Source organism: Collinsella sp. LCP21S3_A3, assembly GCF_052118905.1.
Taxonomy (GTDB): Bacteria; Actinomycetota; Coriobacteriia; order Coriobacteriales; family Coriobacteriaceae; genus Collinsella.
On sequence record NZ_JBQKGH010000008.1, the window covers coordinates 57,010 to 107,699 of the forward strand.

The window sequence follows — 50,690 nt, forward strand, 5'->3', positions numbered from 1 at the left end:
GCATTGTCGATCTTTCCGCAGGTGTTGCGGGCATCAAGGGCGCCAACAAGCCCTCGCAGGTGGATAGCGCGTTTAAGCTCGGCATCGTTGCCGCAATCGCCACGATTGCGCAGGCCGTGCTCACGCTTCCCGCACTCGGCGGCAGCGCCGTCAATATCGGTGCCTTTGTCATCGTGGTCTACGACCTGTTCTTTGTTCAGCAGGCGCACGCCGTTAAGGCCGAGAACAAGGACCGCCTGTAGGCACTCGCTTCTCATAACCCCTGCAGCCAAGCAACTAACATGGGCCGATCGCGCAGTAACGCGGTCGGCCCTTTACATTTGCCCAGATAAAACCTGCCAAAATAAACCTGTCCCTTTTTGGCAGGTTGGTTAGCTGTGGTGGTACTCGGCAATGATGAAGTCGATGTCGGTTTTAAGGGTGTCCAGGTTTGCCAGGCGCTCTTTGTCGGTAGGGCGTGTGCGGTAGTAGTACGGCGTCATCTGGAACACCGCCTCGATGTCGGCCTGGGTCTGGAGCGTAATATTCGCGGACACCCGCTGTGTGCCGACCAGTTTAAGCTCCATCGTCTTCGGAAGCTTTTCGTCGTTGAGGTACGGCGTGTCGTAGAGCACCTCCTTGAGCCCAAAGAGATGACGGGCACCCGGCACCACGGTGTAGAGCGAACCCTCCGGCGCCAACACGCGGGCAAACTCGCGCTCGTTAAAGGGAGCAAAGAGCTCGGTCACCATATCGAAGGCACCATCGGCCACTGGGATGTCTTTCATGTTGGCCACAAAATAGGTCGCATCGCCGCGCTTGGCGGCCAGGCGTACCATTTCTTTGCCCAGGTCAAAGCCATAAGCGTCCACGCCCGGCACCGCGCCCATGGCGCTGGTGTAGTAACCCTCACCGCAGCAAATATCGAGCAGCGTCATGGGACCGCCTGTAGACGCAGCACGCCCAGAAACCCGTTTGCGCACCAGCTCGACCATTGCATCGCGCAGCGGCGCATAGTAGCCACGGTTCAAAAAGTCACGACGGCTGCGTGCCTGCGACTTGGGATCGCCCATGGAGTCGCCGCTCTTGGACGAACGTAGCAGATATAGATAACCCTCGCGCGCACGGTCAAACCGGTGTCCGCCCGCGCATGCAGCACCGCGCTCGTCGTCCACCAACGGCTCATGGCAAACGGGGCACAACAACATGGCAACTCCTTAGCGCGAACAACACAACGTATACCATTGTCGCACGCCTTCCCCACCTAGTCATTGGGGACGTTCTTGAATGACTAGTCGTTTAAGAACGCCCCCAATGACTAGGTGATTAGGAGTATCATCGTCTGCGCAAATAAGCACGAAATAGCACGTTAGAGATTGAGAGCGTATGGCTGATACCGCATCTAAGCACATCGACATGACCACCGGCTCACTGTGGCGCAATATCCCCCTGTTCGCCTTGCCCGTGGCCGCCACGAGCATCTTGGAGCAGCTGTCAAACCTCATCGCCACGGTCATTATCGGTAACTTCTCGGGCGACCAGGGAACCCTCGCCATGGCGGCAGTCGGCTCCAATGTTCCGCTTACCAGCCTTATGCTCAACCTGTTTATTGGCATGTCGCTTGGCTCCAACGTGGTCATCGCCAACGCTATCGGCCGCAACGATCAGAATATGGTCAAACGCGCCGTCCATACCTCGATTTTAATGGCGCTCGTGGGCTTTGTCGTCATCGCTCTGGGCGAGATCTTTGCCGAGCCCATGCTCGCCGCGCTCAACGTTCCCGCCGAGACCATGCCGCTCGCTTCGCTCTATCTACGCGTCTTTTTGCTCAGCATGCCCTCAATCTTGCTCTACAACTTTGAGGCCGCGATCTTCCGCTCCGTCGGCATCACCCGCATGCCGCTGCAAGCGCTTGCCGTGTCCACCGTCCTCAACATTGGCCTGGACCTCATCTTTGTCCCCGTACTCCACTGGGGCGTCGCGGGTGTCGCCATCGCCACCGTCATCGCCTACACCGTCAGCGCCGCTACACTCTTTATCCGCCTGCTCAAGACCGACTCCGTCGTCCGCGTCACCCCGCGCGACCTTGCTATCGACCCCGTCGCCCTCAAGCGCATCGTCAAGATCGGCCTGCCCGCCGGCATCCAAAGCGCCGTCTTTGCCGTCGCCAACATCATCATCCAGTCCGCCATCAACAGCCTGGGCACCGAGGTCATGGCGGCCTCGAGCGCCGCCATGAGCCTGGAGTACGTGTGCTACAACCTGCTCAACAGCTTTAGCCAGGCTTGCACCACCTTTGTGGGGCAAAACCACGGTGCCCGCCAGATCGACCGCTGCACTAAGACCCTTAAGGTCTGCCTGGTCGAAGGCGGTATCGTCGCGCTCACCACGATTATTGTTATTGTCGGCCTGGGGCGCGAGATCTTGTCGTTGTTCAACAGCGATCCCAACATCGTCTCGATCGGCTATATCCGCGTGTGCTCGATCTTCCCTGCGTATGCCTTTAGCATGTTCTACGAGAACATGTCCGGCTACCTGCGCGGCTTTGGTATCTCGCTCATACCCGCCCTTATCACCATGATCTGCGTCTGCGGCATCCGCTTCTATTGGGTATTCTGCGTGTTCCCGCACTTCCGCACCTTTGCGAACATCATGATGGTCTACCCCATCAGCCTGGGCACCACGGCGTTCTTTATGGTCGTGGCGGTACTACTCTGCCACCCGGCACGCACCTATCGCGCCACCCAAGCCAAAGCGACAGCCTGCTAAACACCGCACTCAACGTCACGCCAGTCATTAATTGACAATATGCGAGCTCATATAGTCGATAAAGCGCCTCGTGGCGATAGGCATGGTGTCCCAGCTGCGCCAGGCCGCCACTACGTCGCGCGAGGGGGCGTGCACGATGGGACGTACGCGAATATCGGCCTGCATGCCCTCAACGGTACGGCGATACAGCATGCTCACGCCCAGACCCTCCTCCACCATCGCCATGATGGTGTAGTCGTCGGTCACCTCGCTCGTCACGTGCGGCGACAGCCCATGCGCCGCGAATGCATCGAGCACCAGGCTCTGTTCGCCCTCATCCAGCAGCACAAACGGCTCGGAAGCCAGGTCGGCGAGCGTCACTTTTTCCTTTGCCGCCAGCGGATGCGCGACAGGCAACAGTGCCACCAACTCGTCGTGATAGACCACGCGCTTCTCGAGCCCTGCGGTAAACCCACGTGCCGTAAAGCAAAAATCCACTACGCCGTCGTGCACCCATTGGGCGTTGCGCGTGTAGTCGCCCTGCTTGAGGGTAAAGCGTACGCCCGGGTGCAGCGCCCCAAAGTCGCGGATCACGCGCGGTAACACGGTTCGACTCACGTTGGTAAACGTCGCGATGCGAATATCGGACGACGAAAGCCCCAGCAGCTCCTGGCGCTTGCCCTCGAGCTCAGCCTCGGCAGTCACAATCTGGCGCAGATACGGCAGATATTGTTTACCGTCGCGCGTAAGCGAAACGCCCTGCTTACCGCGCTCGATAAGCGTGGTACCCAGCTCGCGCTCGAGTGCCTTGACGGCCTGGCTCACCGCACTTTGCGTATAGCCCAGCTCGTCCGCCGCGCCCTTAAGGCTGCCGCAATCGACCACCATACAAACAATCTGATACCGCGACGCCATCGTGCCTCCACAACAATGCAGCCGTAAAACGTTTTGCCAGTGCTTTTCCTAATGACATTAGCATTTCTTAATCATACTGAAGATACATTCGCTTTACTACATCCAAATCTGGGAGCAGAATCCTTGTTACGAAACCGTTCTGCAACAAAAGGAGTCCCATGGATCGCAAAAAAGCAATCGCGCTCTCATTTTCCGTTCCCGTCGCATGGGGCTTTTCGTATCCCCTCATGAAGATCGGCATGGACAGCATGAACGCCACGAGTATCGTCGCGCTACGCTGCATCATCGCTTTTGTGGCCTGCCTGCTGCTCTTCCACAAGCGCGCGTTGCGCATTAACCGCGACCTTATGGTCCGTGCCGCCATCATCGGCGCCATCATGGCAACCGAGCTCACCTGCATATGCCTGGGCTCCAGCCTCACCTCTGCCTCCACTGCCGGCTTTTTGCAGAGCCTGACGGTCGTGATCGTGCCGTTTGCCAACGCCGCCCTTCTGCACCGCGCCCCCGAGCGCAAAGTGCTCGTCGGCACCGCCATCGTCACCTGCGGTATGTTGCTGCTCTCGGGCGCCGACTTCACCAGCCTGAACCCGGGCGCGCTCATCATGCTGCTCTCCGCCTTTGTCTATGCCGGCCACATTATCGTGGCCAAGCGCTTTGTCGAAGAAGTCGATCCGCTTGCTCTGGGCGTTTGGCAGCTGGGCTTCGGCGGCTTATTCTCGGGCATCGCCGCATTCACCTTTGGCGGTTTCACACTCCCCGGCACGCCGGGCGAGGTCGTGGTCGTCGTCGCACTCGCACTCATCTGCTCTGCCTACGGCTTTATCACCCAGACGCTCGTGCAGCCCCACGTGCCCGCCGAGACCACCGGCTTTGCCTTCTCGCTCGAGCCAGTCTGCTCCGCCGTCTTTTCGTTCTTCCTAGTCGGCGAGGTCCTGAGCCCCATCGCCTTCCTGGGTGCAGCTCTCATCCTCACCGGCGTCATGGCGGCAACCGTCGAGCTTCCGCACCTCCGCGCACATGGACGCGCTCATATGGCAGGAGTGCCCGAGCACGTCTCGTAGACCCCGCTCTTCATACAGCCGCGGCATAAAGGCAACCGGTGCGCCTTTACAATAGATGCCAACATAGCATTTGCCATAAAGGAGCTCCATGGACACCGCAACTCGTGACCGCAACATAGCAACTTGGTTGGGCGATGCTCCGCAGCCGGTACGTGACACTACGGACCAGCTGCTCGAGCGCATCGCCCTTTTACGTGCCGAGCAGACCATCTACCCGGCACAAGACGACATCCTCAATGCCCTCGCCTACACGCCGGCCGACCAGGTCAAAGTTGTCATCTTGGGCCAAGACCCCTATCACGGACCCAACCAGGCCATGGGGTTATCGTTCTCGGTCCCCGCGACGCAAACCAAGTTGCCGCCAAGCCTGCGCAACATCTATAAGGAACTCAAAGCCGATCTGAGTTGTCCCATTCCCGCCACGGGAGATCTGACGCCATGGGCACAACAGGGCGTCCTGCTCCTCAACACTACGCTTACCGTGCGCGAGCATGCCGCGAACTCACACGCCAAGCTGGGCTGGAGTACGCTCACCGACTACGTTATCGAACGCTGCTGCCAGCTACCCCAACCGGTAGTCTTTTTGGCATGGGGCCGCTTTGCCCAGCAGATGGTGGAGGGCAAGCTCACCGCAATCGACGCGGGCAAAACAACCGGCAAGTTCTGCCTTGCCTCCACGCACCCCTCGCCGCTTTCGGCCAACCGTGCCACGGCAGAACTCCCCGCTTTTATGGGGTCGCGACCCTTCTCGGCAGCCAATCGGCTACTCGAACAGCACGGCTCGACCCCCGTCAACTGGACTTGTCTCGGCTAAAAATCGATACATCAAAAATACGCCCGACGGCTTTCCATCGGGCGCGTTTCCTATTCGGGCCAAATAAATTGTGTGCGGCCGGCCTCGCCACCATCAATGAGCAGGCTCTGCCCGGTCATAAACCGGTTGGTCACGCCCACAAAGTAGATCCACTCGGCGATCTCTTGGGCGGTTGCCCAGCGTTTAAGCGGTGTAAGCTCCATAATCTGGTTCCACAGGTGTTCGTCTTCCATCACGCAACGGTTGAGCGGCGTGATAACGCCACCCGGGTCCACACTGTTGGCGATGGCCTGCGGTGCCAGGCGGTTTGCAAGGTTCTTGGTGTAGGCGATAACGCCGCCCTTGCTGGCAGCATAGGCGGGAAACTCCGATCCCGTATGCCCGCTCGCCGACCCCACATTGACCACGGATTTGATGGCGGGCGCCGGCTTGGCGACAAGCCCCTCCCCCACAAAAGCGTAGCGCTCGGTCACGTTGATGGTGCCACGCAGGTTGGCGGCGATATCGTCGACCGAATCCTGCGTACCCGCAACGTTCACGATCACTTGGGGTTCAAGGTCGCCTGGAAACGAGTCAGGCTCGCGTACATCAACGACCAGATGGCGGTAGCGTTCGTGTTCGATCGCCGCCGGCAGCAGATCAAAGCCCACGACCTCGTGGCCCTCGTCCAAAAAGCGCCGCACGCACGCGGCTCCGATACCGCCCGAAGCGCCCGTAATCAAAACCCGCATACTTGCTCCTTAGGCGGTTGCGTGACGCTTGAGGTACTCGGCGCCCACATTCTCACGCTCCCAGCCGCGCACGACCTTGTAGCCCACGGGGCTCAGGAAGACCTCGCACAGCAGCTCGGCGACAGCGCCGGTCAGCGAGCACATAAGGACCTGCACCCAGGTCCAACCAAAGAAAGTGTGGCTCACCACAATGGCAAAGACCAGGTTGTCGATAAACTGGCCAACACCCGTGGACACATAGGAGCGGAAGGCGAAGCTCGCAAAGTTATTCTTTTTGAGCATACGGCCGAGCGACTGGTTGAGCGTGGAGTTAACCACGGCAGAAGCGAGCATTGCCAGCGAAGAGCCCAGCACCACGTACCAGGTGCCGCCGATGGTGGCGTTAAGGGCGGTGTTGACCTCGATCATGCCCGTGTCGTAGTAGGCGCCCCACATACCGGGTGTGAGCGAGCACGCCCAAAAGCACAGGCTCACGGCAAGGTTGACCGCCAGTGCGAGGATAGAGATTTTGATGGATGCCTTGGCGCCAAAGCGCTTGCAGATCATGTCCTGGCACAAAAACGAGACCCAGCTCACCACAAAGCCGCAATCGAGTGCCAGATACGGCAGGCTGATGAGCTCTTTGTTGGCCAGCAGGTTCATCATGATAACGCTCACGAAAAACAGCGAAACCGTTGCCGCGGGAATGCTCCGCAACAGGACCTTGTAGTCCTCCATGACCTTCTTGATCATTATGTACTCCTTTGGTTTTAGGTTTAACGAGCAGGATATCGGACCCGAACTGCTCGGACGCCCCGGTCTTGAGGCGACGGTGGGCATGATAGCCGCTCACGCGGCATCAGGCAAGCAGGCAGCGCGGCAGCCCCGCAGGGCCACCGCGCCGATGCGTTAAAAGACTACATTGCCAAACTCCGACAGGATAAGGTCGGGGTTGTGGTCGGTTGCCCAATCCACGTTCCACGGGCTCGTAAACAGCAACAGCTTGCCACCGCGCATGTCCTCGACGCGCAGCGTGTCGCGCGTGAGCGAAAGGCCCGGGATATCGATGGTGTCGGGGTCGTTCTGGATCCAGCGAATGTCCGTATAGGGCAGCGGCTGGCGACGAACCTCAACACGGTACTCGGCCTTGAGGCGGCGCTCGAGTACCTCAAACTGTAGCACGCCGACCACGCCCACGATGACGCTCTCCATGCCGGCACCCAGCTCGCGGAAGATCTGGATGGCGCCCTCCTGGGCAAGCTCCTCCATGCCCTTGACGAACTGCTTGCGCTTGAGCGTGTCGACCTGCGTAATGCGAGCGAACATCTCGGGAGCAAACGTCGGAATCTGTGGATACTGCACGTGGCGCTTGCCGGAGCACACGGTGTCGCCGACGCTAAAGATACCCGGGTCGAACAGGCCCACGATATCGCCCGCGTACGCCTCGTCCACGATGGCGCGGTCGTCGGCCATCATCGACGTGCCCGTGGCAAGCTTAAGCTTGCGGTTGCCCTGCACGTGGAAGGCATCCATGCCGCGCTCGAACTTACCCGAGCAAATGCGCACAAAGGCGATGCGGTCGCGGTGGTTCTTGTCCATGTTGGCCTGGATCTTAAACACAAAGCCGCTAAAGTCGTCGCGGCAGGGATCGACCGGTTCACTGGTAAGCGTATCGGTATAGGCACGCGGCGTCGGGGCCAGACGCAGGAACTCCTTAAGGAAGGGTTCCACGCCAAAGTTGGTAAGCGCCGAGCCAAAGAACGCCGGGCTCAGCTTACCGCAGGCCACGGCATCCAAGTCGAGCTCGTCGCCGGCGCCATCGAGCAGCTCGATGTCGTCCATCAGGTTCTTATGGTTCTCCTCGCCGATGAGCTCATCCATGGAAGAATCGCCCAGCTCGGCCTCGACCTCGGCGACCTTCTTGGTGGCGTTGGCGTGACCGTCGCCCTCAAAGGCAATGACGCGACGGGTCTGACGATCGAACACGCCGCGGAAATTGCGGCCGCTGCCAATCGGCCAGTTCATGGGATACGTATTGATGCCCAGGACATTCTCGATCTCTTCCATGAGCTCAAACGGATCGCGAGCCTCGTGGTCGAGCTTGTTCACAAAGGTGAAGATGGGAATGTGGCGCAGCGTACAGACCTTAAAGAGCTTCTTGGTCTGGGCCTCGACGCCCTTGGCGCCGTCGATGACCATGACTGCGGCGTCAGCGGCCATAAGGGTACGGTAGGTATCCTCCGAAAAGTCCTGGTGACCGGGGGTATCGAGGATGTTGACGCAGGCGCCGTTGTAAGTGAACTGCAGCACCGAGGAGGTGACGGAAATGCCGCGCTCCTTCTCGATGTCCATCCAGTCCGAGACGGCATGCTTGGCCGAGCTCTTGCCCTTGACCGAGCCGGCGGTCTGGATGCTGCCGGTATAGAGCAGCAGCTTCTCGGTAAGCGTGGTCTTACCGGCATCCGGGTGGCTGATGATCGCGAATGTGCGGCGCGACGAGATTTCATCCGACAGGCTTGCCATGCGGATCCTTTCTTGCATTGAGTGCATTACGTCGTTGTAGCCGTACTATTGTAGCCGCGAAATTCCGCTCTAGGGCGCCTATCAGGACAAATTCATCAGTTGGGGCCTGTGTAGCAGTCGATGACGGCACTCCGCAGCAGTTTGTCTCGATCAGTAACATCTAGACGGTTTTTGAACCTCTACCTGTTACAGATTTAGACAAACAGGTGGGCGTCCCAGAAAGATCTCGATCTGTAACATCTAGCAGCCAAAAACTTCTCCAGTTGTTACAGATTGAGACAGCCAGGTGGGGCCCACCAGCAAAATCTCAATCTGTAACAGGTAGCCGTCCAAATCGGTTCCAGATGTTACAGATTGAGATGAATGAACGAGCGGACAATCCCTATTTACCTCTTGCATAACTGTGCATAGTGTATATATACTGTGCTTACCGGTTATATACACGTGTAGCCCAACAGCTAAGGAGCCGCTGTGGACATCATCCTATCCAATTCGAGCGACAAGCCCATCTACGAGCAGATAACCTCGCAAGTCAAAGCTCAGATCTTATCGGGCACGCTCGCTGCGGGAGCCAAACTCCCCAGCATCCGTGCACTCGCGAGCGACCTGGGTGTGAGCGTCATCACCACCAAGCGCGCCTACGCCGACCTAGAGCAACTCGGGTTTATCTGCACCGTGCAGGGCAAGGGCTGTTTTGTCGCCGAGGGCAACCAGGAGCTCTTGCGCGAAAACCAACTCTGCCATATCGAAGACCTGCTTGCGAAAGCGGCAAGCCAAGCCGAAGCCTTGGGCGTCACGCGCGACAAACTGCACGAAATGCTCGACCTGGTAGCCCCCGAAACCATGCAGTAGCCATCTGCAAGAAAGGCTATACCATGCAAAACTTACTTGAACTCAAAGGCATCTCACGCGCTGTAAGCGACCGCTTTTCACTACGCGATGTCACGCTCGCCGTGGAGCCCGGCCAGATTGTTGGCTTTGTGGGCGCAAACGGCGCCGGCAAGACAACGACCATTCGCGCCGCTCTCGGGCTTATAAAGCTCGATGCCGGCGAGGTGCACCTGTTTGGGCAGCACTGCGGCGCCGACGCGCCCGGTGAAGCGCAGCGTTGTCTGCGCACTCGTGTCGGCCTCGTGCTGGACACATGCCCCTTCCCTTCCACACTCAAGGTGACCGAAGTTGAGGCACTCGTAAGCCCGGCGTACCCCACCTGGAGCCACGACACCTTCGCCAGCCTCATCGACCGATTTGGCTTGGATCCCAAGGCGAAGGTCAAGAACCTCTCCCGCGGCATGGGCATGAAGCTGCAGCTTGCCTGTGCGCTCAGTCACAAGGCCAAGCTGCTCGTTTTGGACGAAGCCACCGCGGGTCTTGATCCCATGGCACGCGAGGAGCTGCTCGATGAGCTGCTTGCCTTTGTCGCCGACGGCCAGCGCAGCGTGCTGCTCTCGAGCCACATTACGTCCGACCTCGATCGCGCTGCCGACCGCATCATTTGCATCGATAACGGCTCGATTGTGTTTGACCTGCCGCGCGAGGACATTACCGACCGCGCCGGCATCGCCCACTGTACCCAAGCGCAGGCCGCCGAGCTTATGGCTTGCGTCGAAGGCGCCCGTGCCGCCCACCACGCTTATAGCGTGGACGTGCTCGTGCCCAACCGTCGCGAAACGCTCGAGGCCTTCCCCGAGATTCCCTGCGATCGGGCAACCATTGACGATTATCTACGCCTCACGCTGAAAGGGGCTTCGAAATGAAACGCGCCTTTATGTCCGAGCTCGCCATCGTTCGCACGCTTGTCCCAAGCATAGCGGGCGTCGGCCTGTTCATATTCGTTGTGCTGACCCTCGCCAACACGTCAGGTGGCGACTCCGGCATGAGTGCCGGCGCCTGCGCGCTCAGCGCCATGTCGCCTATCATGGTCATGAGCTCGCTGGCAGGCTTCGACAATCAAAACGGATGGGAGCGCTATAGGGCAACGCTGCCCCTCACGCGCAAAGACATTATTTGCGCACGCTACCTGAGCATCGTTGTCTTCTCGGCCGTCATGACGTGCGCCGCCACGCTTTTGAGTATCGTCGCCATCCCGCTCTTCAACAGCGCGGGCATTCCTTCGACCGGACAGACGGTCTTTGAAATCGCAATCGCCTCGGCAGCATCGATGCTCATCTCCCTCATGATGGTGTTTTTGGCGCAGCCGCTGTTCTTTCGATTTGGACACATGGAGGCGCTGCGCCTATCCGTTGGCCTGTTTGCCCTGCTCGGATGCCTTGCCATGGCCACGTTGAGCTCATCCAACCCCATCAGCAACTGGCTTATGTCGATTGCCGGGGCGAATCCCGATCCCACCGTCCTTGGCTGTCTGTGTGCAGGAACTGCAGTACTGGCGCTCGCACTATGTGTAATCAGCTGCACTGTCAGCACCAAGGTTTATCGAGTACGCGATCTGTAGCCACGCGTGTCTCAATCTACGAAGGACGCGATCGCCGCCCCTCCCCGCAAATCCGTGACAAACGGCATATCCCGGCACGCCCGTGACGTTTTACAATATAAACGTCACGGGCCTCGGCTCAGTCTCGATCATCCAAGGGGATGTCTTTTTGGTCATTGTTCTTTAGGGAACGGTCAATCGCATAGAACCACGAAAACGGCCGTCCAACGGCCGTGGTTTGTTGCGCCGTTCCGCCTCCGTCATCTGCCATTTTTGCACCTGATAGGAAAGAACAATGCAAACCCAGGAATCTCAATCCTTCCCAAAAGCAACTAGCTTCGGCGCGACACTCGTACGCTCTAAGATTATGGGCCCTAATCCCCTCAAGCTCTGCGAAGAGCTGCTTCGCGATGTGCATATCCCCTGCGGCGTCCGCGTCTGCGACCTTGGATCGGGCACCGGTATCACCAGCGCCCTACTCGCCCGCGAATACGGGTTTGACACCTACGCTGTCGATCCGTGGAGCGACCCCGTCGAAAACCGTGCGTTCTTCGATTCGCTCGGTATCTCGCGCGACACGATTCACCCTGTTAAGGCAGACGCCTCGCAGGGGCTGCCGTTTGAGCACGACTATTTTGATGCGGTCGTAAGTATCGACTCGTACAACTACTACGGCCGTGACCCACACTATCTGGGTGAGCGCCTACTCCCCTACGTAAAGCAAGGCGGGATGCTCTACTTAAGCATCCCCGGCATGGTTCGCGACTGCCACGACAACCTGCCCGTTTGCCTGCTCAAATCCTGGACACCCGAGCAGCTCGACTATATGCACGACATAGCCTGGTGGCGCGCCATGATCGAGCCGACCCCCGGCGTCGAGATTGTCTCGATGCAGCCTATGCTCTGCACGGACGAAGCATGGAAAGACTGGCTCGCCTGCGACAACGAGTACGCAGCAGGCGACCGCGCTGCCGTTGAAGCCGGTGCGCTCGAATACCTCAACACCATCGCCATTGTGCTGAGGAAGCTCTAAACATTAGCCGCGCGAGGCCGTAAACAAATGGCCTCGCGCGGCTTCTTCAAAACGAGTTCTGAACAAACGCAAAGCGCAATATGCTACTTGCGCAGCGGCTTGGGCAGTGGAATGCCGGCGGCGATGGCTGCGGCGATGATCATGCAGACGATGCCCTTGAGCGGGAAGCACATGAGCAGCAGGCCCACGACCATAACGGGTTGGCGCATGACGGCACCCATCGTCGAGGCCGTGCAGACGGCGACGCAAAAGACCGGATCGGCGCCGGTGAGGATGGCAAGGCCATAGCCCAGGCTTACGCCCGAGAAGATAACCGGGAAGAAGTGACCGCCACGCCAGCCCATATTGATGAGGGCGGGGGTCAGCATAGCCTTGACAAGACCGGTCGCGATAAGCACGCCGGCGGGAATGGTCAGATAGGTTTCCATGAGCACGTCAGCCTGAGTCTCGCCGGCAAACATGGTGTAGGGCAGGAGCGTGCCACAGATGGCGAGCGCCAGACCGGCCATCATGGCCTTGACGACAGGACGCTCCCCTATTGCATGGGACAGCGCCTCGCTCGCGTGCTCGGAGACAAAGTACAGCCAGCCGCAAACGGTGCCGAGCAACGCCAGCGGAATGAGCCAGGCAAGCTCCAGGTTGCCCACCTCGGCGGACTCGAACCTGGGCATGCCCATGCCGCCGCCCACGAGCTGGCCAAGCAACAGGTAAGTGCCCAGACCGCCGGCAATCGCAATGCCGTAGACCACGGTCTTTTGCGCCTTGGGCAGCTTGATGGTGATCTCGTCGGACGCGGACTCATCGTCGGCATCTTCGCCCTGGCCGTCGGCGCTACCGGCGAGCGGCGCCACAAAGCCAAAGACAGGCGCGGTAAAGAGCGCCGTCAGGGCAGCCTGGGTACCTAGCAGCGTGAGCTCCCTAAACTCGGCGCCAAAGCGACGCATGCGGTCGCCGACCCAGCTGCACAGGCCCGCGATAACGCCGGTCAGGCCGGCCTCCGGTCCAATACTTCCGCCAAACAGCAGCGGCAGCAATGCCGCAAGCGAAAGCTTGCCCAGATTGTCGTACGGGTAGCGCCCATCTTGCTTGACCTTAGCCATCACCTGATTGAGGTTATCGGTCTTGGTGTCTGTCATCTTTTCGTACAGACCGATTAACAGGCCGCCCAGCAGGCAGACAAAAAACGGGTACGGCAGAAAGCCAAACGGGCCGCTGGCGAGCTCGGGCGAAGCGACGCCCAGTGCGTGCGGAATCTCGGTCCATAGATAGTCGATGCCGTGCTCCATCACAAAAAAGAACAGCCAGACCGCGGCACCTGCGAACGCACCGGTCACGGCAACGCTAACTAAAAACAGCGCGCGGTTTGTGGGTTTAGCGAGCTTATCCATCGGGTCCTCCCGCGGTCAAAGTCGACATAGATACGTTTTATTGTAGAGCGAGTGTGGCCCAGACAAGCCAACCGTCTGCGCTGCAAACGGAGCCACCGGGGGCCACAGCGGGACAGGCTCAAGGCTTATCCGTTGATAATTGATGCGATTTCGTACAGATCCTCGGCAAAGTAAATGCCTTGCTGGCGCCGCGGGCTTGATAAGCCCTTATCAATCATGTGTCCGAGCAGCGCCTCGAGGTCGTTGTAGTAACCGTCCAGGTTATACAGGATGCACGGAGCACTCAGGTGCCCCAACGACACCGCGGACATAACGTCGGCAATCTCCTCGAGCGTGCCCGTCCCACCGGGAAAGGCAATGAACGCATCGCCGAGCTCGATCATCTTTGCCTTACGCTCCGCCATATCGCTCGTCACGATGAGGTCGTCGATACCGTCATGTTGAAACTCGGCCTCGATAAAAAAGCTCGGCTCCACACCCGTCACGTGCCCGCCGGCATTAAGCACGCTATCGGCGAGCGCGCCCATCAGGCCCGATTTGGATCCGCCGTACACGAGCGCGTGCCCGTTGGCGCCAATCCAGTTGCCCAGCTCCTGCACCGCAGGCAGAAACGCCGGGTCATTACCGATACTGGCACCCAGATACACGGTGATATTCAAATTCAGTCCCCCTCATCGTGACGCGCGGCGCCCGTTTTAGCGCTGGCGCCGGCGATATTCGCGCACGCGGCGCGACAGATCGGCGAGCTCGTCACGATCGAGCTCTTCCAAATGCTCAAGATCATCCATAAAGCGCGCCATAGTGTCCTTTTGATGCATCTTGATAAGCATATTGCAGTAGCTCACCGCCACGCCCGTGAGCATGGCAATGTAAAAAATGCTGATAACGCTTAGGACGACCGTGATGACACGGGCGACCGGCGTTTCGGCCGGAATGTCGCCAAAGCCGATCGTCGATACGGTCTCAAAGCTAAACCAAAGGCCATCGCCAAACGTAAGAGTTGTTGGCTCAGAGAGCCAAACAGCCATTGAACACAGAAGATAAAAGACGAGAAAAAGGCCCGTGATGCGCACGAAACCGGCTTGACGCAACACATCGGCCAGCGTCCTCAGCTTTTTCATCGAGACCCCCTTTTTTCAGGACAAGCAATCGCTTTTGGTCGGTATTGTCCCACGCCTCCCCCGCAAACGGAACCAGCCATCGAGAATGCCCCTAGACGACGAGTTGCGAGGGACAATCCTTCCACAACAAAAAGTGCGTTTCAATCTGCGACAAATAGGATGTTCCCGTCGGCCTCGCAGCCTGAACTAGTATCTTGATATAGACATACCACCCACCGCCGTGCACGCAGCACGCGGAAAGAAAGGAAACCCACGATGTTTAGACCTCTTCGTAGAAAGAAGCGTGCTATCACCGATCAAGAGGCACGAGAGCTGCTTGTTAATTGCAAACGCGGCATTTTTGCCGTCAACGGAGACGACGGCTATCCTTACGCCATTCCCGTTAACTACTACTTTGACCCCGAGCACGACAAAATTTACTTTCATGGAGCCAAGGCGGGGCATAAGGTCGATGCACTCAAACGCAGCGACAAAGTCTGCTTTACCGTCTATGGCAACGATTGGTACAAAGACGACGACTGGGCACCCTATGTTCAAAGCACCGTGGTTTTCGGCCGTTGCCGCCTCGTGAACGATGACCCGGCGTTTGTCGAAGACAAAGTCCAACAGTTTGCCCTCAAGTACTATCCTTCTGCCGAAGAGGTCGAAGAGGAGATCAAGCAAAGTATCAGGGTCGTCCAGCTGTATGAAATTACGGTTGAACACCTTTGCGGCAAGCAAATTCAAGAAAAGTAGCAAACGTGGAAAACGCGCTCGCAACCCTCTGCGCCCTATGCGCCCACGCACGTTGACGACACGGGCGCAAGCCGCAGTACCCGAATCGTGCGACCCCTATACCCCAAAAACGTAACGGTCTAGGCGGTCGCACGCTTCCCTTACGCGCGAAAGCGGCAGCGCCAGATTCACGCGAATGTGGCAGGGGCCATGGAACGGACGTCCATCCTGATACCCCACGCCCACGCGTGCCCCCTCGTCGAGCAACCACTGAATATCGCGGCCATGCTCGCGGCACCACTCGGTGCAGTCCAGAAACACCATGTACGTGCCCTGCGGACGCGAATAGGACACGCCCTCAAAATGCTCGTCCACGTAATCGCAGAAGTACTCGATATTGTCGGCAAGCACCTGGTTGAGTTCGTCCACCCACTCGTAGCCCTGCGGTTGGTAGGCACCGATAAGCGCATGCATCGAAAGGACATTCATCTCGTTGTAATGGGTCTTGTTAGACACAGCGCACATGCGGTCGCGCAGCGTCTCGTTGTAGACAATGTGGTAGCTGCCGACCAGACCCGCCAGGTTAAACGTCTTGCTCGGCGCATAGAGGGCAACCGTGCGCATGCGGGCATCCTCGCTCACCGACTGCGTCGGGATGTGCTTGTGTCCCGGCAGAATGATATCGGACCAAATCTCGTCCGAGATCACCACGCAATCGTGCTTGCGATAAATGTCCATAGCGCACTCGATCTCGTCGCGCTCCCATACGCGGCCGCAGGGATTGTGCGGCGAGCAGAACACTGCGGCATGGATGTGGTTTTGGGCGAGTTTGCGCTCCATGTCCTCAAAGTCCATGCGCCACACGCTCTGGTCGTCGAGCTGAAGCGGGCTGTGGACAATGCGATAGCCCGCGGCCTCGATGGACTTGGTGAAGCCGATGTAGGTGGGGCTGTGGACCAACACCGCATCGCCCGGCTGGACATACGCGCGCAGCGTCGACACGACACCGCCCAGCACGCCGTTTTCGTAGCCGATATGCTCAGGCGCCAGGCCCTCGACGCCATTACGGCAGCTCTGCCATTCGATGATGCGGTCGAAGTACTCGGAACGCGGATTGAAGTAACCAAACATGGGGTGCTGGGCGCGCTGAATGATGTGCTCCTGGACTGTAGGCACCGTGGCGAAGTTCATGTCCGCCACCCACATGGGAATGCGGTCGAAGCCCTCGTCGGGTGCGTTCGGAGCCATACCGGGGATCTCACCCCAAGAGTCAACGGCGATGGAGTCCATGCCGTGGCGGTCGATGATTGAAGTGAAGTCGTATTTCATGCTGAGCCCCCGTGCAGAGCGGAATGATTCGGTAGGCGTTATTGTCCACCAGCGTAGGCGATTTTGGCATGGGGTTTGGCGCTTAATTTGACGGGTGCGGACGAATGGCTGGCTAGTCTCGCACGTCGTTGATGGCGGTTACCGTCAACCTGGCCCCGTCAACCGTAAACGATATGTCGAGTCCGGCGTAAGCCAAGTGGTAAACGCGGTTTGGCTCGTGCTTGCTGCCCGCGCGACGCGGATCTTGGCGAAGAACCTCGACCAGACCGGGGAGCTTTGCGGGCGGGACCATGTCTTGAAGCGCTTGCGGGAACTCAACATCGACCTCTTGCCACGGAGCACCCTCAATCCAGCCGCCGGTCGCATCCGGGTGGCAGTCCGCAAACGGGATGTAGGGCTTAATGTCGCAGATGGGCGTGCCGTCACGCAGGTCGGCCCCCAGTACATGGATGATGGGGCCGTCGTCGGTGCGCTCAACGCGGCTGAGCTTGACGCAGGTAAGACCGATGGGATTGGGGCGAAACGGACTCCGCGTCGCAAACACGCCCACGCGCTCGGCTCCGCCCAGACGCGGCGGGCGCACAGTCTTCGACCACTTGACGTTGGTGCCGGACCTGTCCTGCGTCTTGGCATCGGCAGCTATATCCTTAGCCGCGCCGCCGGGCGTTCCGTTTTCGAAGCGCCACAGCAGCCATAGGTGAGAGAAGGAGTCCAGACCCTCAACTGCTGCGTTGGAGGCAAATTCCGGCTCAAAGACGATGCGTCCCTGCAGGTGGGGCGCCAAAAAGCTGTTGCGCGGAATGCCGAACTTCTGCGGCAGGTCGGTATGTATGTGTGCGATAGGTTCCATGCCGGTCATTGTACGGCATGGAGGTGTGGGGTGCGGCGCGCAATTCTTCGCCGCGGTCTCCCTTCGTGCAACCAACGGTTGCTTGGAAGGGCGCCGGCCGCCGCGTATGCTTAAGCCATCAACCAGCAGAAAGGAGTCGCTATGGCCTTTGCAGAAAAGCTCATTGCCATTCGCCGCGCCCATCACCTTACCCAAGAGCAGCTCGCCGCCAAGCTCTTCGTCACACGCCAAGCCGTCAGCCGTTGGGAACGCGGCGAAGTCACCCCGGGCATCGACATGATGAAGCTCATTGCCGCCGTAACCGGAGAACCGCTGTCCCACCTGCTCGAAATGCCCGAGCACTATTGCCAGAGCTGCGGCATGATACTCACACCCGACGACTGCGGCACCGATGCTGTGGGCGCCACAACCGACCATTACTGCAAGTGGTGCTACGACCACGGCCAGTACGCTTACGACACCACCATGGAGGCGATGATCGAGGATTGTGCCCCGCGGCTGGCGCAAAACACCGGCATGTCGCTCGACGAAGCCGTCTCGCTCATGGGCGCCGTCCTGCCGCAACTGGAGCGCTGGCGCTCCGTGCAGGAAAACGAGGAGCGCTACGGTGCCGAGGCGCGGGCGCGCTATGGCGACGAGGCGATCGACGCAGCAAACGAAGCACTGCTGGACATGGACCCCGAGACATGGAACGACATGAAGGAACTTGAACGCGCTATTCTGGGTCAGCTTTCGATTGCCATGGGCGACGGCCATGCGGATGGAAGCGAGGCCCGCAAACTTGTCGCGATGCACCGTCGATGGATTGGCCTTAACTGGGGGCACAAGCCCCAAGACGAAGCATACCTGGGCCTCGCCCACGGCTATCTTGCTGACCAGCGCTTTATCGACTACTACGACAAGCCCTGCGGCACCGGAGCCACGGCGTTTCTGGTACAGGCCATCGAGTCGTCGTCAGCTCATGCATAAACCGCGGCGGCTTTGGGTATTTCAATCAAAACCTCAACCGATTGGAGACCTATGGCTACTAATCATGAGCTCACGCTGTACGTTATGACCGGCTGCCCGTATTGCATGAAGGTCAAGCGCTTTTTGGCGGATAACAGCGTGACCGTTCCCGAGCGCAATATCTCGACCGATACCGAAGCCGAGCAGACGCTCATCGCCGCCGGCGGAAAACGCCAGGTTCCCTGTCTGTTCATCGACGGCAAACCACTCTACGAATCGAGCGACATCATCGCATGGGTACAGGAGAACCTGCTCTAGCGTGCGAGTACTCATTGGGGACGTTCTTAAATGAGTGGGTAGGGCTTCGGTTTCTCAAATATATAGAACATATGTTTGCTCTCTGTGTTATACTCATCCCAAGGCATGAGACTGGTCGAGAGCTCCTGCGGAGGTCCCCAATGACACGCTGGAGCGAGCTCGGTAAGTAAGATCGGTGGTTACCGCACTCGCCCATCTCAGACAGGCTGCGCTCCTGTTCGCCGTCGCCATCAAAGAACGGCACTCACAATCAGACTGTTTCTTTTCCGTGAGTCACACAGGAGCGCATCGCTATGGCAAAAAAGATACCAACCCTTTCACCCGACATTATTTCAAACACCTGCTCGGATATCAGCAGGATTGTCGAGGCCAAACACCTCGGCCAGAAAGGCACTGACCATGAGGCCTCTTCGGAAGGGGCTCTGCTCATCGGGCGCCGTCTCGAGCAAGAGATTGCCGGATACCCCATTTCCAATCTAAATGGCCTACTCTCGCCCATCGCTTGCCACCTCAAGCAGCACTTTAGCCCAAGCCTGGGCCCGACCTATCTCAAGCGTTGCATAAAGCTCGCACGAACTGTTCCGGAAGACATGAGTTTTCGACCGGAGCTTGATCTAGAACACTATCAGTCGCTCGCTCGCATCGCCGACAAAGATCTGCGCTTGGATCTGATGAACGTTGCCGCTGATAACCGTTGGAGCGCATCGCGCATCGATCGTCATGCCCGCTATCGAAGTCCGCAGGACGTTTTGGATGCTTGGGAGCGCCGTGTGCTTGAATCAAATCAAGAAGTACGGCGCTTCGCCCGCGCCTACACAGATGCCTGTGGAATCATTTCACTCGATGAACTTATTGAGCTCTACAACTCCTGTGCCCCCAATCCAGTCTCGAGATTTGAGATAAATGAAACTATTTGGCAAATCAGGAACGAATCGGGGCAAATCGACAATCCCTGCGTCATATCCAGAGATGGAAAACTCTATCTCATAGCGCCTGAGCTCGATGACGCTGTCGATGAAGCCCCTTATTACTACGATGACTACGGATACTCCTATCGAAAATATGAACGACGCAGCGAATACACCGGTGAGATGCGCGCGCTGCGCGAACGGCGCGTTGGCATCAGAGTGGCAGCCATCTTCGCCGGTCACGAACGTCTCCCAATCAAAAGGCTCAGTTATGACGAAGTCATCTGCGGGCATATAAAGTGCAGTCGATCTGTCGAACGACTCAAGCAGTACGTCCTGAGAGACCCTGAGATTAAGGCATCCGATCTCCATGCAAGAGAAGATGAGTTCGATTTCATCATGACAAAGCTTTTGCGTTCCGTTGGACTCAACGGTATGCCGACAGCACAGCAAATTACCGAAGACGCAGCTTTCTTATTGATTGTCGTACGTCCCGAGTTTTACGAACGCAAGAAAACAGCCGAAGTCTCCAAGCTCCTCTCGATAATCTATGAAAACGCTCCCCTCTGGGAGTTCAACGGACGTTCACATACCGAACTAAAAAGCGAAGGAGTAGTGGAGCCTCCGATGTCGGCTTTACATCGAAAAGTCCAATCAAAACAAGTCGCTTAAGCCTATTAACTGCTTGCATTTTTGTTTACAAAACTGTATACAAAAAGAGAGGCCCTTATGGAGCTCATCGCAATCCACCCCCACGCCCTCAAACACGGGCTGACGGAGACGGATATCACCTGCGCCTGGAACTCCGCTTTTGCATGGTTCAGGCGTGATCTTGAAAACGGAGGTATCGATTACGTTCTCGTTGGACTTGATGGAAGAAGCCGTCTCATGGAGCTCATCGCTCGATATTGCTCCAATCGAGATGGCTATATCATTTACCACGCCCTTGTCCCTCCTACGCACAAGGTGCTCAGGGAAATCGGGATCGATCGATAGGAGGCGCTATGGACGCTAAGCAACTCGAAAAGATGATCGGATTTGCCCCCGGAGAGTTGGAGAAAGCCGCGGAGGCATACGAAAAAGATGAGTGGCCGAAGGGTCGCACCATCAAGCTGGGAAGGCCGTCGATCTCTGATGAGCCAAGCGTTGTTTTATCGGCACGTGTGGGTGAATCGGTTCTTGAAGCGTTTGACGAGAAGGCAAAGCGCCATGGGCAAACACGCACAGAGCGACTCAGAGAACTCATTACCCTTGACGCAATGATTGCCTAGTCCCCCACCGAATCCAAACATGTACGCCAGCATCCAAAGTCGACATTTTTCGATATCTTTGGATGCTGACGTACAGCTTTTGCAACATAGTCATTGGGGACGTTCTTAAATGACTAGCCGTTAAAGAACGTCCCCAATGACTAGCTAACCGTGGAAGCGGGCTATGGGCGCAAGTGGCTGCTCGCGAAAGACGCGCTCGACGGCGGCACGGTATTCGTCGACCTTTTTAGTCTTGCGTACGAGTTTGTGAACGGTAGCAGGATCGGCGAAGGCGCATTTAGCGTAGAACCACCACTCCTTCATGCGAAAGACCGCGTTGCCGCCAATCTCTTCTGCATATGCCGCAAACAGCGTGTCGTGGAAGCGCTGCAGTTCGGCTGCCGTGGCAGCAGGGCCGCCCTTGACCATGCGAGCCAGCGCGGGGTTCGCAAGCAAGCCACGCCCCAGCATCACATGGCGTGTACCGGGATAGGCCTCCACCAGCGCCTCCATGTCCTCAAGATCAAAAATATCGCCGTTGTATGCCACCGGAAACGGTGCCCGCTCCAACGTCTCGCCATAAAACCCTTTGCGCGGCGAGCCCGTATAGCGATCCTTCTGTACGCGCGGATGCACGATCAACTCTGCCAGCGGCATGCGACAGTACAGGTCGAGCACGCGCTCGTATTCGTCGTCGCTCTCCAGCCCCAGCCTGGTTTTTACCGACACCGGCAAGGGCGATCGCTCGCACACATCAAGCAAGAACACCTCGAGCCCATCGAGGTTGCGCAAGAAGCCCGATCCTTTACCCTTGGCAACAACCGTACCCGAGGGGCAGCCAAGGTTGAGATTAACCTCGCGGTAGCCCATGTCGGCGAGCACGCGCGCCGCCCACACAAACTCATCCGCGTTCTTGGACATCAGCTGAGGCGCCACGTTAAGCCCTTGGTTGTTAGCCGGATCGATTTCCTTAAACGCCTTGCCGCCAAAGCGGTTGCCCACCCGCGGCGGCGGCAAAAACGGCGTGTAATAGCAGTCGAGCGCACCGAAGCACTCCGCATGCACGCGACGGAACACATGCCCGGTAATCCCCTCCATGGGGGCCAACGATAGAATCATCAACATCTACTCTCAAATCAATGCGGCAAAGGAACCGCCCCTTTGTCACATGCATTATGCCTTGTCCCCGAGGCGGCCCACAAGGCGGAGGCGGCTACTTGATGTCAGCCAGCCCTCCGACCATCCCTGTGCAACGAAGGTGAATGGCGCCCGCAAACAGCAAGCAGGGCCGCCCCACAGCAGCTCCCTCACTCGCCACTTTTTCCTTGTCCAAAAGAGGACGTTCGCGATCAATCGATCACCAACAGCACGCTGCTGACCGCCATGTCTGAACAAATCAGCATCAAGACGGAGGACGAATCTATCAAGTCGTACTACACCTTTGACACCGAGCCCAAAGAAGAGTTCGACAAGTACACCCATCCGGAAATTAGCCTCATGCTCTCCGCAAAGGAGGACTAGCAACTTACGCTCTAATTGACGCTCGCAAACGCCGTCTATATCTCAAGGTTTAATACTTTTCCCGAGAAGTGAACGGCTATATTTGGACCCCCGAAGCATCGACATTTTTAGACGCCAAACCCGCAGGATTTGGCTGGCAAAACCGCAGGAAACCGCCTTCAATAAGTGTCGATGCTTCGGGGGTCCAATTTGACTCGTTCACTTCTCGGGAAAAGTATTAGACCTCGATTTACATGTCACTCAATGTGACAAAGGGACAGTCCCTTTGTCACATTATTCGGAGCGCAGGGCTTCCACGGGGTCTTTCTTGGATGCACTGCGGGCCGGCAGCAGGCCGGCAACGACCGTCAGCAGCACCGAAATTGCAATGAGCGCCAGCGCATCCTGCACGGGCAAGCTCATCAGATTGGGTACCTGTTTGGCAGCAAGCGCCCAGGCATTAACCGGAAAACTCACGGCCACCACAACGACAATGGCAAAGACACCGGCAATGAGGCCCTCGATAAAGGTCTCGGCGTTGAATACGTTGGCCACGTTGCGCTTCGACGCGCCGATCGCGCGCAGGATGCCAATCTCCTTTTTGCGCTCCAGCACGCTGATGTAGGTGATGATGCCGATCATGATGGAGCTCACGACCAGGCTGATGCTCACGAACGCGATGAGCACCAAGCTGATGGTATTCACGATATCAGTCACCGAGCCCATGATGATGCCCATGTAGTCGGTGTACGAGATTGCCTGCTCGTCGTGGCCGGCGGCTTTGACCTGCTTGTTGTACGCATCGATATGGTCGAGTACGCGCTCCTTGGCCTCAAAGTCACGCGGGAAAATCTTGACCGAGATGGGATCCGCTTCATCCGCGTAGCCCAACGTGGTCAGATTGTTGTCGTAGGTGAGCTTCGACGCCTTGGCATAGCTCATCATGAGCGAGCTCAGGTCCTCGGCGTCCATGTTGAAGTGGATGGCACGAGCAAAGGCGCTCGCATCCACGCGCATGGCGCTCGCCAGGTTGGCAAAACTCGAAGACATCTGCGTCACCATCTGGTCCATGAGCCCTGCCGCGCCGGCCTTAAGCTGGGTCGACACGGTCGTTGCCACCTGCTCGCTGATCGCCTTCATCACCTGATCCATAGCCTGCTGCAGATACGGAGCCAACTGCTTTTGGACATAGTCGGTCATCGCCTGTTGCAGGCGCTCGGCCAGGGCATCGCCGCCGAGCGCCTTGAGCTGCGCCAGGCACTGCTGCGCCACAACATCGTTCTCGAGATACGCCGAGAATGCGGCAGCAAGCTTTGACGCGTCTTTGAGATCTTCGGGTGACAGCGCCCTAAACTGATCAGACTGCAAAAAGCCCTCAAATAGTTGGTTGGCAAGCGTTCCCACCTGTTGCATTTGCTCGGGCGTGAGCTCCAGACCGTCAAAGATGCCCGAGAAATCGGGGGTCGGCGCTTTGGCCATGATGTCGCTTAAGTCGATGTCTTTGCCAACGCCCGAAAGGTCAATATCCAGGCCCGACAAATCGATGCCCGAAAGATCCATGCCACCGGCAGCACCCGAGAGTGCAGACGCATCGAACGAGAACGCGCTCTTGAGCGCCGCCTCGTCCACACTGAACATACTGCCCAGATCCACGCCTTGCTTGGCCTCGCCTTGCAGTTCGTCGAAGGTTTTGCCCGTAAAGACATCCGTCTCGGGGTGGGCAAGTTGCTCTTGCACGATCTGCGAATCGGCGGCGCGCTCCATAAGCTGGCGAGTCAACGCATGCGTATAGGCAATGCCCGGAGACAACGCGCTCGCATTGGCCGTCTCGTTAGGTCGCACCACGCCCACAATGTGCACGTCAATACCGTCGGCAACCTTGGCCGTCATAAAGTCGGCGTCGCCAGACATGTCAGTCCACATGCCGGTCTCTTCGTTTTTGCGATAAGCATCGGCCGGCGACAACACCTTAAACGTCGTGGACAGCGCATCGTCGTAAGTAAAGTCGGCGCCGCTCTCAGGCGTCTCAATCTTACCGTCGGCGGCCATGGCACTGTTCACCAGGTCGTTGAGCTCATCGATATCCAGCGCACCGATGCTGTAAAGCGTATAGTCGCCCACCGTTCCACGGCTCGAAAGCACCATTACGGCTTCGTGAGCAGACGTAGGCCAATGGCCGGCGACGACATCGTACTGGCTGTCGAGCAGACTCTGATCGTCGATCATCTCGTTAAAGACCGAGGTCCCCATGGATTCCATGCTCACCGTTGCCGCCGAGCTCGCACCACCGCTCATGGCCTCGGTCATAGCGTTGGGCACCAGCCGGACAGGCTTCTCATCGCCCTTGCCGGCACGATAGACAACCGGCGTCACGCCGTAACCGTACTGGATGGCATTGACCTCTTTGTCGATACCGTCGCCGCCGGCATCGAGCCATGCCTTAAAGCTCGTCATGTCGTTGGACTTAACACTTGCAAACATATCCTTTACGGCCGTGACCACAGGGATCTTATTGGTTCCCTGAGCCTTGCCGTCGGTGCCGTCGTCGGACGAACCCTCGTTCTTAGACATATCGTCATCCGTGGCCCCCTGTTCGCCCATCATGGACGACAGGTCGTAATCCTGCTTGGAAATGGTAAGCGGGTAGCTCGAAAGCGTATCCTCCTCGACCTTTTTGATGTAGCCGTTTACGCCATTGGACAGCGCCAAAATCGCCGCGATGCCAATAATGCCAATCGAGCCCGCAAAGGCCGTCATGGCCGTACGGCCCTTCTTGGTCATAAGGTTTCGGGCAGAAAGCCCCAGCGCCGTCACAAAGCTCATCGAGGTTTTGCGCGTAGGCTTGGCCTCGCGGCGCGTGGCGTCAGCGACATCGAAAGGATCAGAATCGTCGGTAATCTTGCCGTCCGCCAGGTTGACGATGCGCGTGGCGTACTCGTACGCCAGATCGGGATTATGCGTGACCATGATAACCAGACGGTCGCGCGCGACGTCCTTGAGCAAGTCCATGACCTGCACGGACGTTGTGGAATCCAAGGCGCCAGTCGGCTCGTCTGCCAGCACAATCTCGGGATCATTAATCAGGGCGCGGGCGATGGCCACGCGCTGCATCTGCCCACCCGAAAGCTGACTCGGGCGCTTGTTCACGTGCTCGCCCAGACCAACGGCCTCGAGCGCCTTGCGCGCACGCTGGCGGCGCTCGGCGTGCCCCACGCCCGTGAGCGCAAGCGCCAGCTCCACGTTTTCCAAAATGGTCTGATGCGGAATGAGGTTATAGCTTTGGAACACAAAGCCGATGCGGTTGTTGCGATAGGCATCCCAATCGCGATCGTGGAAGTCCTTGGTCGAAATACCGTCGATCAGCAGGTCACCCGAGTCAAAGTGGTCGAGTCCGCCGATAACGTTGAGCATCGTGGTCTTACCCGAACCCGAGGGCCCCAGAATGGCCACGAACTCGTTATCCCGAAAAGACAGGCTCACGCTGTCGAGCGCCACCTGCGTAAACGACTGCGTAACGTACCTTTTGCAAATTCCTTTGAGCTCCAGCATGGACGGCAACCTCTCCTGCGCAGGCACCTTGCCCGCTCTCCCCCGCCGTTCGTATTCGACGCGTTTGTCCTACTCTATCCCCTTTTTTTACCGGCGCCAGTGAGGAATGTAACAAACCGCGCCAAAAAACGAACGGGACGGCACTCCGTGTGGCGCACCATCCCGCGCATACCGTCGATAATGTGACAAAGGAACTGTCACTTTGTCACATCTGCCCAACCCTTATTGGGGCACCCGATTCCCTATTGGATGATAAAGGACGGATGATACGGACACTTTTCGCCCATGCACACTGTATTGACCGCATAGCTATCGCAGGTTGGCGTCTTCTCCCATGCTTTAAGCTGTGGTCCGCCGAGCGCGTTAAAAAACGAAACGGCCTCACGAATCGCCACGCGCGCATCTCGCTTGCAGCACCGTGGGCTTCCCGAGCGCGCGATGGCGGCAAGCAGCTCCGAAACCATAAGCTGCCCCTCCTGCCAGCCTTCACTGCGCAGCGGCGCATTGCCGCGCACGATTGCATATGCCATGCCCGCAGACGCAGCTGCCCCGCACATGCCCCAGCGGGCACACGTCGCCCCCGGCACGCAATCCGAACGAGACATCAAATCGGCAAGATCGTCTTTGAGCATCGCATCTCGCTCCCCAGATGCTTCGGCGTTGCGCCAGCACGCAAGCAGCACCGCGCCCACAATAAAATGGTGGATGGGGCCAAAAGCCACGCAGCGCTCATCTGCCATAACCTCTTCCAAAAGAGCCGCGGGCGCCACCGACGTACTGGCCATGAGCATCTCAACAATCCAGCCTGTTTGTTCGTCTTTTGCCATGCGGCATCCTCCTCTAAAACAAATTGTGCGCACACTCCATTATGGCCTTCTTCTGCCCGGCGCGCTCAATGCGAAACAACCTGCTTCGCTCGTGCCGCCAACAAGCCCTGCTAGTTCTCGTCGCAAACCAGACCTGCTCAGGAGCAACACCAGAGGCGATGGCAAGCACGATGGACAGTGGCAACACCACGACGGCAGCCCTTTTCGAAAAAGAAGGCCCCGCGCAATCGCGCGAGGCCTCCCCATTCATGGAACTATGATCAAAGCAGCCCAAAAAGCTTACTCCCACTCAACGGTGCCGACGGGCTTGGGCGTGAGGTCGTAGCACACACGGCAGATGCCGGGAACCTCGGCTGTGACGCGAGCGGTAATACGCTTGAGCAGTGCCCAGTCGAGCTCAGGCACCTCGGCGGTCATCACGTCGACGGTGTTGATGCAGCGGATGATGCAGGGCCAGTCGTAGGCGCGCTTGCCCTCGCGCACGCCGGTGGCACGGAAGTCGGGCACCACGGCGAAGTACTGCCAGATGGTCAGACCTGCCTTGTCGATCTCCTCGCGCACGATGGCGTCGGCTTCGCGCAGCGCCTCAAGACGGTCGCGGGTAATGGCACCAAGGCAGCGGACGCCCAGGCCGGGACCGGGGAACGGCTGACGCTCGACCATGTTCTCGGGCAGACCGAGCTCGCGGCCCACGACGCGTACCTCGTCCTTGTACAGCAGTTTGACGGGCTCGCAAAGCTCAAACTGCAGGTCCTCGGGCAGGCCACCCACGTTGTGGTGGGCCTTCACGCCATCCTGGGACTCCAGGATGTCGGGGTAGATGGTTCCCTGGGCGAGGAAGCTGACCTCGTCGCCAACCTTGCGGGCCTCCTTTTCGGTTCGATGGGAATGCGTCACACGTATGCAAACGCACCGTCATATGACCTCATTATATGCAGAACAAGATGTGTTTCCCATCGCTGCGACAAAGCTTTTTGCAGGGGTGGCAATTTTTCCTACTGTCGAGCTCAGCTAGGCTTCGGTAGCCACCTTGGCAGCATCGCCAATAGACTCTTCCTTTATACGTTCTGCGTAATCGTATGCCATACCCGCAAATTCCAGTCCCGAGTAACAGGAGTACAATTGCTGCTATTGTTGCCAACTGTTGGGAGATGGAAGATGGACTGCGATGGCTACCCTTGCGTTCCCATGCCGTTGATGTGCACCGCCTTTGTGCCGGGGCAGATTGACGCTGCGGTTGCAGGCATTTCCGACCCCGATTCGCGCGCCATTGCCACGGCAGAAGCGCTGTACTTTCGCGGACAGGCCACCCTCGCTGCCAAGACGGCGCGCCCCTATCTTGACGCCACCGACCCCGCACTGCGCTATTCCGCATGCTTTATCTGCGGATACGCCAGTCTGTCGCTCAACCGTATCGCCGATGCCCGCCGGTGCCTTACTGGCATCCTCGATACGCCGGCCGACGAGGAATCGCCTGCCGTCCACGCCGTGCATATCCTGTTCGCCTCGGCCGCGAGCGTCCTGATGCACTTGCCTTCCCCGTATTCCGCCGAAGAGTTTTATCCGCTTGCGGCGCATTTGCCCGAAGGCCTGCGCCTGTTCGCCAGCTACGTGATGGCGCACGCCTTGTATCTGCGCGGCGAATACGGCCGCAGCCTGGGCATGGTGGAAAATGCCCTGATCATGAAACAGGGAAGCTATCCCATCTCGGAACTGTTCCTGCACCTGGCGGCTTCCATGGCATGCATGAGCCTCAAGGACATCGACGCCGCAAAGGCACATTTCGGAGCCGCTTGGGACATTGCGCGCCCCGACGGCCTCATCGAGCTCATTGGCGAGCACCACGGCCTTTTACAGGGGCTCATAGAGGCGTGCCTAAAAGCGCAATACCCTGACGATTTCGCACGCATCATCGAGATTACGTATCGATTCAGCTACGGCTGGCGGCGCATCCACAACCCCGATTCGGGCGAGGACGTGGCCGACGATTTAACGACCACGGAGTTCACCATGGCCATGCTCGCCTGCCGCGGATGGACCAACGCCGAAATCGCACGCCACATGGAAGTATCGCCGGGCACTGTTAAAAACCGCCTATCAGGAGTGTATGCCAAGCTTGGTATCGGAACTCGCGCCGAGCTGGTCGCGCATATGTTGCGTTAGCGACCGGGCTGCCAAGCGCATCGAACGCGTTCCGGAACCCGGCGCTTCGCTCGATCAATTTGGACATTTTGACCCTTGAACGGCACTACCGCCACGGGGCACCTTCTCGCAAAATAGGATTATTTCCTCCGTTATTTGCGGGATGGGAGCCCAAAATGCTTGATCGTCGTTCGCTACTTATCGCCGGAGCATCCTCGCTGGCAGGCATCATGCTGCCTCGCGTGCCGAGCAGCGCAAACGCCTTCATACTGCCATTCGCCCCCACCGAGGCCTATGCCGACGAAGAAGACCCCTTCAAGGTGCTCGTTCTCTCGCGCACCATGTTTGGTGTGGTCGTGGTCGACGTCGCCAACAAGAATATGCCCATCAAGGGAGCCCAGGTCACGCTCGCGTCGCGTTATGCCGCGGGCAAGCAGATCTCCGCCACTACCGACGACGAGGGCACGGCCATCTTTGAGGTCGCGCCGCTTTCGGAAGGCTACGTGGACGAGGCAACGCTTCTCGACGCGTACGACTTTAACGGTGGCATCTCCATCAGCATGGCGGGCTACCGTGATGTCGAGATCCCCCTCACGCGCATCCAGGGCGGCACCGCCATTACCGCGCCCACACGTCCGCTTTCCGACGGTGAGCCGTACTTTCGCCAGCTTACGTTCGACGAGTGGGACATCCAGTACGCCGACGCCACGTTCATGGCACTGCCGAAGGACGACGCCGGAAACGACCAACCCGACACGCACGCCTTTACCGTGCAGGCACATCTGCCACAGGGTGGACAGGCAACGCTGTGCATCAACAAGGTAATGCCCGCCACGAGCAGCTCATCCGAAACCGTCACGCAAATTGGCCAAGTCAAGGCCAGTGCATCGGGTTCGGATAATCTGGCAACGTTCACACTCGAAGACACGTTCCTCGATGCAGCTTCGGGCCTTCTGGAGGAAGGATGCAAGCTGCGCTTTGTCCTCGACTATCAGGGCAAGACCTATACACTCTCCTCCCCCATGGCCGTTGTCACCGCGCCGGCCGCAAAGGCAGAATCGGGCTCGACCACTATCGTCCCCACCACCATGGACCAAGAGATTACTCCGTTTGATTTCCCGGCGGCGTTTCCCGGCATCGGCGGCAATAAGTTCACGTGCTGGATGCCCTCGTTCCCCATTTTGTTCGATTTCTCTTTTGCCGGATACGTGCTGTTTGGCGGAGGATACAAACCGGTCGGCTACATGAACGATTCAGGCAATCCGGATCCGGAGTACTGGAAGAAGTCACCGCGCGAGTCGGGCGCCAAGCAGGCAAACCGCTACCTCGACGAGATGGAGGGGAAGTGGAATCAGTACAAAAGTATGAGTGCCGGTTCGGGCACCGATCCAAGGAACACTAAGCTGCTTCGTCACCACTGCACGCCGCGTTTTACGATGGATATCGCCACACAGCTGTACGGATCGCTCGCCTACGACTGGGTGGGCAAAACCTGGGGTGACAACAACGACCCCGCATTTGGCAATATTAAGGCCCTCTTCCAGGTAAGAACCGACCTCAATTGGACCGAGCAGTTTACCCTAGGACCGGTGCCGTTTTTCCTAAACGTCAACCCCTGGGTGCTGGCGAAGCTGGCGCTCGCCGTGGGTGCCCACACGCACGGCAGCGGCGCGGCGTTTTTTAAAAACATTTCGCTCGACTATTCAAACACCTCGGGCTCGTTCACCATCCAGATCGGGCTTGCCGTCACCTTTGGCGCCGGCGTTGCAGGCGTCGCTTCGTCTGCCGTGCGCGGCGCCGCATCCCTCACGCTGTTCATTGGGTACGAGAAGGCAGATGGACACCAGCTTCCGCGACTGCGCGTAGGTGCAGACGTCGATGTCGATGTGATACTCCAGTTCGTAATGTTCAAGTGGACCACCAAGGCTTGGTCGGGGTCGTGGCCCACACTCCTCGATTCGTGGAATATGTCGGTGAACAATGGCAACCAGTATGTGCTCCAGCGCTCTGAGCTCGCATTGGGTGGAGATACGCCTTACACGTTGGATGCCCGCTTCGGCACGGCCGGCAACGCCGAGGCAGGCGGCGTGCCGCAATTTATCGCATCGGCCACCATCGTCACCAACGCCGAGCTGCTCGCACGCGCCGAGGTTAAGGCCACTGCCGTAAACGTCGCGCCTGTCGTGCGCGATTGGGATCAAGCGGTCACGCGCATTAAGCTCGAGGCGGATGCAGAAAGCGACGACACGGGACAGATCGAGCATTTCGTCCATACACTGATAGAAAACGCCGCGCCGATGTATGAGTACACCTATATCGGGCAGGCGACGAACGCCGTTGCGGACCCCAACGCCAATTCTGCTGGTGTATCGGAGGACGAGCGTGGCGGCATAAAACCCTCGAGCGACAACGTGCTGTTTGCTGGCGTGCTCAGCGAAGCTCACATGAAGCTGGCAATGATTGCCGGCGTAGAATGTCTGTTCCGTATCGCCTCGGTGCGCTACGGCGACAATGGCCGCTCGCGCCTGGTGGTGCACACAAAGGCAAACGGCACGTGGTCCGCTCCCACTCCCGTGGACTTTCCCCTTGGGTTTGGCGAGGGCGACGTGGAGCGCGACGGCATATTCGATTACGACTTCGACGTGGTGGAATATACGGACGGAAGAGGAAACCAGGACGCCTACGTGCTGCTGATCTCGGGCGAGCGCCCCGCAGGTGACAACACCCTTTTCGATACGGCAAGCACAGCCGGCATACTGTCCGTCGTGCGCCTGCGCATAAGTAATAGCGAAGTTCGCGTGGTGTCGTATACGTCGTGGCGCAGCATCTCGCGCGGCCGCCTTCAGGAGGATGGCTACCATTGTCTGCAGTGCCCGCGTATCACGGTGGGCAAGACGCTCGTCGACGGGCGCCTGTCGGGTGCCTACCTCCACCGCCGCGGAACCACCGCAGAAAAGGCGCTCGGCAGCGAGGCCGAGGTTGCGCTGGAATGCTTTACCTTGTGGTCGGATGATTTGGGCGACAGTCTCACGTTCCGTCAGGTCCTCTGCTTTCCGCAAGCACCGTCGAGTATCGAGCTGGGCAAGCCCGAGAATATCAACGGCAAAATGGTGGTGTCCGTTGCGTACGAGACCGCAGACGGTTGCGGCTGCGCATCGTACGCCGTGATCGGCCAGTCCATTGCGTGCTGGGACGTTATGTCACCAGACGCCACGGTACCTCATGCGGTGCCATGGCCACAACATTCGGGCTTTTTGGCAACCGTCAACGAGCAACTGCAGCATATTACTTGGACGCGAGGCGCATCGGCATTTGCAACGCAGCCCGTGGGTGCCGCAGGCTGTGGCCCGGCATCGTTTAGCGTAAGCAACAACGGCAGGTGCGTGCTCTATGTAGAGAACACCGATGGCAAGGTGGGACAAACCTACGACGAAGAAGGCAACCCGGTAGCAGTGATGGGCAAGCACTTCCGCATCTTCGCCAGCACCTTGGCAGGCGATCTGTTCACGGAGCCGTTCGTGATGTGCGAGCTGGACCATCCCGTCGATCAGATAACGACATTTTTGACGTCGGGAGGCATGCTCTCCGCACTCGCCACGCACATTGTGAGCGCGGAGAAGAGCGAGGCAGAGCTGCACGGCATCGAAGTGCCCTTGGTGGCGTGTGCCACTCCGACGGGCGCGGTCGCTACCTCGGGCGCGGTGGTACCCGGAGCAGCAAGCGAATCCTTCATGGTCACGGTGCGAAACGACGGCAACACCTTGCTGACCGCCGGCACGATCGATCTGTACCGAGAGGGCTCCAGCCAGCCGTTCTCCAGCGCATCCATCGGATTCGGACTGAACGCACGCATGGTTTCGATCTACGATCCAGAGCTTGCCGAGGATGCTTCGGCCCAAGACATGGCACACGTGAAGTACGCGCTCGAGACGCTGGGCGCACGTTTTGCAACGCACCCGCTGGTAGCCGACAACGGCAACGCCGTGCTGGCACCGGGTTGCACGGCACAGTTCCGCATGAGCTTCGCCATCCCCGAGAGCTGGAGCGACGATGTGGGCAAACGCGTAACGCTGTATGCGAAGGCGCATAACCTGGTGGCGCTCGATCCCGTAACGCTCGAGGAAATTCGGCCGGGTGCAAACTCGGCGCTGGGTGCCGTACTGCACGAGCTTCATGTGCCCGACGCGGCATGCGAACGCTCAGAAGTTCAGGTCGGCGTATGCGACAGCGCGGATACGACGGGGCTTCACGATGCACCGATGACGGTGGACGACGGTGGCGGCTCGAGTGGCGGCGGTACTGACAAAGGCGGCGGCTCCGGCGGAAGCAGCTCCAGCAGCGGCAAGGACCACAACAATAGCAAGCGCCCCGGAAAAGCGGGCGCGCTTGCGGGCACGGGCGATACATGCGCTCCCCTTACGGCAGCCGCTGCAGCACTCGCCGCGGCAGGCGCCGGCCTCGTCGCCTACAGCGCCCGCCGCACGGCGCTCGAAGCCGATACCGCCAATGAGGTCAATTCGGATAGGCCCCGCTAGCTCCTAGTTACTTTTGTGAGAGACGCCGACTCGGCTCATTCGTCATCGCTATGCGGACATTACAACTTCGGTTCGCTATTCAAACTTGCTCGCACAATACCGACTCGGTTTTGTGCGAGTAAACGAAACCTTATCGAACTCCGAACGATTGTTCGATGGATTTCGTGTTGGTTGGAATCGCCCAAGGGCTGGGCTATGCTACCTTGACTATCTATATGACTAAAACGCAGCAAAGGAGCATCGAGAGAGCGAGCATGGCAAAAAACACCGCAAACTATGGTAACGACAGTATTCGTCAGCTCAAGGACGAGGAGCGCGTACGCCTGCGCCCTGCCGTCATCTTTGGCTCGGACGGGCTCGACGGCTGCGCGCATGCCGCCTTCGAGATCCTGTCCAACGCCGTTGACGAGGCGCGCCAGGGCTACGGCAAGCTCATCACCCTTACCGCCTTTCGCGATGGCTCCATTCAGGTGGAGGACAACGGCCGCGGCTGCCCGCTTGACTGGAACCCCTCCGAGAAGCGCTTTAACTGGGAACTCGTCTTTTGCGAGCTTTACGCCGGCGGCAAGTACAACAACAACCAGGGCGGCGACTACGACTTCTCGCTCGGCACCAACGGCCTGGGCTCGTGCGCAACCCAGTACGCCTCCGAGTACATGGACGTCACGGTTTGGCGCGACGGTAACAAGTACTCCCTGCACTTTAAGAAGGGCAAGGTCGTCGGCGCCAAAAAGAAAGCACTCGAGGTTGAGCCCAGCGACGAGGACCGCACCGGCACCACCATCAAGTGGCGCCCCGATCTTGAGGTCTTTACCTCCATCAGCATCCCCCACGATTGGTATCGCGAGACCATGCGCCGCCAGGCCGTGGTCAACGCCAACGTGACCTTCCGGCTGCGCATCGAGGGCGACGACGGCGAGTTTTCCGAAGAGGACTTCTGCTATCCCAAGGGCATCGAGGACTACGTGCTCGAGAAGGTCGGTACCGACTACCTTACCGAGCCCTTCTTTATCGAAGCCGACCGTCGCGGTCGCGATCGCGAGGATCTGCCCGATTACAACGTAAAAATCACTGCTTGCATGTGCTTCTCGCGCACTTTCACGATGCAGGAGTACTACCACAACTCCTCCTGGCTCGAGAACGGCGGCTCACCCGAAAAGGCGGCCCGCAGTGCCCTCACCAGCGCCATCGATGCCTACATTAAGCAACAGGGCAAATACAACAAAAACGAGAGCGGCATTAAGTGGCAGGACGTCCAGGACTGCCTGGTGCTGGTGACCAACTGCTTCTCCACCCAGACGTCCTACGAAAACCAGACCAAGAAGGCCATCAACAACCGCTTTATCCAGCAGGCCATGACGGCATTCTTTAAGGAGCGCCTCTCGACCTACTTGATCGAGAACAAAGATGCCGCCAACAAGATCATGGAGCAGGTGCTCATCAACAAGCGCTCGCGCGAGAATGCCGAGAAGACGCGCCAGAGCATCAAGACCAACCTGCAGCAGAAGACCGACATGGCCAACCGGGTGCAGAAGTTCATCGACTGCCGTTCCAAGGACAAGAGCCGCCGCGAGATCTACATCGTAGAGGGCGACTCGGCAGCAGGCGCCATTCGCACCTCGCGCGATGCCGAGTTCCAGGGCGTTATGCCCGTCCGCGGCAAGATCCTCAACTGCCTAAAGGAGGACTATCCGCGCATCTTTAAGTCCGATATCATCATGGACCTCATGCGCGTGCTGGGCTGCGGCGTGGAGATCAAAGACAAGCGCATCAAGAACCTCGGCGCCTTTGACCTGGACAACCTTAACTGGAACAAGGTCATCATCTGTACGGACGCCGACGTCGACGGTTATCACATCCGCACGCTCGTGCTCACCATGCTCTATCGCCTGGTGCCCACGCTTATCGACGAAGGCTACGTGTATATCGCCGAGTCGCCGCTCTACGAGATCAACTGCAAAGAAAAGACCTACTTTGCCTACACCGAGCTCGAGAAGAACGGCATTCTTAAGGAGATCGGCGACCAGAAGTGCTCCATCAACCGCTCCAAGGGTCTTGGTGAGAACGACCCGGACATGATGTGGCTCACCACCATGAACCCCGAGACGCGTCGTCTGATCAAGGTGGAGTCCGAAGACGTCGCCAAGATGGAGACCATGTTCAACCTTCTGCTGGGCAGCGACGAGGCGGGCCGCAAGCGCCATATCTCGGAGCACGGCAAGGAATACCTGGACCAGCTGGACCTGCAGTAGCAGCAAATCGATAACGACGGCCCATAAGAAGTTCAAGAGGAAATCGTGGCAAAGAAGAAGACGAAGAACCAGCCAAAGAAAAAGCAGGTCAACGCCGAGAACGTCATCGGCCTGCACTCCGAGGTCACCAATCAGCCGATCACGCAGACGCTCGAGGTCAACTACATGCCCTACGCCATGAGCGTCAACGTCTCGCGTGCGTTCCCCGAGATCGACGGTTTTAAGCCCTCGCACCGCAAGCTGCTCTACACCATGTACAAGATGGGCTTGCTCAAAGGTGAGCGCCAGAAGAGCGCCAACATCGTGGGCCAGACCATGAAGCTCAACCCGCACGGCGACGCTGCAATCTACGAGACGATGGTGCGCCTGGCCACCGGCAACGAGGCGCTACTCGCCCCCTTCGTGGAGTCGAAGGGCAACTTTGGCAAGTACTATTCGGGCGACCTGAGCTACGCTGCCTCGCGTTACACCGAGGCCAAGCTCGCCCCCATCAGTGCCGAGATCTTCAAGGACATCGACAAGGACCCGGTCGACTTTGTCGACAGCTACGACGGCGCCATGAAGGAGCCGCGCCTGCTGCCTACCACATTCCCCAACATCCTTGTCTCGGCCAACAAGGGCATCGGCGTCGCCATGGCGTCTGACATCTGCGGCTTCAACCTCAACGAGGTCTGCACCGCCACCATGCACTACCTGCAGGATCCTAACTGCGATCTGCTCGAGTACATGCCCATGCCCGACTTCTCGACCGGCGGTGAGATTATCTACCGCCGCGAGGAGATGGAAAAGATTATCGAGACCGGCCTTGGCAGCTTCCAGATCCGCTCCCGCTGGCGCTGGATTCCCGAAGAGCGCATTATCGAGGTCTACGAGATCCCCTACACCACCAAGACCGATGTCATCATCGATCGCATCGTCAAGCTCTCCAAAGAAGGCAAGGTCAAGGAGATCGCTGACATCCGCGACGAGACCGACCTCTCGGGCCTGCGTATCGCCATCGATCTTAAGCGCGGTGTCGACCCCGACAAGCTCATGGCCAAGCTCTATCGCTCGACTACGCTGCAGGATTCGTTCTCATGCAACTTTAACGTGCTGGTCGACGGCTATCCCCGCGTTATGGGCGTACGCCAGATCCTGCACGAGTGGGTCAAGTGGCGTATTGAGTCCACGCGTCGCCGCATTAACTTTGACTTGGGCAAAAAGTCCGAGCGCCTGCACCTGCTGCACGGCCTCGAAGCGATCTTGCTCGACATCGACAAGGCCATCGCCATCATCCGTGGCACCAAGCTCGAGGCTGAGGTCGTGCCCAACCTTATGAAGGGTTTCGACATCGACGAGACCCAGGCCGAGTTTGTTGCCGAGCTTAAGCTCCGCAACATCAACGAGGAGTACATCCTCAACCGCACCAAGGACATCGCTAAGCTCGAGGGTGAGATTGCCGAGCTAGAGGAGATCCTTTCGAGCGAAGAGAACATCAAGAAGGTCATCAGCGACGAGCTGGCCGCGGTCAACAAAAAGTACGTGATGCCGCGCCGCACGGGCAGGATCGAGCCCCATGAGGTTATCGAGGTAAGCCTGGAGCCCGAGGTCGAGGAATATCCGGTTACCATCATGCTCTCGCGCGATGGCTACCTTAAGAAGATGACGGACCGCGTGCTCAAGAAGGCTGCGACGCTCAAGTACAAAGACGGCGACAAACCCTTTATCGAGTTCCCGTCCTCCAACACCCACGAGCTGCTGGTCTTTACCAACAAGAGCCAGGTGTACAAGTGCAAGGTCGCAGCGTTTGAGGACACCAAGTCGGCCCAGCTGGGCTCGTACTTGCCCACCGACCTCGAGATGGAACCCGACGAGAGTGTCATCTGGGTCATCGACCCTGAGGACTACAAGGCCGACGTGCTGTTTGTCTTTGAGAACGGCCGCGTGGTGCGCGTCGCACTTTCTGGATACGTCACCAAGACCAACCGCAAGCGCCTTAAGAACGCCATCTACGGCGGCAGCAAACTGCTGTATGCTCAGGTACTCAAGGAAGACCACGACATCGCGCTGGTCTCGAGCGACTACCGCCTGATGAACTTCAACACGTCGCTGCTCAAGACCAAGACGACCACCAACACGCAGGGCGTCCAGGCCTTTACCGCCAAGAAGGGTCGCTCGGTCACCACCGTCGGCACGACCGAGGAAATCCTTGGCGCCGGCGTCTCGGCCGAGAAGTTCACCGCGCAGAGTCTCCCCTCTGCCGGTGCCCTCATGAAAGAAAACGACATGCCGAGTTTGTTTGACTAGGACGACGGCAACGAGATCGTTAGACACTTCGCAAAGCGACGAGGCCCGGAACGCAACGGCATTGCGCCCGGGACTCGTCGTTTTTCTTCTCAACTATTTTTTAACGCAGATAAATTGATTTCTGCTTATTTTTCTGCGTAAAACATGTCAGCGCCACTGCTTCGATGCCCTTTGGTCTGTCGTTAGCAAAACTTGCAAAAGTTAGCAAAACTTGCAAAAATTAGCAAAACTTGCAAAGGAGCTACCATGGAGTACAGCAAGAACCCCTTTACCCCAACATTTGGAAGCGTCCCTCCCTTTCTAGCGGGTCGCGAGCATATCCTGCGCGACATCAACCGTGGCTTTATCAACGGCCCGGGAGATCCCAACCTGTCGACTATTATTACGGGAGCAAGGGGAACGGGCAAGACGGCGCTTCTCTCGCTCCTTTCAGAAACGGCGCTTGAACACGGCTGGATCGCAGCAAATGTCTCCGCCATGCCAGGCATGCTCGAAGATATTATCGAGCGAACCAAAGAAGCCGCAGATAGCTATCTCTCACAGCCTCACGCGCGCATAAACGGCGTTCAAATTGGTCCAGTGGGCATCGATTGGACATATGCTCAAGAGGCCCAGGGCAACTGGCGCACACGCATGAATGGTATCTTTAAGCAACTCGAAAAACATGACATCGGACTTCTCATCACCATCGATGAAGTCACCGTCGATCTCGAAGAAATGCTTCAATTTGCCTCTGTTTACCAGCACTTTGTACGCGAAGGTAAAAAAGTTGCCCTACTCATGGCAGGACTGCCCTACAAAGTATCGGCGTTGCTGCGTAACGATTCCGTCTCGTTCCTCAGGCGTTCCCAATATCATCAGTTAGGACGAATCACTGACGTTGAAATTGCAAACGCGTTTCGCAAAACTGTTGAGGCCGGAGGACGTTCAATCACACCAGAAGCGCTCGAGGATGCTGTGAAGGCCGTCGACGGATTCCCCTACATGATGCAGCTCGTCGGATATCGCACATGGGATGTTTCGGAGAACTCGCCCAAAATCAGCGCACCTGATGTCCAGCAGGGTTCTCTGCTTGCCCGTATGGAGCTGCGCGATCGAATTCTCGAAACGACCTATCGGGAGCTTTCCGATAAAGACATTGAGTTTTTGCTCGCGATGCTGCCCGACTCTGGCCCCAGCAGGGTCTCGGAGATAGCCAAACGCATGGGCGTTGCCGGCAACTATGCAAGCCAATATAAACGCCGTCTCCTCGAGGACGGCGTCATCGGAGAGCGCGGGCGTGGTCTCGTTGGCTTTGACATCCCCGCATTCAGGGAGTTCCTGAGTGAGAAGGCCTCCTAGCACGCCGAGATTGTCCGCAAGGGCAACGGCGCAGGGCAATCAACGATTCACCTGGCAAGGACGGCAAGCAGTTCAAATAACACCGATTGCCATGCGCTCTTCTTGTCCTTAGGCGAGCTTGCGGGCGAACTCTCGCACCTCTTCCAACTTGGGCGACGATGCCATGCTGTCGCGCTCGGTCATACCGCTGATGGTGACAATGCCCTGGTTCTCCCACTTGCAGTACGCGCAGGCTGACTTGTACATAGCGATCGCCGCATCATAGGCGCCCTCGCTGTGGCTATCGAGCAAAAGGGCCGTCTTGGTGAACGGGAAGCCCGTAGCACCGAAGGCGTACAGGCGGTCGATGGCAGCCTTCTCCTGCGCAGTGATATCGAACCAGTAGATAGGCGAGGCGAAGACGACCATATCGGCGTCTTGCAGCGACTCGACCACACCGATCATGTCATCCTTCTGCACGCAGGCGCCCTCATGGGTAAAGCAGTACTGGCATCCCAGGCAGCCGGCGATCTTCTTGCTGGCAACGCGAATGACCTCGACCGTATGGCCGCCCTCGCGTGCGGTCTCGGCAAACGCCTCGACCATGGTGTCGGTATTGGCACCCTTGCGCGGGCTGCCACTTAATACACGATATTCATATGGATTCCCTCTTCTTCATGCTGCAGGCGCGCAGTGTGTTTTCTTGTAACCAAAACGAATGGACTTAATCAATCGCCAGCAGGCCATATCTCTTGTTCAAGTTCCCTAAAGAAGCTCAAGACGATTGCGATTGCCTTATACAACGTCGAAAACCAACAAGGGAGCCATGGTTGCGCCGCCTGCCCAGATGGCACGCGGTCAAGATGAGCATTGGGAATCGCGACGACTTGATATCGCTCGCATGCCTCCTTCGGAATAGGCGTCAAGGACAACTACCTGGATAGCGAGCCGGCCGAACAGGCCTTCGGCCATATCGAGGACGGGATCGGAGCGGACGTGATACGACTTCGGGCCCTTTAGGGATGACTGACCTCGACGCCTACGCAACCCACTGAAACGCTCGGAGGGGTCGGGTCAAATTGAAGGGACTGACCCCGGAGAAAATCCGGGACCAGTCCCTTGCAGCTTATTTATTTATTGAGCCGTCTAAGTTTGGGCCGCAGTTCGCATCCGCGCGGTACCGACTTCTTGTGGCAAGCGAAATGAGAGCGCCTAGTTTTATCAGATGCGCTTTCTTTTGCGCGCGCAGATTGCAGCTGCCAATGCAAGCACATCCGTTCCGGTCAGAGCAGCGCCAAGCACTGTTGCCGTATGATCGCCCGTTACCCTCCATAACTTCTGATTGTTGCCGTCTTGACGATTATGTATCTTTACATTACCTTCTGAAACATATGGCGCACCTTGTCCAGGCGGCTGTTTGGACGGCGGGGCTGGATGACCGGCTGACCGACAGCGGCCTGATATCCTTTCAGCTCTGTAAGGCATACGCTCCGCCCGTTGGTGTAAAAGGCCAGATCAGTACGGTATGCCTGTATACAGCGGGCGGGAATCTCGCCAGTAATGACAACTTCATCCTTTTTTACCTGGGCCGTTTCGATGGTGGCACAGTATTTCGGTGCATCATGATAAGCCCTGGAAAGGTATTCCTGGGGCGCATAGAGGATGAAGGAGAGATAAGGTTCCAGCAGCTGCGTCCCCGATTCCTTCAATGCCTGTTCCAATACAATCGGGGCCAATGAGCGGAAGTCCGCCGGCGTGCTGACCGGACTGTAATAAAGCCCGTATTCAAAGCAAATCTTACAGTCCGTTACGTTCCAGCCGAACAAGCCCTGCTCCAGCCCGTAACGGATACCATCCCTGACAGCGTTTTGAAAACTCTGGTTCAAGTATCCCAGCGAAACCCGGCTCTCGTATTGTACACCGGAGCCAAGCGGGAGTGGTGTAACAGACAGTCCGATGGATGCCCAAAACGGGTTGGGCGGCACCTCGATATGGATGGTGTGGCTGGCTGCTTTGAGCGGCCGCTCCATATAAATGACGGTGGGTTCCTTTACCACTGTTTCAAGCTTGTATTTTTCCGACAGCAAAGCGGAAACAACCTCCAACTGCACCCGGCCCAAAAAAGAAAGAATGATCTCATGGGTGATGGAATCCACCTCGCAGCGCAAAAGCGGGTCAGTATCCGCAAGTTGCGTAAGAGCGTCCAGCAGCCGTTCTCTTTGCGCTGCCGTTTTCGGCGCAATCGACGTCCGCAGCATGGGGAGGGGGTCCTCACGCCACCTTTTACGAGGGAGCCGGGTGTTGTCCCCCAATACGTCGTTTAATCCCACGCTGTCGCTGGGAAGAATGACAATTTCGCCCTTGTGGGCGGTGTCTGTCCGAACAATCTCCCCTTTGGATGGAATACGCATCTCTGTGATTTTCAGCTTTTCTCTCCCGGCCAGAGCCACCGTATCCCGCAGGCGCAGCGTTCCGCTGTATAGCCGCAAATAGATGAGCCGCTGGCCACAATCTGTATACTCCACCTTGAAAACGCTGCCGCATAGGGCGTCGCTCCCCTGTTCCCCAATCGGTTGGAACAGCCCTGTCACCGCATCCATCAACGGTTGAATGCCAAGGCCCTTTTTGGCGCTGCCATGATAGACCGGGAACAGGGAGGCGTCTTGAACCCGCCGCTGTTCCTCCTGCGCAAGTTCTTCCCGGCTGATTGGTTCTCCTGCGATATACTTTTCCAATAATTCATCGTTATTTTCAATGACCGCATCCCATGCTTCTATGTCGGTATTTTCCTCCAGGACTATTTCCGGGGACAGCGACACCGTCTGCTTGATGATAATATCGGCGGAGAGCTTATCCCGAACAGACTGATACACGCCTTGCAAATCAACGCCAGTCTGGTCGATCTTGTTGATAAAGATAACGGTGGGAATGTCCATTTTCCGCAGGGCATGGAACAGAATACGGGTCTGGGCCTGCACACCATCTTTAGCGGAGATCACCAAGATGGCCCCATCTAAAACAGCCAAAGAGCGGTACACCTCCGCCAAAAAATCCATGTGGCCGGGCGTATCCACAATGTTGACTTTACATCTGTTCCACTGGAAGGAAGTGACTGCCGCTTGAATGGTAATCCCACGCTGCCGCTCCAAAAGCATGGTGTCCGTCCTCGTTGTCCCTTTTTCGACGCTCCCCGGTTCTGAAATGGCTCCGCTGGCATATAGCAGGCTCTCCGTCAAGGTTGTCTTTCCAGCGTCTACATGGGCAAGAATCCCGATATTGATTATTTTCATGTGATTGTCCTCCCTTTACTGCCCCGAAGGGCATAAAAATCCCCAGCAGTAAAATACTTTTACCACTGGGGATGATAATTGCGGACATACACGTATACAGCATACACCTGTTTGTGAGTGCTGTTTTTGGGGATATGTCAAAATTGATAAGGCAAAAGTATTCTTAAATTGGGTACAAAAAACTAAGCCCCTACAAAAGGGACTATCATAATCCTTTGTTCCCACTATTTGATTATAGTTTTATTTAAGAATACCTTGCCGCATATTTTTTACTCCTTTTCTGGACTTGAATTATTATATCACATCAGTTTTAGGAAAACAAGTATCTAAAAGAAATTTTTCTTCCCCTTATATGTAACAATCATACCGGCTTCCTAACGTTCAGAATGGTTTCTACTGTCTGCTGCGGCTTTTGGTTGGAATTGTCCAGCCAAAAGCCGATCCGTGGTGTTGTCTGCATTTTACTAAATACAAATTCAATGTATACAGAAAGAAATATATAAGGAGTGGGAGGGATTCCGCCGTAGTCGGCATTGTAGGAAAATCCAAAAGTTTAGATTTTCTCAAAATGCTTATCTTTTGGTCTTTGGTTCGGAATAGTGTAGTGCTGGCGGTCTATCTATTGTTTTCGGTTGCTTGCTTCTTTACCGTACATGAGCATTTGCTCAGGGCATCTCGCTTTCAAAGTCTTTTGAATCTGAGCTGGGGCATACATGCGCTTGCTCAGATTTGGTAAAAGGATACGATTGCGCCTTATTCTAATATAGGGTTTATTAAGGCAAATGCAAGTAATAGATGCAATAGCGAAATCATTGCTATTGCATATGGCTCTCTTTCCGCTCCTTTCTTAATTGGGACTTAAATCCTCCTGATAAGCAAGACGTTTTCGCCAAAGCGCTTATAAAAAGACGGCGCTGGGCCCGAGCTCACCTTGCATGCAGACTGAAAGGCAACCACCCAGCCCGGTACTGACGAATACGGGGGGCAACGGCGACAGCTCCTCTGCCAATGCGAATGCAAACAGCACTGGTAACAACAACCGCCACAACAAGGGTAAGAAGCCTGCAAAGGGCGGCTTTCCCATAAGTCATGGAGCTGACTGGGGCTTCGCTTGCGTCCGGATCGATTTGCGCGCGTTCGAACTCCCGCGCGGGCGATGAGGACCTTCGTGAATGCATCCCTGATGGACAGAAGCGACCCGAGCCCCAAGCGGCGCGCTTCGAGCAGCGGAAGTTGAAGCGTAAGCAGAAGCATCGTGGGCATTGACCGGTGCCGACATGGGTCCAGGTGTGAACAGGGCTACGTCCCCTATTCGCACTGTTCACACATACAGCAGCGGGCACGGATTCGGCTGAAACTGCGCCCGCTGTCTGATGCTAAATTAATTTATCAAGCATGTGTTCTATTCCAGCGCAGTAATTAAATACGCTGGTACATAGATACTCCGATCAAGACGGCCGCGTATACGACCGGGAACTTTCGGCAATTGGATACGCGCCTGACCTGGGATATCCAAGCGAACAATTGGCCTAACCCGCGATAGGTCCCAGGCCAGGCGGGTATCCAATCGAAGGGGAAGGGCGCTCCGGTGCGGAGGCAGCGGAGCGCCGGGGGAAAGCCCGGCCGGCCAGGCGGCCCCGTTCGCCCGGCCGGCCAGGCCTCCGGGGTGCGGCGGATCCCCGTGAAAGAGGGGCGCCGCGCCCCGGCAGGCCGGGCCATTAGGCGGACGGCTCCTGCTGCGTGATGCAGTGGATGTTGCCGCCGCCGTAGACGACCTGGTCGGACTGGACGCCCACGCACTTGTAGACGCCCTCGCCCCAGACCTCGTCGTAGATCTCCTGGAGCGTGTCGACGGCCAGCCGGTCGTTCTCGTCGCCGTACTGCGGGACGATGACGCCGTGGTTGGTCACGAGGTAGTTCATGTAGGAGGCGATCAGCGGCTCGTCGGGGACGCGCGGCTCGGCGTTCTCGTCGGCGTCGATGGTGTCGCAGGAGGCCTGGTCCATGTACAGCGGCTTCACGGGCATGCAGAGCTTGTAGACCTTCAGCTTGCGGCCCTTGGCGTCAACCGCGTTGGAGAGGGTCTCGTAGGCGGCGTGGCACTGCTCGTAGAACGGGTACTCGGGGTCGTCGGTCCAGATGCAGACCATGACGCCCGGGGCGATGAAGGTGGCGACGTCGTCGATGTGGCCGTTGGTCTCCTCGGGGTCGATGCCCTCCTTGACCCAGATGACCTTCTCGACGCCGAGGTAGTCCTTGAGGTGCTCGGTCATGTACCCGCGAAGCTCCTCGCTCCAGGGCTCGAACTTCTTGCGGTACTTGGGCCAGATGGACTCGGGGTCCTCCTCCTCGAGCACCGCGGAGCAGGTGCGGCCGGGGGACAGGAGGCACTGGTCGGTGACGACGAGGGTGCCCTCGCCGTCGACGGTGATGGAGCCGCCCTCGAGGATCATGTCGTCGGGACGGTAGCGGCGGCAGCCGGAGAGCTCGGCCATCTTGAGGGCGATCTGCTCGTCCTTGTCCCACGGGAAGTAGAGGCCGTCGATGAGGCCGCCGTAGCCGTTGAAGTGCCAGTGGTTGGCGCGCTTCTCGCCCTTGCCGTTGATGACGTAGGTGGCGCCGGTGTCGCGGAACCAGGCGTCGTCGGTGGTCATCTCGACGACGGTGACGTTCTCGTCGTTCTCGAAGACGGCCTTGCAGTTGGCGTAGTCGACCTGGTTGGCGCACATGTAGACCGGGGTGAACTCGGAGATGGCGCGGGCGATGGCGGCATACTGCCTCTGGGCGGGCTTGGCGCCGTGGGCCCAGGTGTCGGTGCGGTGGGGCCAGCCCATCCACACGCGGTCCTGGGGGGCGAACTCGGCGGGCATGAAGAAGCCGTCGGCCCTAGGGGTGGACTCGGACTCGGTGATCGTACGCATAAGATTTCCTCCAAACCGGACGATCGTCTGCCGCGGGCGGGCTGCCCGCGGCCTAGGACCAAGAGATGGCGGGCGCCCGTCCCCCGGCAGAGGTCGGGGCGCCCGGCGCCGGTTTTCACGGGGTCGCACCGGCGGGCGACGACGTAGCCAGGTGCGCGGAGACAGGGCGCACGAGGGATACGGGAGAGGGGTCGGGGCGGTCGGCGGCTGCCGGAGCTATCGCCTGCACCCGCCCCGGGGAATGGTTGGCGGACCCGTCGCCCGGGCACACCTCCGAGGAGGCCGGGGTGCCCGGAACCGGGTGCCCTAGTTCTCCTCGGCCTCCTCGGCGAGGCGCTGGGCGGCCAGCTCGGGGGTGAGGCCCTTGTACTCGGTCTCGCGGCCCTTGGCGCTGACGACGCGGACGACCTCGCCGATGAGCATGAGCACGATGAAGATGATGATCATCGGGACCTTCTCGCCGATCTCGGCGGCGGAGAACGGCGCCAGCGTCGCGACGATGGCCAGGATCAGCTCGATGCAGGGGATGGCCAGCATGACCTTCATCATCGCGCCCTTGAACGGGAACGTGAAGATGCGCTCGCGGTTGGGGTCGTTCTTGCGGAGGTTGAGGAACGCCGGGAACATCGGGATGTAGGTGAGCAGCAGGAAGACGACGGAGGTGCCGAAGAGCATCCAGAAGACGCCGTTGGAGATGGCGTCGACGGGAACGAGCTGCAGGCAGAGGACCAGGGAGGCGACGACGGCGTTGACCAGGTTGGCGCCGTTGGGCATGTCGTCCTCGGAGATCATCGAGGCGAAGACCTTGGGCATGTTGCCGTGCTCGGCGGCGTAGCGGGCGACGGAGTTGACGCCGAAGGACCAGGCGGCCATGTTGGCGAACAGGGTGATCAGGAAGGCGATGCAGATGACCTTGAAGAGCACGGAATCGCCCACCATGGTCTGGACTGCGAAGATCATGCCGTAGTCGGGGTCGATGGAGTCGGCCGGGATGGCGGCGCCGATGCCGAAGCCAGCGAACAGGTAGATGACGGCAATAGCCACGCCACCGACGACGATAGCCTTGGGGATATCGCGAGCGGGATCGGCCATATCATCGGTCATGGTGCAGATAACCTCGAAGCCCATGAAGTTGAAGATGATGATGGACAGGTAGCCCAGGGCGTTGGTGTTGGTGAGCTCGGGCAGGAAGGTGGCGGCGGACATGTCGCTCGCGAAACCGTTCTCCATGGCATACCAGATGCCCAGGGCGCCGACGATGACGGCAACGGCGACCTTGATCAGGGCGCCACCGTTGAGGACCCACTCGGAGTCGGCCGCCTTGGAGCGGCCCATGAGGTAGACGATCCACACGAAGGCGAGCTCGATGCCCATCTTGGCGATCAGGTTGAACTCGACGCCAAAGACCATGCCCAGGATGTCGGGGAACATGGTCGCCAGCGAGGCGATCCACAGCGGGTAGTTGACCCAGTAGTAGTACGAAATGCGGGCGCCCCACTTGTCGCCCAGGCCATCGCGTACCCAGTCGTAAATGCCGCCCTCGCCGTCATAGGTGGTGCCGAGCTCGGCGACGACCATGCCGTAAGGGAGCAGGAAGGTCAGGATCAGGAAGATCCACCAGAAGAACTGCTGGTTGCCAATGGCAGCAGCAGGAGCGGCGGCCTCGCAAACGAAGACGACGCAGATGATGGTCGAAATGACCGTCAGGAAGGAAAGCTTTTTCTTTCCGTCACTCATATTTAATCCTTTGCTCAGTCGTTTTCAGACAGGGCGCCAGTGCTTACGCGCAGTGGCGCAGATGATGGGCAGCAAGAGACAAGCATCTGCTGCCGCCCATCAGAAAGCATCGTACAGGCCATACCACACGTCGGTGTAGATGAAGTCGGCGCCCTTGATGCACTCGGTTGTCATCGGAGACTTTGCAGTTCTCCTCGCCGATGGCCATGAGGTCGCCCATCTCCTGCGAAGGCGGGCGAGCCGTAGCTCGCCCGACCTGGTACGTCTTACAGACCGTGCTTACCGAGAGCGGCCATGCGCTCATTGATGGTGGCGCGGTATGCCGCAGCCTTCTGCTCGTCGGGCTCGCTCTGGGGGCACAGAGTGGCCAGGATGGCGCGAATGGAGTGCTTGCGGTTCTCGGCCTCGACCCAGCACAGGGAGCGCTCGGGATCGTCCATGACCTCGTCGACGACTTCCTCGCCACGGTTGGCGGGCAGGCAGTGCATGAACATGCTGTTCGGACCGGCAACGTTCATCATATCCCAGGTCACCTGGTACTTCGGATAGAACACATCCATGTAGCTGGAGCTGGAGACTTCGCTGTCGTAGAGGCCGTACCACACATCGGTGTACACGAAGTCGGCGCCCTCGATGCAGGAAATGTCGTCGGAAATGGTGATGGTGCCGCCGGAGACCTTGCAGTTCTCCTCGCCGATAGCCATGAGATGCTTGCCGAACTCGGCGCGCTCCTCATCGGTGCCAATATGCAGGCAGCCGTCGGGAATCTGATGCCCCTTCGGTCCGAACTGCACGAAGTCCATGCCCATCTTCGTGCAGATGAACATGAGCGACGCGCAGGTCTGGGTGGCATCGCCGATCCAGGCAAACTTGCAGTCCTCGATCTTCTTACCGGCGGGCAAGTTCTCGATCATGGTCATGAGGTCGCCGAGCTCCTGGGTGGGATGGTTGTACTCGCTCATGCCGTTGATGACGGGGGCCGCGGAGTACTTCGCCAAGCTCACTACATCCTTATGACGATCGACGCGGGCCATGAGGATGTCGACGAGGCTTCCCATAACGCGGCCGGAGTCCTCGATGGACTCATGGCCACCCAGCTGGATGGAGCCGGGGCCGAAGAACTGGGCGTGACCGCCGAGGTCGCTCATGGCCGTCTCGAAGGAGATGCGGGTACGGGTGGACACCTGCTGGAAGATCATGCCGAGGGTCTTGTCCTTCAGCAGGTGCGGGTACTCGCCGCCCTCCTTGATGAGCCCCTTCATGGCGATGGCCAGATCTACCATGCCGAGCAGCTCTTCTTTTGTGAAGTCGTTGGTGTCGATGTAATCTTTGACCATTGAAATCTCCTTCAAAATTCGTTGGCCGGACCGCCCCTTGCGGACCGCGCCCCCCATGAAGCGCCCCGAAATGAGCGAGACGCTCCCTTGCGCCACACAGCATGGGGCGCACCCGTAGTTTTGAGAAGAAATAACCAGGATTATTTTCAGATTACATTAGCTCACCGCACACCTTACCCTGGCTAATCCTAACTAATCCTAACTAATCCTAACTAGTCCTAACGCCTAGACGGATTGATATTGAACTGGTTTCTTCGCCCTGTGCGCCGCTGTCAACACCTTGCGCCTCCGTTCTAAGGAACCGACGCGCCCGACGCCCAAGAATACGTAGACGAGCTGCTCCTCGCCCTCTGCGAGCACTGTCACCTGACCGCGCGCGAGCGCGTCATCTTGAAAGAGGTGCTGCAGGGCAAGGACAACCAGAACATCGCCAGTTCGCCGCAACTGGCCCTGGGCACCGTGCAGGCCCATGTGCACAACATTCTGAAGAAAACCGGCACCACCACCCGCCAAGAACTCACCCAGCTGTTCTGGAAGGGATGAAGAACGGCCGAAGACGGCTGATCCCGTAGGGGGCGGCCGCAGCCGGTGTGAGGGAGATTGGATACAGACTTATCGGAGTCGACCCCGACGATGGTCAGCTTGGCATCGTCGATGTTCACGATGAACTGGTCGGTCACATCGTTGCCGTCGGAATCGATGACGACAGCTTGGCCGGAAACCTTGACAGGGTACTCGCCTGCATCGGTGCCCGTTGCAGAAGCCTCAACGCCGGAAACGTAGAAGGTCTGACCATTGATCTGGAACTCCAGGGTCTCGAAACCGGATACGGACTTCTCGGTGCCGTCGTAGGTCACGGACTTGGAATTGGGAGTGAGGGTGATCTGGTACTTCTCGCTACGATCGGTAACGGTCAGGGTTCCGTACGTCTTCTTGATCTGATAGTTGTCCAGATTGGTTCCCTCGTTGGGGATGCATTCGAATGCATTCTCGGAGGAGCCGACGATCTTCTGCGAGCCGGTGAAAGAATAGGTGGCACCTTGGCCATCGGCCCAACCAGTATCCCGGGCAGCCTCCCCAACGGTGACCTTGTGATTGGTCAGGGGCTTGCCGTCGTACTCCTTGGAACCACTCGCGGAGGTCAGGGTGACCGGACGCTTTTCGACCGTCAATTTACCTTCGTTCTTCACGATGTTGTAGTATTCGGCAATAGACGGGTCGAGCGTTACACGAATCGCATTTTTCGATGTGCCACAATCGGTCTGAGAACCTACAAACTCTATTTCCATATGGTGAATAATAACCGAGCCTTTGTTGGCTATGCGTCGTTTGAATGCAATTACCCCTCTAATAAAACAATATTTGTTACTTTTCAGCACCATCAAACCAGATTCTGCCTCCTGCGAATTAGGCACCCACCCCATCAAGACCACGAAGCATCCCCGCCCTCAGCCTCGGCCTGCTAGTCATGTGCCTGTTCACCTGGGAGAAAGCATGCCAAAGGCAGCGCTGGACCATGGTTTGCGGCCACACCTCCGCAACCGCGCGATGAGGACGACGAGGTCCCTGGCGAGGTATATGCCGTCGACGAAGACGACCCTGTGGACCTCGTCGACGCACTCGAGCATGGGCCAGACCTCCCAGAACTGTGCCGTCCTGCGCCTGAGCCCCCGCCCGCCGCAGTAGGAGCAATAGACGGTCTTCATGGGCACCTCTTCCGAAAGGGTTTTTAACGGTTCCGGAAAAGGTTATCTGCCTGCGGGAACGATAGGCAACCGGACACACATTCTGTCCGAGCGGTTAAAAGCGGGCACGGAATTTATACGGCTGAAAAAGGGGCATCGGTACCGTCAAGATTCTTTCGCAAATTGATTTAGTCGTCTCCCGCCCCGTCCTCTTCTAGCCCTCCGCCTTTCCCCTCAGCTCGTCCATCTCCTCCAGCTTCGACATGTCC

General features: G+C 58.1%; 41 protein-coding genes and 1 pseudogene (1 of these 42 running past the window's edge). 22 read left to right on the forward strand and 20 right to left on the reverse strand.

The genetic code is table 11. The features are described from left to right. A protein-coding gene (locus ACTQ0H_RS05775; protein WP_427728325.1) for a hypothetical protein crosses the window boundary here: on the forward strand, positions 1-242 show its 3' portion. Its footprint begins 160 nt before the window's first position; only the last 242 of its 402 coding nucleotides appear in the window; its start codon lies beyond the left edge, outside the window; it ends in the stop codon at positions 240-242. A 129-nt stretch (positions 243-371) separates the two neighbouring features. On the opposite strand, the gene ACTQ0H_RS05780 is transcribed toward ACTQ0H_RS05775, so the two are convergent. Further along, the gene (locus ACTQ0H_RS05780) at positions 372-1,187 is read right to left on the reverse strand and encodes a putative RNA methyltransferase (protein ID WP_441048522.1); all 816 of its coding nucleotides are present in this window, start codon (positions 1,185-1,187) and stop codon (positions 372-374) included. 178 nt (positions 1,188-1,365) lie between these two features. On the opposite strand from ACTQ0H_RS05780, the gene ACTQ0H_RS05785 reads away from it, so the two are divergent. Next, positions 1,366-2,748 (forward strand): MATE family efflux transporter, encoded by a 1,383-nt coding sequence (locus tag ACTQ0H_RS05785; protein ID WP_441547910.1) that lies wholly within the window; start codon positions 1,366-1,368, stop codon positions 2,746-2,748. A 27-nt stretch (positions 2,749-2,775) separates the two neighbouring features. On the opposite strand, the gene ACTQ0H_RS05790 is transcribed toward ACTQ0H_RS05785, so the two are convergent. Continuing rightward, positions 2,776-3,642 carry a LysR family transcriptional regulator gene (locus tag ACTQ0H_RS05790; RefSeq protein WP_441068590.1) on the reverse strand — a complete coding sequence of 289 codons (867 nt, stop codon included), beginning with the start codon at positions 3,640-3,642 and terminating at the stop codon, positions 2,776-2,778. A 158-nt stretch (positions 3,643-3,800) separates the two neighbouring features. Between ACTQ0H_RS05790 and ACTQ0H_RS05795 the strand changes: the two genes are divergently transcribed. Then, a complete protein-coding gene (locus tag ACTQ0H_RS05795; protein WP_441547911.1) occupies positions 3,801-4,703 on the forward strand; it encodes a DMT family transporter in 903 nt (300 codons plus the stop codon). Between the two features lie 88 nt (positions 4,704-4,791). Beyond that, positions 4,792-5,517, forward strand: a complete 726-nt coding sequence (locus tag ACTQ0H_RS05800) for a uracil-DNA glycosylase (RefSeq protein WP_441547912.1) — start codon at positions 4,792-4,794, stop codon at positions 5,515-5,517. A 50-nt stretch (positions 5,518-5,567) separates the two neighbouring features. Here ACTQ0H_RS05800 and ACTQ0H_RS05805 read toward each other — a convergent pair whose 3' ends face one another. From ACTQ0H_RS05805 to ACTQ0H_RS05815, 3 genes are all read right to left on the reverse strand, one after another. Beyond that, positions 5,568-6,248 carry an SDR family NAD(P)-dependent oxidoreductase gene (locus ACTQ0H_RS05805; protein ID WP_441547113.1) on the reverse strand — a complete coding sequence of 227 codons (681 nt, stop codon included), beginning with the start codon at positions 6,246-6,248 and terminating at the stop codon, positions 5,568-5,570. Between the two features lie 9 nt (positions 6,249-6,257). Next, entirely contained in the window at positions 6,258-6,980 is a 723-nt protein-coding gene (locus ACTQ0H_RS05810) for a VUT family protein (RefSeq protein ID WP_441547913.1), read from the reverse strand. A 156-nt stretch (positions 6,981-7,136) separates the two neighbouring features. Further along, entirely contained in the window at positions 7,137-8,750 is a 1,614-nt protein-coding gene (locus ACTQ0H_RS05815) for a peptide chain release factor 3 (RefSeq protein ID WP_427719358.1), read from the reverse strand. 471 nt (positions 8,751-9,221) lie between these two features. On the opposite strand from ACTQ0H_RS05815, the gene ACTQ0H_RS05820 reads away from it, so the two are divergent. The 4 genes from ACTQ0H_RS05820 to ACTQ0H_RS05835 all read left to right on the forward strand — a co-directional run bounded on the left by ACTQ0H_RS05820 (position 9,222) and on the right by ACTQ0H_RS05835 (position 12,214). Next, positions 9,222-9,602, forward strand: a complete 381-nt coding sequence (locus ACTQ0H_RS05820; RefSeq protein ID WP_370450620.1) for a GntR family transcriptional regulator — start codon at positions 9,222-9,224, stop codon at positions 9,600-9,602. A 23-nt stretch (positions 9,603-9,625) separates the two neighbouring features. Further along, positions 9,626-10,507, forward strand: a complete 882-nt coding sequence (locus tag ACTQ0H_RS05825; protein ID WP_441547914.1) for an ABC transporter ATP-binding protein — start codon at positions 9,626-9,628, stop codon at positions 10,505-10,507. Continuing rightward, positions 10,504-11,202: an ABC-2 transporter permease gene (locus ACTQ0H_RS05830; RefSeq protein ID WP_441547915.1), complete on the forward strand. Its 699-nt coding sequence runs from the start codon at positions 10,504-10,506 to the stop codon at positions 11,200-11,202. Before ACTQ0H_RS05825 ends, ACTQ0H_RS05830 begins: the two co-directional genes overlap by 4 nt. A gap of 346 nt (positions 11,203-11,548) precedes the next feature. After that, positions 11,549-12,214, forward strand: a complete 666-nt coding sequence (locus ACTQ0H_RS05835; RefSeq protein WP_441547916.1) for an SAM-dependent methyltransferase — start codon at positions 11,549-11,551, stop codon at positions 12,212-12,214. Positions 12,215-12,297: 83 nt separating this feature from the next. Here the strand turns inward: ACTQ0H_RS05835 and ACTQ0H_RS05840 are convergent, their stop codons facing one another. The 3 genes from ACTQ0H_RS05840 to ACTQ0H_RS05850 form a co-directional block, all read right to left on the reverse strand. Further along, positions 12,298-13,602 carry a chloride channel protein gene (locus ACTQ0H_RS05840; RefSeq protein WP_441032546.1) on the reverse strand — a complete coding sequence of 435 codons (1,305 nt, stop codon included), beginning with the start codon at positions 13,600-13,602 and terminating at the stop codon, positions 12,298-12,300. Between the two features lie 125 nt (positions 13,603-13,727). Beyond that, positions 13,728-14,261 (reverse strand): TIGR00730 family Rossman fold protein, encoded by a 534-nt coding sequence (locus tag ACTQ0H_RS05845; protein WP_441048542.1) that lies wholly within the window; start codon positions 14,259-14,261, stop codon positions 13,728-13,730. A 36-nt stretch (positions 14,262-14,297) separates the two neighbouring features. After that, positions 14,298-14,723 carry a potassium channel family protein gene (locus ACTQ0H_RS05850; RefSeq protein ID WP_154516963.1) on the reverse strand — a complete coding sequence of 142 codons (426 nt, stop codon included), beginning with the start codon at positions 14,721-14,723 and terminating at the stop codon, positions 14,298-14,300. A gap of 255 nt (positions 14,724-14,978) precedes the next feature. On the opposite strand from ACTQ0H_RS05850, the gene ACTQ0H_RS05855 reads away from it, so the two are divergent. Then, positions 14,979-15,458 (forward strand): pyridoxamine 5'-phosphate oxidase family protein, encoded by a 480-nt coding sequence (locus ACTQ0H_RS05855; RefSeq protein ID WP_441547917.1) that lies wholly within the window; start codon positions 14,979-14,981, stop codon positions 15,456-15,458. 96 nt (positions 15,459-15,554) lie between these two features. Here ACTQ0H_RS05855 and ACTQ0H_RS05860 read toward each other — a convergent pair whose 3' ends face one another. Both ACTQ0H_RS05860 and tsaA read right to left on the reverse strand, forming a co-directional pair. Continuing rightward, positions 15,555-16,766 carry a MalY/PatB family protein gene (locus ACTQ0H_RS05860; RefSeq protein WP_441547918.1) on the reverse strand — a complete coding sequence of 404 codons (1,212 nt, stop codon included), beginning with the start codon at positions 16,764-16,766 and terminating at the stop codon, positions 15,555-15,557. Between the two features lie 112 nt (positions 16,767-16,878). Beyond that, a complete protein-coding gene (gene tsaA, locus ACTQ0H_RS05865; protein ID WP_441547919.1) occupies positions 16,879-17,616 on the reverse strand; it encodes a tRNA (N6-threonylcarbamoyladenosine(37)-N6)-methyltransferase TrmO in 738 nt (245 codons plus the stop codon). 141 nt (positions 17,617-17,757) lie between these two features. Between tsaA and ACTQ0H_RS05870 the strand changes: the two genes are divergently transcribed. From ACTQ0H_RS05870 to ACTQ0H_RS05890, 5 genes are all read left to right on the forward strand, one after another. After that, complete coding sequence (locus tag ACTQ0H_RS05870; protein ID WP_441547920.1) at positions 17,758-18,585, forward strand: TipAS antibiotic-recognition domain-containing protein; 828 nt, start codon at positions 17,758-17,760, stop codon at positions 18,583-18,585. 51 nt (positions 18,586-18,636) lie between these two features. Next, a complete protein-coding gene (locus ACTQ0H_RS05875) occupies positions 18,637-18,882 on the forward strand; it encodes a glutaredoxin family protein (protein WP_441547921.1) in 246 nt (81 codons plus the stop codon). Between the two features lie 293 nt (positions 18,883-19,175). Next, positions 19,176-20,462 (forward strand): hypothetical protein, encoded by a 1,287-nt coding sequence (locus ACTQ0H_RS05880; protein WP_441016494.1) that lies wholly within the window; start codon positions 19,176-19,178, stop codon positions 20,460-20,462. 57 nt (positions 20,463-20,519) lie between these two features. After that, positions 20,520-20,786 carry a hypothetical protein gene (locus ACTQ0H_RS05885; RefSeq protein ID WP_441048547.1) on the forward strand — a complete coding sequence of 89 codons (267 nt, stop codon included), beginning with the start codon at positions 20,520-20,522 and terminating at the stop codon, positions 20,784-20,786. 8 nt (positions 20,787-20,794) lie between these two features. Continuing rightward, complete coding sequence (locus ACTQ0H_RS05890; RefSeq protein WP_154516940.1) at positions 20,795-21,061, forward strand: ribbon-helix-helix protein, CopG family; 267 nt, start codon at positions 20,795-20,797, stop codon at positions 21,059-21,061. A gap of 144 nt (positions 21,062-21,205) precedes the next feature. Here the strand turns inward: ACTQ0H_RS05890 and ACTQ0H_RS05895 are convergent, their stop codons facing one another. Beyond that, complete coding sequence (locus ACTQ0H_RS05895; RefSeq protein ID WP_441048548.1) at positions 21,206-22,159, reverse strand: tRNA dihydrouridine synthase; 954 nt, start codon at positions 22,157-22,159, stop codon at positions 21,206-21,208. 264 nt (positions 22,160-22,423) lie between these two features. On the opposite strand from ACTQ0H_RS05895, the gene ACTQ0H_RS05900 reads away from it, so the two are divergent. Then, the gene (locus ACTQ0H_RS05900) at positions 22,424-22,561 is read left to right on the forward strand and encodes a hypothetical protein (protein ID WP_441538518.1); all 138 of its coding nucleotides are present in this window, start codon (positions 22,424-22,426) and stop codon (positions 22,559-22,561) included. A 273-nt stretch (positions 22,562-22,834) separates the two neighbouring features. Here ACTQ0H_RS05900 and ACTQ0H_RS05905 read toward each other — a convergent pair whose 3' ends face one another. From ACTQ0H_RS05905 to ACTQ0H_RS05915, 3 genes are all read right to left on the reverse strand, one after another. Next, complete coding sequence (locus ACTQ0H_RS05905; RefSeq protein WP_441048550.1) at positions 22,835-26,089, reverse strand: ABC transporter ATP-binding protein/permease; 3,255 nt, start codon at positions 26,087-26,089, stop codon at positions 22,835-22,837. 242 nt (positions 26,090-26,331) lie between these two features. Continuing rightward, positions 26,332-26,916, reverse strand: a complete 585-nt coding sequence (locus tag ACTQ0H_RS05910) for a DUF5714 domain-containing protein (RefSeq protein WP_441048551.1) — start codon at positions 26,914-26,916, stop codon at positions 26,332-26,334. 279 nt (positions 26,917-27,195) lie between these two features. Then, positions 27,196-27,813: a GMP synthase (glutamine-hydrolyzing) gene (locus tag ACTQ0H_RS05915; protein ID WP_441538514.1), complete on the reverse strand. Its 618-nt coding sequence runs from the start codon at positions 27,811-27,813 to the stop codon at positions 27,196-27,198. Positions 27,814-28,074: 261 nt separating this feature from the next. On the opposite strand from ACTQ0H_RS05915, the gene ACTQ0H_RS05920 reads away from it, so the two are divergent. The 5 genes from ACTQ0H_RS05920 to ACTQ0H_RS05940 all read left to right on the forward strand — a co-directional run bounded on the left by ACTQ0H_RS05920 (position 28,075) and on the right by ACTQ0H_RS05940 (position 39,472). After that, positions 28,075-29,079, forward strand: a complete 1,005-nt coding sequence (locus tag ACTQ0H_RS05920; protein WP_441048554.1) for a helix-turn-helix domain-containing protein — start codon at positions 28,075-28,077, stop codon at positions 29,077-29,079. A gap of 155 nt (positions 29,080-29,234) precedes the next feature. Beyond that, the gene (locus ACTQ0H_RS05925; protein ID WP_441547922.1) at positions 29,235-33,593 is read left to right on the forward strand and encodes a hypothetical protein; all 4,359 of its coding nucleotides are present in this window, start codon (positions 29,235-29,237) and stop codon (positions 33,591-33,593) included. Positions 33,594-33,847: 254 nt separating this feature from the next. Then, positions 33,848-35,845 carry a DNA gyrase/topoisomerase IV subunit B gene (locus ACTQ0H_RS05930; RefSeq protein WP_441048556.1) on the forward strand — a complete coding sequence of 666 codons (1,998 nt, stop codon included), beginning with the start codon at positions 33,848-33,850 and terminating at the stop codon, positions 35,843-35,845. Positions 35,846-35,890: 45 nt separating this feature from the next. Then, the gene (locus ACTQ0H_RS05935) at positions 35,891-38,131 is read left to right on the forward strand and encodes a DNA gyrase subunit A (RefSeq protein WP_441048557.1); all 2,241 of its coding nucleotides are present in this window, start codon (positions 35,891-35,893) and stop codon (positions 38,129-38,131) included. A 246-nt stretch (positions 38,132-38,377) separates the two neighbouring features. Continuing rightward, complete coding sequence (locus ACTQ0H_RS05940) at positions 38,378-39,472, forward strand: ATP-binding protein (protein ID WP_154516910.1); 1,095 nt, start codon at positions 38,378-38,380, stop codon at positions 39,470-39,472. A gap of 108 nt (positions 39,473-39,580) precedes the next feature. Here ACTQ0H_RS05940 and ACTQ0H_RS05945 read toward each other — a convergent pair. The 5 genes and pseudogenes from ACTQ0H_RS05945 to ptcA form a co-directional block, all read right to left on the reverse strand. Beyond that, positions 39,581-40,087 (reverse strand): annotated as a pseudogene (locus ACTQ0H_RS05945) (flavodoxin family protein); the annotation flags it as partial. Between the two features lie 734 nt (positions 40,088-40,821). Beyond that, a complete protein-coding gene (tet(W), locus tag ACTQ0H_RS05950) occupies positions 40,822-42,741 on the reverse strand; it encodes a tetracycline resistance ribosomal protection protein Tet(W) (RefSeq protein WP_441538504.1) in 1,920 nt (639 codons plus the stop codon). 1,718 nt (positions 42,742-44,459) lie between these two features. Beyond that, positions 44,460-45,662, reverse strand: coding sequence for an agmatine deiminase family protein (locus ACTQ0H_RS05955; RefSeq protein WP_441538502.1), 1,203 nt, complete (start codon positions 45,660-45,662; stop codon positions 44,460-44,462). A 306-nt stretch (positions 45,663-45,968) separates the two neighbouring features. Continuing rightward, entirely contained in the window at positions 45,969-47,399 is a 1,431-nt protein-coding gene (locus ACTQ0H_RS05960; RefSeq protein ID WP_441064158.1) for an APC family permease, read from the reverse strand. Between the two features lie 266 nt (positions 47,400-47,665). Beyond that, positions 47,666-48,736, reverse strand: coding sequence for a putrescine carbamoyltransferase (gene ptcA / locus ACTQ0H_RS05965; protein ID WP_441056337.1), 1,071 nt, complete (start codon positions 48,734-48,736; stop codon positions 47,666-47,668). Positions 48,737-49,135: 399 nt separating this feature from the next. Between ptcA and ACTQ0H_RS05970 the strand changes: the two genes are divergently transcribed. Together ACTQ0H_RS05970 and ACTQ0H_RS05975 are read left to right on the forward strand one after the other, a co-directional pair. Beyond that, positions 49,136-49,279 carry a LuxR C-terminal-related transcriptional regulator gene (locus ACTQ0H_RS05970; protein ID WP_441044900.1) on the forward strand — a complete coding sequence of 48 codons (144 nt, stop codon included), beginning with the start codon at positions 49,136-49,138 and terminating at the stop codon, positions 49,277-49,279. Positions 49,280-49,326: 47 nt separating this feature from the next. After that, entirely contained in the window at positions 49,327-50,202 is an 876-nt protein-coding gene (locus ACTQ0H_RS05975) for a hypothetical protein (protein WP_441538500.1), read from the forward strand. A 12-nt stretch (positions 50,203-50,214) separates the two neighbouring features. On the opposite strand, the gene ACTQ0H_RS05980 is transcribed toward ACTQ0H_RS05975, so the two are convergent. Beyond that, complete coding sequence (locus ACTQ0H_RS05980) at positions 50,215-50,442, reverse strand: hypothetical protein (RefSeq protein WP_441538498.1); 228 nt, start codon at positions 50,440-50,442, stop codon at positions 50,215-50,217. Positions 50,443-50,690: the final 248 nt, after the last annotated feature.

What these genes read in the sequence shown, in the direction of transcription:
- ACTQ0H_RS05940 (WP_154516910.1), top strand. Translation starts at nt 38,378, where the DNA reads ATGGAGTACAGCAAGAACCCCTTTACCCCAACATTTGGAAGCGTCCCT.
- ACTQ0H_RS05895 (WP_441048548.1), bottom strand. Translation starts at nt 22,159, where the DNA reads ATGATTCTATCGTTGGCCCCCATGGAGGGGATTACCGGGCATGTGTTC.
- ACTQ0H_RS05855 (WP_441547917.1), top strand. Translation starts at nt 14,979, where the DNA reads ATGTTTAGACCTCTTCGTAGAAAGAAGCGTGCTATCACCGATCAAGAG.
- ACTQ0H_RS05885 (WP_441048547.1), top strand. Translation starts at nt 20,520, where the DNA reads ATGGAGCTCATCGCAATCCACCCCCACGCCCTCAAACACGGGCTGACG.
- ACTQ0H_RS05780 (WP_441048522.1), bottom strand. Translation starts at nt 1,187, where the DNA reads ATGTTGTTGTGCCCCGTTTGCCATGAGCCGTTGGTGGACGACGAGCGC.
- ACTQ0H_RS05805 (WP_441547113.1), bottom strand. Translation starts at nt 6,248, where the DNA reads ATGCGGGTTTTGATTACGGGCGCTTCGGGCGGTATCGGAGCCGCGTGC.
- ACTQ0H_RS05790 (WP_441068590.1), bottom strand. Translation starts at nt 3,642, where the DNA reads ATGGCGTCGCGGTATCAGATTGTTTGTATGGTGGTCGATTGCGGCAGC.
- ACTQ0H_RS05955 (WP_441538502.1), bottom strand. Translation starts at nt 45,662, where the DNA reads ATGCGTACGATCACCGAGTCCGAGTCCACCCCTAGGGCCGACGGCTTC.
- ACTQ0H_RS05830 (WP_441547915.1), top strand. Translation starts at nt 10,504, where the DNA reads ATGAAACGCGCCTTTATGTCCGAGCTCGCCATCGTTCGCACGCTTGTC.
- tsaA (WP_441547919.1), bottom strand. Translation starts at nt 17,616, where the DNA reads ATGGAACCTATCGCACACATACATACCGACCTGCCGCAGAAGTTCGGC.
- ptcA (WP_441056337.1), bottom strand. Translation starts at nt 48,736, where the DNA reads ATGGTCAAAGATTACATCGACACCAACGACTTCACAAAAGAAGAGCTG.
- ACTQ0H_RS05795 (WP_441547911.1), top strand. Translation starts at nt 3,801, where the DNA reads ATGGATCGCAAAAAAGCAATCGCGCTCTCATTTTCCGTTCCCGTCGCA.
- ACTQ0H_RS05785 (WP_441547910.1), top strand. Translation starts at nt 1,366, where the DNA reads ATGGCTGATACCGCATCTAAGCACATCGACATGACCACCGGCTCACTG.
- ACTQ0H_RS05890 (WP_154516940.1), top strand. Translation starts at nt 20,795, where the DNA reads ATGGACGCTAAGCAACTCGAAAAGATGATCGGATTTGCCCCCGGAGAG.
- ACTQ0H_RS05910 (WP_441048551.1), bottom strand. Translation starts at nt 26,916, where the DNA reads ATGGCAAAAGACGAACAAACAGGCTGGATTGTTGAGATGCTCATGGCC.
- ACTQ0H_RS05835 (WP_441547916.1), top strand. Translation starts at nt 11,549, where the DNA reads ATGGGCCCTAATCCCCTCAAGCTCTGCGAAGAGCTGCTTCGCGATGTG.
- ACTQ0H_RS05960 (WP_441064158.1), bottom strand. Translation starts at nt 47,399, where the DNA reads ATGAGTGACGGAAAGAAAAAGCTTTCCTTCCTGACGGTCATTTCGACC.
- ACTQ0H_RS05810 (WP_441547913.1), bottom strand. Translation starts at nt 6,980, where the DNA reads ATGATCAAGAAGGTCATGGAGGACTACAAGGTCCTGTTGCGGAGCATT.
- ACTQ0H_RS05905 (WP_441048550.1), bottom strand. Translation starts at nt 26,089, where the DNA reads ATGCTGGAGCTCAAAGGAATTTGCAAAAGGTACGTTACGCAGTCGTTT.
- ACTQ0H_RS05840 (WP_441032546.1), bottom strand. Translation starts at nt 13,602, where the DNA reads ATGGATAAGCTCGCTAAACCCACAAACCGCGCGCTGTTTTTAGTTAGC.
- ACTQ0H_RS05880 (WP_441016494.1), top strand. Translation starts at nt 19,176, where the DNA reads ATGGCAAAAAAGATACCAACCCTTTCACCCGACATTATTTCAAACACC.
- ACTQ0H_RS05900 (WP_441538518.1), top strand. Translation starts at nt 22,424, where the DNA reads ATGTCTGAACAAATCAGCATCAAGACGGAGGACGAATCTATCAAGTCG.
- ACTQ0H_RS05980 (WP_441538498.1), bottom strand. Translation starts at nt 50,442, where the DNA reads ATGAAGACCGTCTATTGCTCCTACTGCGGCGGGCGGGGGCTCAGGCGC.
- ACTQ0H_RS05860 (WP_441547918.1), bottom strand. Translation starts at nt 16,766, where the DNA reads ATGAAATACGACTTCACTTCAATCATCGACCGCCACGGCATGGACTCC.
- ACTQ0H_RS05800 (WP_441547912.1), top strand. Translation starts at nt 4,792, where the DNA reads ATGGACACCGCAACTCGTGACCGCAACATAGCAACTTGGTTGGGCGAT.
- ACTQ0H_RS05825 (WP_441547914.1), top strand. Translation starts at nt 9,626, where the DNA reads ATGCAAAACTTACTTGAACTCAAAGGCATCTCACGCGCTGTAAGCGAC.
- ACTQ0H_RS05920 (WP_441048554.1), top strand. Translation starts at nt 28,075, where the DNA reads ATGGACTGCGATGGCTACCCTTGCGTTCCCATGCCGTTGATGTGCACC.
- ACTQ0H_RS05850 (WP_154516963.1), bottom strand. Translation starts at nt 14,723, where the DNA reads ATGAAAAAGCTGAGGACGCTGGCCGATGTGTTGCGTCAAGCCGGTTTC.
- ACTQ0H_RS05925 (WP_441547922.1), top strand. Translation starts at nt 29,235, where the DNA reads ATGCTTGATCGTCGTTCGCTACTTATCGCCGGAGCATCCTCGCTGGCA.
- ACTQ0H_RS05870 (WP_441547920.1), top strand. Translation starts at nt 17,758, where the DNA reads ATGGCCTTTGCAGAAAAGCTCATTGCCATTCGCCGCGCCCATCACCTT.
- ACTQ0H_RS05930 (WP_441048556.1), top strand. Translation starts at nt 33,848, where the DNA reads ATGGCAAAAAACACCGCAAACTATGGTAACGACAGTATTCGTCAGCTC.
- ACTQ0H_RS05815 (WP_427719358.1), bottom strand. Translation starts at nt 8,750, where the DNA reads ATGGCAAGCCTGTCGGATGAAATCTCGTCGCGCCGCACATTCGCGATC.
- ACTQ0H_RS05875 (WP_441547921.1), top strand. Translation starts at nt 18,637, where the DNA reads ATGGCTACTAATCATGAGCTCACGCTGTACGTTATGACCGGCTGCCCG.